The 57,671-nt window shown below is 54.2% G+C and carries 43 protein-coding genes and 1 tRNA gene (1 of these 44 running past the window's edge); 22 read left to right on the top strand and 22 right to left on the bottom strand.

What is annotated here, in order from left to right:
- On the bottom strand, window positions 1-192 hold the 5' end (the start) of the coding sequence (gene dnaE, locus ABDW36_RS24810) for a DNA polymerase III subunit alpha (RefSeq protein WP_343704638.1). Its footprint begins 3,450 nt before the window's first position; 192 of the gene's 3,642 nt are visible here — the first part of the coding sequence; the start codon lies at window positions 190-192; the stop codon falls past the left edge of the window.
- Between the two features lie 89 nt (window positions 193-281).
- On the opposite strand from dnaE, the gene ABDW36_RS24805 reads away from it, so the two are divergent.
- Entirely contained in the window at window positions 282-953 is a 672-nt protein-coding gene (locus ABDW36_RS24805; RefSeq protein ID WP_343704637.1) for a C40 family peptidase, read from the top strand.
- Here ABDW36_RS24805 and ABDW36_RS24800 read toward each other — a convergent pair.
- Window positions 946-1,764 (bottom strand): FkbM family methyltransferase, encoded by an 819-nt coding sequence (locus ABDW36_RS24800; protein WP_343704636.1) that lies wholly within the window; start codon window positions 1,762-1,764, stop codon window positions 946-948. The genes ABDW36_RS24805 and ABDW36_RS24800 overlap by 8 nt on opposite strands.
- 42 nt (window positions 1,765-1,806) lie before the next feature.
- Between ABDW36_RS24800 and ABDW36_RS24795 the strand changes: the two genes are divergently transcribed.
- A complete protein-coding gene (locus ABDW36_RS24795; protein ID WP_343704635.1) occupies window positions 1,807-2,748 on the top strand; it encodes a glycosyltransferase family 2 protein in 942 nt (313 codons plus the stop codon).
- Here the strand turns inward: ABDW36_RS24795 and ABDW36_RS24790 are convergent.
- Entirely contained in the window at window positions 2,734-4,263 is a 1,530-nt protein-coding gene (locus ABDW36_RS24790) for a polysaccharide biosynthesis C-terminal domain-containing protein (protein ID WP_343704634.1), read from the bottom strand. The two genes, ABDW36_RS24795 and ABDW36_RS24790, sit on opposite strands and share 15 nt — an antisense overlap.
- Before the next feature lie 91 nt (window positions 4,264-4,354).
- On the opposite strand from ABDW36_RS24790, the gene ABDW36_RS24785 reads away from it, so the two are divergent.
- From ABDW36_RS24785 to ABDW36_RS24770, 4 genes are read left to right on the top strand one after another with little or no spacing between them, the layout of a single operon-like run.
- Window positions 4,355-5,200 (top strand): alpha-1,2-fucosyltransferase, encoded by an 846-nt coding sequence (locus ABDW36_RS24785; RefSeq protein ID WP_343704633.1) that lies wholly within the window; start codon window positions 4,355-4,357, stop codon window positions 5,198-5,200.
- Window positions 5,201-5,202: 2 nt separating this feature from the next.
- Window positions 5,203-6,015, top strand: a complete 813-nt coding sequence (locus ABDW36_RS24780; protein ID WP_343704632.1) for a glycosyltransferase — start codon at window positions 5,203-5,205, stop codon at window positions 6,013-6,015.
- Window positions 6,016-7,251 (top strand): glycosyltransferase, encoded by a 1,236-nt coding sequence (locus tag ABDW36_RS24775; RefSeq protein WP_343704631.1) that lies wholly within the window; start codon window positions 6,016-6,018, stop codon window positions 7,249-7,251. It begins immediately after the preceding gene.
- The gene (locus ABDW36_RS24770) at window positions 7,248-8,165 is read left to right on the top strand and encodes a glycosyltransferase (protein WP_343704630.1); all 918 of its coding nucleotides are present in this window, start codon (window positions 7,248-7,250) and stop codon (window positions 8,163-8,165) included. The genes ABDW36_RS24775 and ABDW36_RS24770 overlap by 4 nt, the downstream gene beginning before the upstream one ends.
- A 111-nt stretch (window positions 8,166-8,276) precedes the next feature.
- Here ABDW36_RS24770 and ABDW36_RS24765 read toward each other — a convergent pair whose 3' ends face one another.
- Window positions 8,277-10,748 carry a YfhO family protein gene (locus tag ABDW36_RS24765; protein WP_343704655.1) on the bottom strand — a complete coding sequence of 824 codons (2,472 nt, stop codon included), beginning with the start codon at window positions 10,746-10,748 and terminating at the stop codon, window positions 8,277-8,279.
- 116 nt (window positions 10,749-10,864) lie between these two features.
- Between ABDW36_RS24765 and ABDW36_RS24760 the strand changes: the two genes are divergently transcribed.
- The 3 genes from ABDW36_RS24760 to ABDW36_RS24750 are packed head-to-tail and all read left to right on the top strand — an operon-like array spanning window position 10,865 to window position 12,368.
- Window positions 10,865-11,095 (top strand): hypothetical protein, encoded by a 231-nt coding sequence (locus ABDW36_RS24760; protein WP_343704629.1) that lies wholly within the window; start codon window positions 10,865-10,867, stop codon window positions 11,093-11,095.
- Window positions 11,092-11,889, top strand: a complete 798-nt coding sequence (locus ABDW36_RS24755) for a queuosine precursor transporter (RefSeq protein WP_343704628.1) — start codon at window positions 11,092-11,094, stop codon at window positions 11,887-11,889. The genes ABDW36_RS24760 and ABDW36_RS24755 overlap by 4 nt, the downstream gene beginning before the upstream one ends.
- A gap of 14 nt (window positions 11,890-11,903) precedes the next feature.
- On the top strand, window positions 11,904-12,368 hold the full coding sequence (locus ABDW36_RS24750; protein ID WP_343704627.1) for an NUDIX domain-containing protein: 465 nt from the start codon (window positions 11,904-11,906) through the stop codon (window positions 12,366-12,368).
- On the opposite strand, the gene ABDW36_RS24745 is transcribed toward ABDW36_RS24750, so the two are convergent.
- From ABDW36_RS24745 to ABDW36_RS24735, 3 genes are all read right to left on the bottom strand, one after another.
- Window positions 12,365-13,303 carry a magnesium transporter CorA family protein gene (locus tag ABDW36_RS24745; protein WP_119080411.1) on the bottom strand — a complete coding sequence of 313 codons (939 nt, stop codon included), beginning with the start codon at window positions 13,301-13,303 and terminating at the stop codon, window positions 12,365-12,367. The genes ABDW36_RS24750 and ABDW36_RS24745 overlap by 4 nt on opposite strands.
- A 44-nt stretch (window positions 13,304-13,347) precedes the next feature.
- A complete protein-coding gene (gene dapF, locus ABDW36_RS24740; protein WP_343704626.1) occupies window positions 13,348-14,127 on the bottom strand; it encodes a diaminopimelate epimerase in 780 nt (259 codons plus the stop codon).
- A gap of 94 nt (window positions 14,128-14,221) precedes the next feature.
- Complete coding sequence (locus ABDW36_RS24735) at window positions 14,222-15,094, bottom strand: nucleoside phosphorylase (RefSeq protein ID WP_343704625.1); 873 nt, start codon at window positions 15,092-15,094, stop codon at window positions 14,222-14,224.
- A 96-nt stretch (window positions 15,095-15,190) separates the two neighbouring features.
- On the opposite strand from ABDW36_RS24735, the gene ABDW36_RS24730 reads away from it, so the two are divergent.
- A tRNA-Cys gene (locus ABDW36_RS24730) sits at window positions 15,191-15,261 on the top strand.
- A gap of 278 nt (window positions 15,262-15,539) precedes the next feature.
- On the opposite strand, the gene ABDW36_RS24725 is transcribed toward ABDW36_RS24730, so the two are convergent.
- From ABDW36_RS24725 to ABDW36_RS24710, 4 genes are read right to left on the bottom strand one after another with little or no spacing between them, the layout of a single operon-like run.
- Window positions 15,540-16,286, bottom strand: coding sequence for a DUF1080 domain-containing protein (locus ABDW36_RS24725; RefSeq protein ID WP_343704624.1), 747 nt, complete (start codon window positions 16,284-16,286; stop codon window positions 15,540-15,542).
- Entirely contained in the window at window positions 16,286-17,572 is a 1,287-nt protein-coding gene (locus tag ABDW36_RS24720) for a Gfo/Idh/MocA family oxidoreductase (protein ID WP_343704623.1), read from the bottom strand. The genes ABDW36_RS24725 and ABDW36_RS24720 overlap by 1 nt, the downstream gene beginning before the upstream one ends.
- A gap of 55 nt (window positions 17,573-17,627) precedes the next feature.
- Window positions 17,628-19,127: a sigma 54-interacting transcriptional regulator gene (locus tag ABDW36_RS24715; RefSeq protein WP_343704622.1), complete on the bottom strand. Its 1,500-nt coding sequence runs from the start codon at window positions 19,125-19,127 to the stop codon at window positions 17,628-17,630.
- A gap of 16 nt (window positions 19,128-19,143) precedes the next feature.
- Complete coding sequence (locus ABDW36_RS24710; RefSeq protein ID WP_343704621.1) at window positions 19,144-20,238, bottom strand: VWA domain-containing protein; 1,095 nt, start codon at window positions 20,236-20,238, stop codon at window positions 19,144-19,146.
- Between the two features lie 182 nt (window positions 20,239-20,420).
- On the opposite strand from ABDW36_RS24710, the gene ABDW36_RS24705 reads away from it, so the two are divergent.
- On the top strand, window positions 20,421-21,260 hold the full coding sequence (locus ABDW36_RS24705; protein ID WP_343704620.1) for a sugar phosphate isomerase/epimerase: 840 nt from the start codon (window positions 20,421-20,423) through the stop codon (window positions 21,258-21,260).
- 165 nt (window positions 21,261-21,425) lie between these two features.
- Here the strand turns inward: ABDW36_RS24705 and ABDW36_RS24700 are convergent, their stop codons facing one another.
- The 9 genes from ABDW36_RS24700 to ABDW36_RS24660 all read right to left on the bottom strand — a co-directional run bounded on the left by ABDW36_RS24700 (window position 21,426) and on the right by ABDW36_RS24660 (window position 34,523).
- Window positions 21,426-24,659 (bottom strand): DUF2723 domain-containing protein, encoded by a 3,234-nt coding sequence (locus ABDW36_RS24700; protein WP_343704619.1) that lies wholly within the window; start codon window positions 24,657-24,659, stop codon window positions 21,426-21,428.
- A gap of 95 nt (window positions 24,660-24,754) precedes the next feature.
- Complete coding sequence (locus ABDW36_RS24695) at window positions 24,755-25,039, bottom strand: antibiotic biosynthesis monooxygenase family protein (RefSeq protein ID WP_343704618.1); 285 nt, start codon at window positions 25,037-25,039, stop codon at window positions 24,755-24,757.
- A complete protein-coding gene (locus ABDW36_RS24690; protein WP_343704617.1) occupies window positions 25,036-25,863 on the bottom strand; it encodes an SAM-dependent chlorinase/fluorinase in 828 nt (275 codons plus the stop codon). The genes ABDW36_RS24695 and ABDW36_RS24690 overlap by 4 nt, the downstream gene beginning before the upstream one ends.
- A gap of 129 nt (window positions 25,864-25,992) precedes the next feature.
- A complete protein-coding gene (locus ABDW36_RS24685; protein ID WP_343704616.1) occupies window positions 25,993-26,802 on the bottom strand; it encodes an SDR family oxidoreductase in 810 nt (269 codons plus the stop codon).
- A gap of 147 nt (window positions 26,803-26,949) precedes the next feature.
- On the bottom strand, window positions 26,950-28,110 hold the full coding sequence (locus tag ABDW36_RS24680) for an efflux RND transporter periplasmic adaptor subunit (protein WP_343704615.1): 1,161 nt from the start codon (window positions 28,108-28,110) through the stop codon (window positions 26,950-26,952).
- An 11-nt stretch (window positions 28,111-28,121) separates the two neighbouring features.
- Window positions 28,122-32,486 (bottom strand): CusA/CzcA family heavy metal efflux RND transporter, encoded by a 4,365-nt coding sequence (locus ABDW36_RS24675; protein WP_343704614.1) that lies wholly within the window; start codon window positions 32,484-32,486, stop codon window positions 28,122-28,124.
- A gap of 99 nt (window positions 32,487-32,585) precedes the next feature.
- Window positions 32,586-32,900, bottom strand: coding sequence for a DUF6660 family protein (locus ABDW36_RS24670; protein ID WP_343704613.1), 315 nt, complete (start codon window positions 32,898-32,900; stop codon window positions 32,586-32,588).
- A gap of 77 nt (window positions 32,901-32,977) precedes the next feature.
- Complete coding sequence (locus tag ABDW36_RS24665; RefSeq protein ID WP_343704612.1) at window positions 32,978-34,180, bottom strand: sigma-70 family RNA polymerase sigma factor; 1,203 nt, start codon at window positions 34,178-34,180, stop codon at window positions 32,978-32,980.
- Window position 34,181: 1 nt separating this feature from the next.
- Entirely contained in the window at window positions 34,182-34,523 is a 342-nt protein-coding gene (locus ABDW36_RS24660; protein ID WP_343704611.1) for a YciI family protein, read from the bottom strand.
- A gap of 973 nt (window positions 34,524-35,496) precedes the next feature.
- Between ABDW36_RS24660 and ABDW36_RS24655 the strand changes: the two genes are divergently transcribed.
- Genes ABDW36_RS24655 through ABDW36_RS24620 form a run of 8 tightly spaced genes read left to right on the top strand, consistent with a single transcriptional unit; the run spans window position 35,497 to window position 49,796 of the window.
- Window positions 35,497-38,481: a SusC/RagA family TonB-linked outer membrane protein gene (locus tag ABDW36_RS24655; protein ID WP_343704610.1), complete on the top strand. Its 2,985-nt coding sequence runs from the start codon at window positions 35,497-35,499 to the stop codon at window positions 38,479-38,481.
- Between the two features lie 14 nt (window positions 38,482-38,495).
- Window positions 38,496-39,995, top strand: coding sequence for a RagB/SusD family nutrient uptake outer membrane protein (locus tag ABDW36_RS24650; protein WP_343704609.1), 1,500 nt, complete (start codon window positions 38,496-38,498; stop codon window positions 39,993-39,995).
- A gap of 10 nt (window positions 39,996-40,005) precedes the next feature.
- On the top strand, window positions 40,006-41,631 hold the full coding sequence (locus ABDW36_RS24645; RefSeq protein ID WP_343704608.1) for a carbohydrate-binding protein: 1,626 nt from the start codon (window positions 40,006-40,008) through the stop codon (window positions 41,629-41,631).
- Between the two features lie 17 nt (window positions 41,632-41,648).
- The gene (locus tag ABDW36_RS24640) at window positions 41,649-42,686 is read left to right on the top strand and encodes a DUF5007 domain-containing protein (protein WP_343704607.1); all 1,038 of its coding nucleotides are present in this window, start codon (window positions 41,649-41,651) and stop codon (window positions 42,684-42,686) included.
- 25 nt (window positions 42,687-42,711) lie between these two features.
- A complete protein-coding gene (locus ABDW36_RS24635) occupies window positions 42,712-45,948 on the top strand; it encodes a SusC/RagA family TonB-linked outer membrane protein (protein ID WP_343704606.1) in 3,237 nt (1,078 codons plus the stop codon).
- A 21-nt stretch (window positions 45,949-45,969) separates the two neighbouring features.
- On the top strand, window positions 45,970-47,466 hold the full coding sequence (locus ABDW36_RS24630) for a RagB/SusD family nutrient uptake outer membrane protein (protein ID WP_343704605.1): 1,497 nt from the start codon (window positions 45,970-45,972) through the stop codon (window positions 47,464-47,466).
- An 18-nt stretch (window positions 47,467-47,484) separates the two neighbouring features.
- Window positions 47,485-48,186: a hypothetical protein gene (locus ABDW36_RS24625; protein WP_343704604.1), complete on the top strand. Its 702-nt coding sequence runs from the start codon at window positions 47,485-47,487 to the stop codon at window positions 48,184-48,186.
- A gap of 5 nt (window positions 48,187-48,191) precedes the next feature.
- Window positions 48,192-49,796: an IPT/TIG domain-containing protein gene (locus ABDW36_RS24620; protein WP_343704603.1), complete on the top strand. Its 1,605-nt coding sequence runs from the start codon at window positions 48,192-48,194 to the stop codon at window positions 49,794-49,796.
- A 29-nt stretch (window positions 49,797-49,825) separates the two neighbouring features.
- Here ABDW36_RS24620 and ABDW36_RS24615 read toward each other — a convergent pair whose 3' ends face one another.
- Together ABDW36_RS24615 and ABDW36_RS24610 are read right to left on the bottom strand one after the other, a co-directional pair.
- Complete coding sequence (locus tag ABDW36_RS24615) at window positions 49,826-51,109, bottom strand: DEAD/DEAH box helicase (protein WP_343704602.1); 1,284 nt, start codon at window positions 51,107-51,109, stop codon at window positions 49,826-49,828.
- Window positions 51,110-51,187: 78 nt separating this feature from the next.
- The gene (locus ABDW36_RS24610) at window positions 51,188-51,592 is read right to left on the bottom strand and encodes a response regulator (RefSeq protein ID WP_343704601.1); all 405 of its coding nucleotides are present in this window, start codon (window positions 51,590-51,592) and stop codon (window positions 51,188-51,190) included.
- A gap of 99 nt (window positions 51,593-51,691) precedes the next feature.
- Here ABDW36_RS24610 and ABDW36_RS24605 point away from each other — a divergent pair, with 99 nt between their 5' ends.
- The 3 genes from ABDW36_RS24605 to ABDW36_RS24595 all read left to right on the top strand — a co-directional run.
- Window positions 51,692-53,959 carry a WG repeat-containing protein gene (locus ABDW36_RS24605; RefSeq protein ID WP_343704600.1) on the top strand — a complete coding sequence of 756 codons (2,268 nt, stop codon included), beginning with the start codon at window positions 51,692-51,694 and terminating at the stop codon, window positions 53,957-53,959.
- The gene (locus ABDW36_RS24600) at window positions 53,956-56,232 is read left to right on the top strand and encodes a WG repeat-containing protein (RefSeq protein WP_343704599.1); all 2,277 of its coding nucleotides are present in this window, start codon (window positions 53,956-53,958) and stop codon (window positions 56,230-56,232) included. Before ABDW36_RS24605 ends, ABDW36_RS24600 begins: the two co-directional genes overlap by 4 nt.
- Before the next feature lie 97 nt (window positions 56,233-56,329).
- A partial coding sequence (locus ABDW36_RS24595) for a hypothetical protein (protein WP_343704598.1) occupies window positions 56,330-57,671 on the top strand: 1,342 nt, incomplete at its 3' end.

Here is a 57,671-nt window from a genome sequence, read left to right as displayed (position 1 = left end):
GTCTTCCGGGTTCAGCTTGTGGTTATAGGCCTCTGCAACAAACTGGAAGGCCCCGAACATGTTGCCATGGTCTGTAATGGCAAGGGCCGGCATATTGTCCGCCATGGCTTTCTTGTAGAGCTGCTTGATGTCTGCAGCCCCGTCCAGCAGCGAAAATTGCGTGTGTACGTGCAGGTGGGAGAATTTCATCATTCGCTTCTTAAAATCGGTTAATTACATCGTGTAGCAAGTAACAAAAATCGACTTTTTTTTTATATTGCAGGCATTTTAAAATTGTGCAAATGACCAGAAGACCCGGAAAAACATATCTTGCCTTACCACTGACGGCGCTGCTCTTCGGAAGCTGCGCCATGCTGAAGCCGAAACAGCAAACCGTAGCAAAGGAAGAAGCGAAACCGGCGGAGGATATTGAGTTTATTGACGGCATTGCCATTGCACGGGACGGTAAAACTTCGAAGCATGAGTACAAGGGCCGCAACACGCCGGTGAAAGACGTGCCTTTTTCGGTGAACGGAATTGAAAGCGCCCGGCCCTGGCAGTTCAAATATGCGCAGTTGCTTGACCTGCCGGTAGAAGATGTGGTGAACGAAAAGCTGTACGGCTTTATTGAAGAATGGTGGGGCACGCCCTACCGCCTGGGCGGCAGCACCAAGTCAGGCATTGATTGTTCCAATTTTGTTAATACGTTAATGGGCGCCGTGTTCCAGATATCCCTGGCCGGCAATTCCATACAGCTATATAACCAGGTGCAGCACCTGAAGAAAAGGAAAGACCTGCAGCTCGGAGACCTGGTGTTTTTTGCCATCAACCGCCGGAAACGCATCTCTCACGTGGGCATTTACCTTGAAAACGACCGTTTTGTACACGCTTCCTCCAGCGCGGGCGTGGTGATCAGCGATCTCCGGGAGCCTTACTGGGTGCGTTACTACGCAGGCGCGGGCCGTGCTAACTAGCCCGCACTGCAAAGATGTTCAACTGCTGTTCAAAGCCCACGGCCTCCCCGTTTTTCAGATAAGGGTAGGCCACATTGTCTGCCGCTTCCCGGATGTAATAATCAAAGCCTTTTTCGCGCAGCAGGTCAAGCATCTCCGTCAGCTCGCTGCTATGGTCCATTTGCCCGTGGTACTCCAGGAAGAGGTGCTTTACGTTCTGCAATAAGGGCGCGCAGTCTTTCAGCACGGCATATTCCGCTCCTTCAATATCTATTTTCAGGAAGTCTACCGGTTCCCGCAGCAGGTCTGCCAGCCGGGTGCAGCGCACGGCGGCGCCGGTACCGTTGTCTGACATCTTGCTGCCTTCCCCGCCGCGCGATTCAAAGGAGATGTGCCCGTTATGCACCCATACGGCTTTGGGGCGCAGGTCTACCGCGGAGGCCTGGCTGCCCAGGTTTTTCTGCAGCAGCCCGAAGTTGCGCTCGTCCGGCTCAAAGGCGGTGATGCGGCTCTGCGGGTACAGTTTCAGGAAGTACAATACGCTCAGGCCAATATTGGCCCCGCAGTCTATGATGCGGGGACTGGCATTGTCTGCCTCAAAGCGGTACAGCTCACGGCCCATGATCTCGTCCAGGGCGTGCATCAGCTCCCATGAGCGGAAGAACCATAATTTTCCATTGCCCCAGCGTATGCTGCGGAGCTTTTCCTGCGGTAAATGTTTCAGGTACTTGACGGTCCAGTAAGAGAGCGCACGGCCCTTTCCGGTTGAAGGTTGCAGGTTTTTCAATATTCCTCTCGTCAGGTTACCTATGAAGGAGGATGATAATGGCATATGAATTAAAGAATAATATCTTTGTCCGATCATAACGGCGCAATGACAATACCCGCAATATCTATCTGCATACCCGCGTACCGCCAGCCGGAGCTGTTGCAGCGGTGCCTGAACAGTATACACCTGCAGGCTTTGAGAGATTTTGAAGTGATTATCACCGACGATTCTCCGGATAACTCCGTGCAGCAAATTGTGGAGACGTATCGAAGCCTTTTCCCCCTTACTTATCAACACAACCCTGTTCCACTTGGCTCCCCTGAAAACTGGAACGCCGCGTTGCTGCTGGCATCCGGCCGTTATGTAAAAATGATGCACCAGGATGACTGGTTCGCATTCCCTGATTCTTTAAGCAAGTATTATGCCGCACTGGAGCAGCATCCCGAAGCCGGCTTTGCTTTTTCCGCCAGTACAGACGTGGGAGAGAGCGGGCCGGGCGCTCTGCACCAGCCGCAACAACAGCAGTTAAACACATTGGCGCATGAGCCGGAATGCCTGCTGCTGGGGAATTTCATAGGGGCGCCCAGCACCGGCATATTCAGGCGGCAGCCGCCGGTACCATACGATGGCCGCATGAAATGGCTGGTGGATATAGACCAATACATCCAATTAATTTATCATAACAATAAAGTGATCTGTATTCCGGAGCCGCTGGTGAACATTGGCGTGCACAGCGGGCAGGTCACCCAGGCCGTGCAGCACAATGCCGCGGTGGTGATAGGGGAGCATCTACTGCTGTTATCGAAACTGAAGCAACCGGTATTACGCCGCCTGCCTTATTTTGATTTTTGCTGGCGGCTGCTGCGCAACCATGGCGTGCGCTCCGTAGCTACGCTGGAACAGCTGGCGGGAGAATACGCTGTACCCCGCGCCCTGCGCATCATGGCAGGCATGCAGGCGGTTGTACCACAAGGGTTGCTGAAAAACGGGCTGGTATCAAAATGCTGGATGCTGCTGGCTTACGGCCGTTCTTTATTTTCTTCTTAAGCGTTTCATGACCATTTCCGCGGCCTCCGTTACATCTTGCGAGAGGTTGAAATATAATACTGCGCCAACAAACATGCCGCTGAACACCATGGTTTTGATGAGTATGCTGAGATAGTAGTTGGCAATGGGAAGATAATAGCATACCAGGAAGGCGGCCAGCGCCGTGAGCAGCACATGCAGCTGCTGTACGGAAAACGGGTTCAGCCCAAAGCGCCGGTACAAAAAGCCCATGCGGATGGAATTGAACACCAGCACGGAAAGTACGTTGGCAACAGCAGACCCTTCCAGCCCCCATAGCTTCAGGAACCAGATGTTCAGGGGGATGGTTACGCAGAACTGGGCCACGCTGGAGAAAAAGTCTACCCGCCAGTGATTGGACGTGCCCAGGATGGGCGAGTTGACCCCCGCGTACATTTCCACAATACGCATCACGCCCAGGATGCGGATCACCGGCAAACATTCATAATAGATCTGCGGCAGCTCCATAATGCGGAAGAGCGCTTCTGCATTAAGTATGATGAGCATGTAGATGAGCATGGCGTAGGTGAACATAGTGTTGGAAGAGCGTTTGTAAATGCTCTGGATAGACGCGATGTTGCGGTCTTTCCATGATTTGGCCAGCACCGGTATGGAAATGGCTATAATGCTGCGCTGGGGAATGAGGATGATGGTGCAGATGTAAGTGGCAAATTCAAAAACAAAGCCATAGTCCAGCCCCTTGATGCTGGAAATGGCCAGGTTATCTATATTGCCGGCAATCACTGCAAAAATGGCCCCTGCATACAGCATGCCGTTGAAGGTGACCATTTGCCGGGCCAGCCTTTTGGTCACCTTGCTGATGGAGAAAGAGAACACCAGGTCTTTTTGCCGGTACAGGTAAATGATCAGCGCCAGCAGCAACACGCCCCATATAAAGCTGTAGCTCCAGATGTAGGAGGGCAGGTTGAGCACGCCTACGATCAGCAGCACGGCCAGCACCAGGGTGAGTATGCGCATGGCCACTTCTTTCAGGAAAATGGGGAAGATGGACTTGTACTGGTTATACGAAAAGTTCTCGAAGGCGGTGAAGAAGAGGTAGAAGAAACTGAAGGGCAGCAGGAGGTAGTAGTAGTGCACTACGTAAATACTTTTGCCGCCGTACTTTCTCACCACCAGGTCATGCAGCAGGAAAGTGCCCAGCGTGGCCAGCAGGAAACCGATGCTGCAGAGTATGATCACCAGCCCGAAAATATCCCGCCGGGCCGGCGGCAGCATATCCCGGTAGTAGGGATAGAACCGGTTCATCATGGTAACAGAGCCCAGGTTGGACACCGCAAACACAATGGCGGCAATACTGGTGAAAAAACGCGTGAGGCCCAGGATGTTGGGGTCTACCAGCTTGGCTACCAGCAACGTGGTGAGCCCTCCGATACCAAAACCTATGTATGTAACGAATGTGGATTTAATGCTTTGATTGCGGATAATGCCCATAGATACGCGGTTAGCTGCAACGCTTTTGGAAATATTCAGGCACAAGTTTAATCATTTAAACGTTATCACCTGTTATTATTCCCGCAACAAATGGGCAGAAATTAAATATTTTTGCTGACTTAAAATCTGTTTGTCATTGATCATTGTTCAACTCAAAGGCGGGCTGGGTAACCAGATGTTCCAGTATGCCGCGGGCCGCGCGCTGGCCCTGCGCACGGGCGCCCCGCTGCTGCTTGATACGGGCAGCTACGAGCCCAAGCAGGCAGGTATGTACGCGCTCAACGGCTTGCAGGTGCAGGCCGGAATAGCCGCGCCCGCAGACCTCGGGGCATTTGAACAAGGTTTGGCGGGAAAGGCGCTGAACAGGCTGCTGCCACCCTCCATGCGCAGGGTATACCGGGAGCCGCACTTTCATTACGACACTGCTTTTACACAGTTACGGCCGCCTTTGTACCTGAAAGGCTATTGGCAGAGCTGGAAGTATTTCAGGGAGGCGGAAGCGCAGGTGCGGGAAGATTTCAGGTTTGCCGGCGCGTTTTCCCCGGCTATAACGGAAAAGGCAGCGCTCCTGGAAAGTACGGAGAGCGTGGCCATGCACTTCCGCCGTGGTGACTATACGCAGCAGGTAACGGTAGACTATCATGGCATTTGCGGGCCGGAGTATTATGCTAATGCCGTGCGGCAACTGCCGGCCGGCATACAATATTATATTTTCACCAATGACCCCGCCTGGGTGCGTGAAAACCTGCCTGCCGGTATTTCTGCCGAGATACTGAGCGGCACGTTAAGCCATACCCAGTATGAAGACCTTTACCTGATGAGCCGCTGCCGCCACCAGGTGATTGCCAACAGCAGCTATAGCTGGTGGGCCGCATGGCTGAACCCTTACGCCGGTAAAAAGGTGATTGCGCCCAAACAATGGTTCAACCAGGCGCGGCATAATACGCAAGACCTTTTCCCACCAAACTGGATAACCATCTGAACATGCCGGAAACGCCCGCCATATCTGTAATACTGCCGGTGTACAACAGCGCTGCTTACCTGGCCGCTACCATGGAAAGCATCCTGTCTCAAACCTTCGGCAATTTTGAGCTGATCGTGATCAATGATGGCTCTACGGACAATAGCGCCAGCATCATCCGGTCGTTCACAGACAGCCGCATCCGTTACCTGGAGCAGCCCAACAGCGGGCTGGTGGCCACGCTCAACCGCGGCATTGCGGAGGCGCGCGGGCAATACCTGGCGCGGATGGACGGAGACGATATTTGCCTGCCGCAGCGCTTCGCCAAACAGGCCGCCTGGCTGGATGCCCACCCGCAAACCGCGGTGGTAGGCTGTTTTGTGACCTTCATCAACGAAAAGGGAGAGGAAACGGGCGCCTGGCCGGAAGACCGCGCCAATTATACCGCCGCGCAAATACGGCAGGCGCTGCCATACCTCAACTGCATGGCCCACCCCGGCATTATGGCCCGCACCGCCGCAATGCGGCAATACGGCTACAACCCCGCCCAGCGGCATATAGAAGACTATGACCTCTGGCTGCGTATGCAGGCAAACGGGGAAGTGATGGAAAAGGTGCCCGAAGCGCTGCTGCTGTACCGCGTACACGGCACATCCATCACCAGCCATCACCTCAAAAAGAAAAATGTATTTTACAAACATTTCCGGTGCAAGTGGCGCTTCCTGAAAAAACGCCTCAGCAACGGGAAATTCAACAGTTTTGACAGGGCCGTGCTGGGCGGTATGTTGAAAGACCTCGCAACCGCCATGGCCAAATCCTTAAAACCGGCAAAATAGATGTACCAGTGGCTGATATTAAAAAGACGGCTGGAAGATGTGATCATCTTCCCTTTTGCCCTGCTGGGCAGATGGATAGCCCGTTTCAGGCCACTAAAGGAAGAGTATGACATCTTTTTCTTTTTTCCCTTTTACCATGTTGGCGGTGCGGAAAAAGTGCACAGCGAGATAGTGAAGCTGTTCCCTGAAAAGAAAATAGTGGTGTTCTTCACCAAAAAGTCAATGAACGAAGCCATGCTGCCGCAGTTCAGGGCGCCCAACATCACCATCCATAACATATCCGCCTATACGGACAACAAGTGGCTGTACTTCCTGAACCTCATCTGGCGTGGCATTGCCGCCGGTTATGTTCACCGCCAGCGCCATGCGCCGGTGGTGTTCAACGGTCAGTGCAATTTTGCATACAAACTGAGCCCGCATCTGCGGCCCGGTGTACGCCAGATAGAGCTGATCCACTCATTCTGCAGCTTTTCTTACATCCGCCTGCCTTTTCTGCCGTTTTTCACCGCTACGGTAATGATCAGCCGTGACAGCATAGCGCAGCACCTTGCTTTGTATAAGCGTTACAAAGTACCGGCACAGTTTGAGGAACGCATCCGGCTTATTATGAATGGTATTCAGCTGCCGGAACGCGGCGGCTCTGCAGGTGAAGGGTTTACTGCCGGCCCGGGAAGGGAAATACGCCACCGGCATGGGCAGGGGGCATATGCCCGTCCGCCGCTGTCGCTCCTGTACGTTGGCCGCGGCACGGAAGAAAAACGTCCATGGCTGGTAGCTGAAATAGCAAAAGCATCCAACCTGCCCGCCGGTTTCCTGGGGCCGGTAGAAGCTGCCGTACCGGCGGAGCTGCGGCCCTACGGGCATTTCTACGGGGAGCAGACGGATGCTGCGGCAATAGACGCCATTTACCGGCAGCATCGGGTCATCATGATCACTTCCACCCGTGAAGGTTTCCCCATGGTGATCATGGAAGCCATGGCGCGGGGACTGGCCGTACTGGCCACAGACGTGGGAGACATCCCTTATCATGTAAAGAACGGGGAAAACGGTTTCCTGCTTGATCATACACAGCAGGAGGCCGGCATAGTGCGGCAGGCGGTGCAATGCCTGGCGCGCTGGCAGCAGCAGCCGGAGCAGCTGCAGGCCATTGCGGAAGCCAATATCCGCTACGCACGTGAACATTTCGGGATGGAGGCATTTGCACAGGCCTACCGCTCGCTTTTGCTGGAATTATGAAACAACTGTCCGTCATCATCATCACTTACAACCGGCCGGATGACCTGCTGGCCCTGCTGCGCAACCTGGCCGGCCAGCAGCAGGCGGGCAGCCTGCTGCAAGAAGTGATTGTCATTAACAACGCATCTACCGCAGATTATGCGCCGGTACAGGCTTTTATGGAAGCCCATGCCCATATCCCTTTCCGTTACCACTACTCGCAGGAGAACCTGGGCGTGGCGCGCGGCCGTAACCTGGGCATTTCCATGGCCTCGGCGCCCATTCTGGTTACCATAGATGATGATGCGGCCTTCCAGGACCATACGGCCTTGCAACAGATAGCAGAAGCCTTTGCCAGTCCGCGGCTGGCAGATAACCACACCGGCATTCTTTGCTTCAAGGTATTGTATGCCAGCACCGGCCAGATGCAGGTGAACGCTTTTCCACACAAACAGTTTGAAAAATACCGTCGTAAAACCTTCTTCCTGGCCCCTTATTTTATTGGCTGCGGGCATGCCGTGCTGAAAGAGGTATATGAAAAAGCCGGCGTGTACCCGGTTGATTTTTTTTACGGCATGGAAGAATATGATCTTACCTACCGCGTCATAGAGCAGGGCTACAGCATTGCTTATGATGCTTCCATTGTGGTGCTCCACAACGAATCTCCCCTGGGCCGCACGCCGCAGATGATCAAGATGAAAATGCTCTGGGTGAATAAAAGCAAGGTAGCCTACCGTTATCTGCCGCGCCTGTACTTCTGCACCACAGCGGTCATGTGGTCTCTGGAGTTCCTCAAAAAAACATCGTGGAACTGGAAGGAATGGCTCAGCGGCTGGCGGGAAGTAGCGCGCATCCCCGGCCGGGAGCGCAGAACGCCGTTAGGAGAGGAGGCCAGGAGATACCTGCGGAGCGTGGGGGCCAGGTGGTGGTATTGATCCCGGCAGCAGGTGATCAGTGAAGCAGACGCTTTTTTCAAACAGCACGTGCCGTAAACGGAAACGGGCGCCCTTGAAGGAACGCCCGTTTTGACCGGAAATACAATATGCTTAAGCTGCCGGTGTACTCCTTCTTCTCCTGATCTCATACACCAGCGCACCGCCCAGCAGTACCAGCATCAGCGCGGAAGACCAGCGCGAAATGGCATTGCCCAGATAATAGGAGCGCGGCTCAAATTTCATTTCAATAGTATGTTGCCCTGCGGGTATTTTTACGCCCCGCAGCAGGTAGTTGACCCGTACTATCTCGTCCTTCTTCCCGTCTATATACACATTCCAGCCTGCGGGATAATATACGTCCGAGAATACGGCAAAACCGGGTTTGGCGTTGGAACTTTGGTAGTTGAGCTGGTTGAGGCCGTATTGCGTGAGTTTGATCTGGCTGGCTGAGTCCCTGCCGGGCACAAAGTTGTTCAGCACGGGCTTGAAGCGCTCGTCTACAACAGCAGCGCGGGCGGTGGGCAGATGGTCCAGCGTTTTCATTTCCTCATCAGCGTTCTTGGCCCATACCAGGCTGTCTACAAACCAGGCGTTGCCCAGGGCGGCAGGGTTCTGCTGGTAAGCCAGCTGCCCCAGGCTGTCTGCAAAAATGATGTATTTGGCGTTCAGCATGTTGAGCACTCCGGGCGTGCCTTTGCTGATCTGGTGAACGATCAGGTCTTGATAAAGCGCCAGCTTCACCGGGCTGTAGCCTCCCACGGCCTTGTGGTGGTAAGAGTTCAGCGCGTCCTGGAAATTAACGGCGTTGAATACACGGTAATATGGGTCTTTATCCTGTTTGATGGCCTGGTCTACAGGGCTGGGCTCAAATATCCTGCTGTAGTCTGTGGGTGTTACATAATTCTTTTTGTTGAGGTAACGGTATGCCACCGGTATCTGGTCAATGGCAACCAGGGCGGTCATGGCGGCAAAGAACACAGCCGGTTTTATTTTTTGCTGCAGCAGCGCCCACAGGAGGCCGAAGGCAACGGCCATGATGGCCAGGCTGCGGAGGGCGTCTATACGCAGCAGGGAAGCACGGTCTTCAATAATGGCCGTCATCATGGTATCTATGATCTGCTGGTTGCCCTGCGTGATCTGTGTATAGAAATTCCTGGCGTAGTCTGCAGAAGATGTAAAGTGAATAATGCCGAAAGAGCCCAGTATCAGCGCCAGGCATATGCCGCCGGTGATGTAAAACGCTTTTTTAAGCTGCTTGAGGAGCTGTGGTTTGTCTATGGTGCCGCTTACGGCATCGTTCAGTGCCCAGCAGGCCAGCAGCGGCACCAGTACCTGCGGTATGATCAGCGCCTGTGCGGGCGCCCTGAATTTGTTGTACAGCGGCAGGTAGTCAAACAGGAAGTAGTTGAAAACAGCGAAGTTGTCTCCCCAGGCCAGGAATACTCCCAGAATGGAGGCGGCCACTATCCACCATTTGTTAAAGTCTTTCACAATGAACAGCGCCAGTACGAACAGGAATATGATCACGGCGCCCCAATAGATAGACCCGTCTACCATACTTTGCGGCCCCCAGTAACGCGGAGAGTTCTCGGCATACTGCTCTGCCTGTGCGGCCGGCATGCCCAGGCTGGTATATGCCTTGTAGGTGGCGCTGGAAGTAGACAAAGGCCCCGTGCTTTGTCCGCCGTAAAGGTTGGGGGCAAATATGGTCAGCGGCTCGGTGAGGCCCTGGCTCCAGGCAAAGGCGTAGCTTTTGGTGAGGCCCCCGGCAGATTTATCTCCTTCTTCCCCTTCAGGGGCAGACAGTTCGGAGTGGCCGCCGCGCATGGTATATTTGGAATATTCAGAGGTGGTCCAGATATTGACGGTAGAAGGCAGTACAGACAAGGCCCCGGAAACGATCAGCACCAGTGAGGCCTTGATCACATGCGGCACCTGCTGCGTGCGGATGGCGTGCACCACGTACACTATGCCAATAATGAGGCACACCAGCAGCATGTAATACAATATCTGGTAGTGGCCGGAGGTGGTCATCAGCGCCAGGGTAATGCAGGTAATGACGCCGCCTATCCAGTACCTGCCACGGTAGGTCAGCAAAATGCCCGCCAGCATCGGCGCAATGTAGGCTATGGTGAACATCTTGGTATCATGCCCGGCAGAAATGATCATCGAAGTATAGGAAGTAAAACCGAAGGCAATAGCGCCAATAATGGTGATCCAATGCCGGAAGCCCATCACGTTCAGCAAGATGTAAAAACCGATCATGGCCAGGAAGTAGAAGTTCACCGGTTTGGGCAGCCCCAGGGTCAGTATCTGGTGCAGGAAATATGTATAATTGTCCTGCGCCATAAAGATCTGGTAAGTGGGCATGCCGCCAAACATGGCATTGGTCCACAAGGGATCTATGCCGGTGGCATTTTTGTATTCACGGGCTTCCTGTGACATGGCTTGCCATTGCACCGTATCATTCTGCCTGATTTCCATGCCCTCCAGCACCGGGCTGCAGAATAAAAATGCAAGCCCCAGGAAGAGGAGGATGGCATATACATGCGGGAGAACGGCTTTTTGCCAGTTTTGCTTCATCACGTAAAACAGATTTAGTTTTAAAGAATCCAAAATAACTGTATTTTATCCGAAATTTCAATATGAGCTGGCTGAGGTTCCTGATAAAGTTGAGCTTTATTTGCAATTGTTGTTATTTGATCGGCTTTGTGATCAGGATGATGGACTATGCAGACACCTGGGAACATGTGGTGAAACACATCATGGTACTGGGCGGACTGGTGGCGGCGCCGTTAAATATCATCACCTGCCTGCTGGGGGCCATCCTGCTGCTCACCCGCAAGGTGCAGTGGGCCAACATGCATCCCTATATTTTTGTACTGAATGTTATTATCTTGCTCGTTCAAACGGAATTGTTCATATCATGATCACCAATATCCTGAAAGATAAACCCACCCGGCTGTTCATCATCCTGAGCGGCTTTTTTGTGGCCAATGCGCTCATTGCCGAAATCATAGGAGTAAAGATATTTTCGCTGGAAGCTACGCTGGGCATGCAACCTGCCAGCCTGATGATACTGGGAGACCCCTACAGCTTCAACATGACGGCCGGCGTGCTGCTATGGCCGGTAGTGTTCATCATGACAGACATCATCAACGAATATTACGGCATGAAAGGCGTCCGTTTCCTGTCTTACATGACGGTGGGCCTGATCATCTTTGCTTTCCTCATATTTTTCTGCGCCATCCAGCTTTCACCCGCCGCCTTTTTTGTGACCATGAAGCAAAAGTCAGGCGTACCTGATATGGACGCCGCTTATGCGCAGATACTGGGGCAAAGTTCCTATATCATCATTGCCTCCGTGCTGGCCTTTCTCATTGGGCAGCTGGTAGACGTGTTCACCTTCCACAAGATCAAGAAAGTGACCGGCGAAAAGAAAATATGGCTGCGCGCCACCGGCTCCACGTTGATTTCCCAGCTGATAGACAGCTTTGTGGTGCTCTTCGTGGCGTTCCGCCTGGCGCCTTCTATCTATAACCCTGACGGGAACGAGGTATGGTCTATGGGCCTGGTGCTGAGCGTTTGTATTATCAATTACATCTATAAATTTACGGTGGCCATTGTGCTCACGCCCGTGATCTACTGGATACACGGTATCATTGAAAGGTACCTGGGCCACGAGAAGGCCACGGAAATGAGGCAGGCCGCCATGAACAGGTAAAAACAGCAGCAGTCATGTCAAAATTTACGATAAGGGTGTACGGCATCATGTTCAATGAAAAAAAGCAGGTGCTGGTGAGTGACGAATATATCCGCGGAGGGTATTACACCAAGTTTCCCGGCGGCGGACTGGAGTTTGGGGAAGGCACGCTGGAGTGCATGATCAGGGAATGGAAAGAGGAGCTGAACCAGGATATTGAGGTAGTGGAGCACATTTACACCACAGATTTTTTCCAGATATCCGCTTTCGACGATGTTAACCAGATCATCTCCATCTATTATCTCGTAAAACCGGTTTCTCCTTTCACCGCGCCTTTGCTGGAGAAACCTTTCGACTTTGACATACCGGCCGGCGCCACGCAGGTGGAAGGGGTACGCTGGGTAGACTGGAACGAGTTTTCAAGCGAAGCGGTGACGCTGCCTATTGACAAGGTGCTGGCAGACATTGTGAAAAAGAAGTACGAACAGCTACAGCCCTAGAACCATTTTTTCTTCATAAAATACCAGCTCATTACCACGGCGGTTACAATGGCAATGGTAACGGGTATGTAGAAGGCGTACCGGGAGTGGGCGTAGGGTATCTCCACGTTCATGCCGTAAATGCTGGCTACCAGTACGGGCAGGGTGAGCACAATGGTGATGGAGGTGAGGCGCTTCATCACAAAGTTCAGGTTATTGGAAATGATGCTGGCAAAAGCATCCATAGTGCTGCTGAGGATATTGGTGTAGATATTGGCCATTTCAAGGGCCTGTGAAGTGTCTACGATCAGGTCATGCAGGAACTCTTTCTCGTCGTCATTAAGGCCCATGAAATTGGTGCGCTCCAGCTTCATGAGCAGCAGCTCGTTGCTGCGCAGGGCCGTTACAAAGTACACCAGGCTTTTCTGGATACGCATCAGGTACAGCAGCTCCTCATTACGGTTGGAGTCATACAGCTTTTGCTCCAGCAGGTTACGGCGCTGGTTGATCTCCTTCAGGTAATCCAGGAAGTTCATGACCACTTTTTCAAACACCTTCAGCACCATCATGTTCCGTTTTTCGGGGTGGCGGTTGTGGAAGGTGTTGAGGAATTTTTTGATGGCGGCGTTGTCGAAAGAGTTAACGGTAACGATCTGGTTGTGGGTGAGGATGATAACGATGGGGATGGTGATGTAGTAGGCGTCGCTTTCGTTGATGGAATTGTTTTCAGTGGGTGTTTTGATAACGATGAGCTTCACATTGTCTTCCAGCTCGAAGCGGGCTTTTTCATCAATATCCAGGGAGTCCGTGAGGAAGTCCAGGGGAATATCCAGCTCTTCGGAGAGCTGTTCAAACTCTGCCTGTTTGAGGGGCGGGGTAATATTCACCCAGGCGCCGTTTTCCGGGCGTTCAATGGCTACCGTGCGGGCATCTATATTTTTGAAATACTGGATCATCCGGGCGCAAAGGTAGTGGAATTAATTTACCTATAGCAGGCGGGTCAAATATTAATATTTCCTTCAAATACAAGGGTGGCGGGGCCGCACAGCCATATATCCGAAAAGCTCCGTTCCCCGGTGCGGGTGAAGCTGATCTCCAGGTGGCCGCCAAGGGTTTCAACGGGTATGTTGTAGGTGCCTGCTTCTGCGGGGGCGGCGGTGAGCGCCGCCGCGGTAACGCCGGTGCCGCAGGAGTAGGTTTCATCTTCCACGCCCCGCTCGTAGGTGCGTACAAAAATGCCGTTGTCTACCTCCTGTACAAAGTTCACATTGGTACCTTCGGCAGCAAACCGTTCATTATAACGGATTTCCCGGCCTTGTTGGTATACATCTACCTCCTGCACGTCTGTTACAAACTTTACAAAGTGGGGAGAGCCTGTATTGAGATAAAAATACATATTTCCTACCTCCATCCAGTCTACGTTCTGCATTTTAAGGTTAACCCAGCCGTTTTCCCGGAAGCGGGCTTCATGGGGGCCGTCTACTGCAATGAACCGCACTTCTTTTTTATCAATACCCATCTGGCGGGCAAAAGCCGTGAGGCAGCGGCCGCCGTTGCCGCACATGCTGCCTTCGCGCCCGTCCGCATTGTAATACTTCATCTGGAAGTCGTATTCCGGGTGGGTTTCGAGCATCATCAGCCCGTCTGCGCCGATGCCGAAGCGGCGGTCGCACAGGTGAGCTATCTGCGCTGTGGTGAGGCCGCTGTAAGCGCCGTTCCGGTTGTCTACGATCACAAAGTCGTTGCCGGTTCCCTGGTATTTGTAGAAATGAATGTTCATGCTGGTGCAAAGGTAAAAATGTTTTTTCAGCGTGCAATGAGGCGTGGGCCGGTACTGTTGCAGAAAACGCCGGAACGTGGGCCGAACGGGGCTTTTACTGCGCAATGATACCCAGCGCTTTCTCTATCAGCGCGTTTACAGCGGCGTTGCCGTCTTTGCTGAACTCCTGCCTGATGCGGTTGGCCACAATGGCGCTGATGGACAGGCAGTGGTGCCCCAGCACACGGCCAAGGCCATAAATACCGGCGGTTTCCATTTCAAAATTGGTGATATGCCGGTTCTCGAAGCTGAAACCGCTGAGCTGCTCAATCAGGTCCGGGTGGGAGAGGCCGCCGCGCAGCGCTCTGCCCTGCGGGGCATAAAAGCCTGGACAGGTTACGGTAATGCCGGTGTGAAAACCGTCTGTAAACCGTTCCAGCAGTGTTGAGGCTGCTTCTATCAGGTAGGGCCGCGCAGCATTGGGCTGCAGGCGTATTTGCCCGCGAAAGGCCTCCAGCAGCAATAGTTCTTCCGGGGTATTCTGGTAAGTATAAAAAGGCAGCAGGTTATCCAGCCCCAGCCCGTGAGAAGACACCACGAAACTGTCTACCGGTACGGATTCCTGCAGGGAGCCGGCCGTACCCAGGCGGATGATCTGCAACGCTGCAGGTTCTTCCTTTACCAGGCGGGTGTTGAAATCAATATTGACCAGCGCGTCCAGCTCGTTGAGCACAATGTCTATATTATCTGTGCCAATACCGGTAGACACCACAGAGAGCCGTTTTTGCCCGATGTAGCCGGTATGCGTCACAAACTCGCGGTGGCGGTAGGTGCCTTCCATACGGTCAAAGTGCCGGCTCACAGCCTGCACCCTGTCAGGGTCACCTACGGTGATGACGGTCTCCGCCAGCTCTTCCGGACGTACGTCCAGGTGGTACACGGCGCCGCGGGCGTTGAGTATCAGTTCTGATTCGGCTATTCTGGTCATATATGGTGTATTTTTTTTAATTCATAAATGAATATCTTGTAATCAGATTTGGCAAATATCGAAAATTTACTACTTTTGCAGTCCAACAAAATTAATGGTTCCGTGGCCGAGTGGCTAGGCAGAGGTCTGCAAAACCTTATACAGCGGTTCGAATCCGCTCGGAACCTCAGAAACCTTCTCTTTTGGAGAAGGTTTTTTGTTTTCAGAACGGGCCTTTGCGGAAAACGAGACCTATATCCTACCTATATCACACCTATGTTAGACCTATATTAGACCTATATCACACCTATATCAGACCTATATTAGACCTATGTTGCACCTATATTAGACCTATATCACACCCGGTTTCGACCTGGTTCAATTGTGGTCTTCTCCTGCTCAGGATCTTCCAAAAAAAGGCCGGGAATCATTCCCCGGCCGTCTTCCAAAAGGTTGTTATGCGTACTTATAACTTCCGTATCCAGATATTCCTGTAGCTCACCAGGTCTCCATGGTCTTGCAGCATCAGCGGCATGGCGCCGTGCTTTTCGTAGTACGGCTTGCCGATGTACAGCGTTTTGCCAAGCAACTCCGTGTTATTCTGTACCAGTATGCCGTTGTGCAGCACGGTGATGCGGGCCGGAGATTTCAGGCTGCCGTCTGCATTGAAGCGTGGGGCGGTCCAGATCACATCGTAGGTTTGCCATTCACCGGGCTTTTTGCAGGCGTTCACCAGCGGAATGGCTTGTTTGTACAAACTGCCGGCCTGGCCGTTGGAGTAGGTTTTGTTATTGTAATTGTCCAGCACCTGCAGTTCGTAGTTGCTTTGCAGGAAGATGCCGCTGTTGCCGCGGCCCTGGCCTTCGCCTTTTACTACGGACGGCGTGCGCCATTCAATATGCAGCTGGAAGTCTTCGAAGGAGGCTTTGGTTTTGATACCGCCTTTTTTGGGCGCCACGGTCATGGCGCCGTTGCTCAGCGTCCAGGGGGCTGCGCCGCCTTTTTCGGATTCCCATTGGTCAAGGTTCTTTCCGTCAAACAGTACAATAGCGTCTGAGGGGGCGGCAGTGCCGCTGCCGGGTGTTACCACGGCGGGCACGGGTTCCCATACTTCAGTGTCTTCGGGTTTACCCTTCTGCTGTGCGTCTGCGCTGATAGCGGGCACCAGCAGGGCGGCTGATACCAGCAGGGAAGAAAAACGGTACATGTTCATTATTTAGGCAATTTATAACTGTTATGGTAAACGGGTGTGATGAGCTTGTTGGCAGCGGCGTCTGTAAACTGCTGCTTTTCTTTGTTCCAGTACACTTTCTGGCCTGTTTTAAAGGCGATATTGCCCATTTGCGCATTCACGGCTACGTTGGCGCCGGTCTGGATGTCGCAGTGCAGGTCTTTGAGGTTGCGTGACTTGATCACGTCCAGGAAGTTTTTGGTGTGTTTCACCAGCCCGTTGTCAGAGGCTTTTACGCGGGGTACGGCTTCCATTTTGTCTTTTTCGGGTATCACCTCCCAGCCGCCGCGGTCCAGCACCAGGGTGCCGTTATTGCCCAGGAAGGCAATGCCGTGGGTACGGCCGTAGGGGCCGCCATCTATACCGGTAGCGTGCTCCCACTGCATGTTGAAGCCGTCAAATTCGTAAATGGCGGTGAGCGTATCAGGCGTTTCCGCGGCATCGTCAGGGTAGGCGAACTTGCCGCCGGAAGCTACTACAGACTTGGGGTTGGAAGCTTTCATGCCATAGAGCGCATAGTCTATGAGGTGCACGCCCCAGTCTGTCATCAGGCCGCCGGCGTAATCCCAGTACCAGCGGAAGTTGAAGTGGAAACGGTTGGGATCGAAGGGCCGGGTTTGCGCCGGGCCCAGCCAGCTTTTATAGTCTACACCGGCGGGCGGGGCGGAGTTGGGCTGTTTGGGAATGGACTTCATCCAGCCCATGTACGCCCAGGCTTTTACCAGCCTTACATTGCCGAGCTTCCCGGAATGTACAAAGTCAATAGCGTCATTAAAATGCTGCATGCTGCGCTGCCACTGGCCCACCTGCACCACGCGGTTGTGGCGCTGCTGGGCGGCTACCATGGCGCGGCATTCGGCAATGGAGTTGCCGATGGGCTTTTCAACGTATACATCCTTGCCGGCAGCGCAGGCGTCTGTCATCTGCAGGCAATGCCAGTGGTCAGGCGTACCTATCACCACGGCGTCAATGTCTTTGTTCTCGAGCAGCTTGCGGTAGTCACTGTAGAGCTTTACATTGGTAATGTTCTTTTGGGCCAGCTCTGCGGCCCGTTTGTCCAGCACGTTCTTGTCTACGTCGCAAAGCGCTACGCATTGCGCTTCGGGGTGGTTCAGCAGGCCGTTGAGGTTGCTCCATCCCATGCCGTTCACGCCTATCACCGCAAAGTTAACACGGTCACTGGGGGCAAAAGCGCGCAGGGCAGAAGGGAAGAGGGCCGACCCGGCCAGGAAGGTGCCGGAGTTCAGGAGAAAGTTTCTTCTGTGCATAAGTTTTCATGTATTTAGACGTGGAGTAAATGAAAGCCAAGATATGAAAAGGAAACTATATTTCTTCCTCTTCAGGGTCCCCTGTTGCCCCAAAATTCATCATGGTGCCCAGGAGGTCAGAGAAACGGGTTTCGCTCTCAAAGGTTTTCTTGCTGAGCAGGGAATAGGCGGCCAGCCCGTGCAGCACCATTTCCATCATCAGCAATTGCTCCTGTTTGTTGGCCTGCGGGAAAAGGTGCTTCACCAGCTCCGGCAGCCCGCTTACCTGTGTGAGGGCGGCTTCGTACTGCTTGTCTGTAGTGTCCTGCATCAGTTGCAGGGCATTGCCCTGGTCAAACCACTGGATGATGGTGCGGTACGGATTTACGTCTGCCGCGCCGGCCTTGCGTTTCTTGAACGCGTCAGGGTTGGGGAAGTACTGGGCAAAGGTGGTGCGCACACTCTTTTCCAGCAGGTTTACGGCCACCTGCAGCGGCCCTTCCTGCTCGCCTTCGTACACCAGCTCTATTTTTCCCGTAATGGCGGGTATGATGCCCTGCAGGTCATTGATCCGTACCTGGGTGCTCTTTTCCTTGTTGATGATGGCCCTGCGTTCTGCCGCGCTTACCGCGTTCTCGAACGCGGCAATGGTGAGGCGGGCGGAAACGCCGCTTTTTTTATCTACCCACTCGCTGGTGCGGGCCTCAAACGCCACCTGCTCTATGAGCCGCTTGATGATGTCAGGCATGCGCACGGCGCCCTGTTGCTCTTCGTGTATGGCGGCTTCCTGTTCGGTAATGAGCAGCGAATTTTCAAGCGTTTTGGGATAGTGAGTGATGATCTGGCTTTCTATACGGTCTTTCAGCGGCGTTACAATGGCGCCGCGGTTCGTATAGTCTTCCGGGTTGGCGGTGAACACAAACAGGATGTCTAGCGGCATACGTACTTTGAAACCGCGTATCTGTATATCTCCTTCCTGCAGTATGTTGAAGAGGGCTACCTGTATGCGGGCCTGCAGGTCCGGCAGCTCGTTGATCACAAATATACCGCGGTTGGAGCGGGGAATGATGCCGAAATGGATCACCCTTTCATCCGCATAGCTGAGCTTTTCGTTGGCGGCTTTGATGGGGTCTACGTCGCCAATGAGGTCTGCTACAGATACATCCGGCGTAGCCAGCTTTTCCCCGTAGCGTGCTTCACGGGGCAGCCATTCTATGGGCGTTTTGTCTCCCAGGGTGGCTACCAGGTCACGCGCATGGCGGCTGAGCGGCGCAAAGGGATTGTCGTTCACCTCGGAGCCGGCCACAATGGGTATCCATTCGTCCAGCAGGTCTGTCATTTGCCGGGCCATCCTCGTTTTTGCCTGTCCGCGCAGGCCCAGGAACAGGATGTTGTGCCGGGAGAGCAGGGCTCTTTCGGTATCGGGTATCACGGTATCATCATACCCGATGATGCCGGGGAAAGTGCTTTCCTTTCTTTTCAGCTTCAGTATCAGGTTCTGCCTGATCTCCTCTTTCACGGTGCGGTAGGTATAACCACTTTTTTTAAGCTCGCCGAGCGTTTTGATCTTTTCCATTGCTTGTGTTGCTGTTTTATAGCCGTTTTCTTTTCCCGCTTTCGAAATCGTAGAAGAGGAACTGGCCCAGTTTGTCTGTGCCGGAGAAAAAAGCCTTGCCGTTATTGGTTTCCGTAAATTCTTTTACAAATTGCTGCAGCCAGGGATCTGTGGCTACCATAAAGGTGGTGATGGGTATTTTGAGTTTTTTGCACTGGGCGGCCAGGTTGAGGGTGCGGTTGAGTATCTTCCTGTCAAGCCCGAAGCTGTTCTTGTAATACTGTTTGCCCTGCTTGAGGCAGGTGGGTTTCCCGTCTGTGATCATAAAGATCTGTTTGTTGGGATTGCGCCGCCTGCGGAGAATGTCCATGGCCAGCTCCAGCCCCGCCACCGTGTTGGTGTGGTAGGGGCCTACCTGCAGGTAGGGCAGGTCTTTGATCTCTATCTGCCAGGCATCGTTGCCGAACACAATGATGTCCAGCGTGTCTTTCTGGTAGCGGGTGGTGATCAGCTCGCTGAGCGCCATGGCCACCTTTTTGGCGGGGGTGATCCGGTCTTCCCCGTAGAGTATCATGGAGTGGGAAATGTCAATCATGAGGGCGGTGGAGGTTTGGGTCTTGAAGTCCGTTTCGCGGATCTCCAGGTCGTCCTGCTGCATGGAAAACGCCTCTATGCCGTGGTTGATCTGGGCGTTGCGGATGGAGGCGGTCATGTCTATCTGCTCCAGGGCGTCCCCAAATGCATAGGGCCGGGTTTCCGCGTTCAATTCGTCCCCCATACCTGATTTACGGATATTGTGATCTCCGATGTTGGACTTTTTGAGTTTGCCGAAAATTTCTTCCAGCGCGCGTTTCCGGATGGTCTGCTCCGTTTTGCCGGTAATGTCCATCTGGCCGCTTTCCTCATTTTCCCGGATGTAACCTTTGTCTTTCAGGTCTTGAATAAAATCACCTATGCCATACTCGTTATTGGAAAGCTGGTATTCTTTGTCTAGCTCTGTGAGCCACTGCAGGGCCTCTGCCACATCCCCGCTGGTATAAGTGAGTAATTGCGTGAAAATGTCCAGCAATTTTTCGAACGGCGACTGTTGGTTCTCCGACGGGTCAAACCGGGAGAAAATGAATCCTTTCATCCCCTTGTTTTGTCTTGTTTATTAACCCGGTGGGAGCCATTGACGATGGCGGTCACCCGGGCTGCATATCAGGTCTAATTTACGCAAAAAAGCGCTGGGGCGAAAAAAGTTAAAAAAGCGGGCCGGAAAATTTAAAAAATGGCTGTTTATTCATTTATTTTACCTTTCTTAAAAACACGTCTATGAATTCATTACGAAAAGGGCTGCTGAGCCTGGGAATGGCTGCCATGCTGTTCACCACGGCCGTTGCACAAAAACAGGAAGCGAAGCTGGGCTGGAAACTGGGTGCCCAGGCTTATTCATTCAACAGGTTTACCCTCACCCAGGCGCTGGATAAACTGGACTCCTGCGGGCTGCAATACGTGGAATGTTACCCTGGCCAGACCATCGGGGGGAATATTGAAGGTAAAATGGACTTCAAGATGGATGCCGCCAAACGCCAGCAGGTGCTGGACCTGCTGAAAAGCAAAAAGAAAACGCTGGTGGCTTTCGGCGTAGTAAGCCCCAGGAGCGAAGAGGAATGGAAACAGCTGTTCGAGTTTGCCAAAGCCATGAACATCCAGATCATCACCTCCGAACCGCGTACGCAAGACCTGGACCTGGTGTCCAGGCTGTGTGACGAGTACAAGATCAAGGTGGCCATCCATGACCACCCGAAGCCCAGCCACTACTGGTCTCCAGACAGCGTGCTGGCCGCCATCAAAGGCCGCAGCCAGTATATGGGCGCCTGCGCGGACATTGGCCACTGGGTACGTTCCGGGCTTGATCCCATTGAGTGCCTGCAAAAACTGAATGGCCGCGTGTACAGCCTGCACCTGAAAGACCTGCACGAAAAATCCCGCCAGGGCCACGACGTGGTATGGGGTACCGGGGTTTGCAATATTGAAGGGGTGCTGAAAGAGCTGAAAAAGCAGAAATTCAAGGGGCTTTTCTCCGCGGAATACGAGTACAACTGGTTTAACAGTGTACCGGAGATCAGGGAAAGCGTGAAGAACGTGCGGGGCATGATATCGAAACTGTAATTGCGGGAGCGATAAAATGAAAGAAAGCGCCGGGGGAGTGTTTCCCACCGGCGCTTTCTTATTATCGCATGCTAAGATGATTGCCTGGAAGTATCACCTGCCAGACATCGCACTATAAAAAAACTCCCGGCGCTCATACCGGGAGTTTTTTTTATCTGGGAGAAGTTATTTACCACTATCCGTTTTCGGAACACTGTCAGGCACTGTACTGAACTGCCCGCCGGCTTCATTGCTCCTGGCGGAGTCTTTCCCGAAATCCAGCTTCCATTGCTTCAGCATCAGGATGAAGCGCTCTGCGCGCTGGGCGTCGTCCTGCAGGTCATTGGTGAACAGGCGGGGCGGCAGGCCGCGGTAGTAGCGCATTTGCTGTTCCAGGTCTTTGGTGATCTCGTCTGATATTTCGTTGGCGCGTTTGGTATTGCCGGCAATGTAGTAGGCATACACCACTTCCATGCTCCACAGGTTGTGCATGTTACCGGGGGAGGTGAGGGCGTAAGGCATGTTGCCGGGCAGGAACACGGAATCCTGGCGGTCCAGCACTTTCAGCGCGCTGTCTTTCTTGCCTTCTTTGGTGAGGGCCACGCTCAGCTTGGTGTAAGAATTGCGGATGCTCTGCAGCATGCGGCGGTTGGGCTCGTCAAAGTATACGCCTTCAATGTTCACGCTGCCGTATACAAACTTGTCCATCAGGTTTTCGTACATCTTGCGGGTATGCACCTGGTCGTTGAGGCCGGGCAGCATTTCGTCAGATGCGGGCCTGCGCGTGGGCACCAGCCGGTAGGTGAGGCCCTCCACCTGCAGGTACTCGTTAAAGCCGAGGTCTACGGGAGAGGTGAAGTATATCGGGCGTTTCCATGCGTTGGTGGCTATGATGTCATACACCGCCAGGTCGTTTTTGTACACTACCTGTTTCGGGATCACGAAGGGCACCTGCGGGGAGATGCGGCCGCTGTCCTGTATATCTACCGTGCCGTTTTTCACCACTTCCGCCACATCTACCGGTATGAACATTTTCTGCGTGGGCAGGTAGTTCACTTTTTCGCCGGTGTTCAGGGGCACTTTGGCCTGGTCACGGTCATCGCCAATGAAGTTGATCACTTCCTTCAGGTTGAAGTAGCGGTCTTGCGGCACCTGGCCGTTATCATACAGCATTACATAGTTGCGGTTCTCGCCGCGGTATTTGTCAGCGCCCAGCGTCATTTCAATGGCGGGGCTCTGGTTAACGGCCCTGGTTTGCTGGGCAATGTACCAGTCTACGCCCAGCAGGCTGAGGTTGATCACGCGGATGTCTGGCCTGATGCCTTCCACTTCCTGTGCGTACCAGAGGGGGTAGGTATCGTTATCCCCCACGGTGAACAGGATGGCGTTGGGAGCGCAGGATTCCAGGTAGTCACGGGCCACGTCGCGGGCCAGCACTTTCTTGGAACGGTCATGGTCATCCCAGCCCTGTTGCGCCATCAGCATGGGCACGGCCACAAAACAGAGTATGATGGCGAGCGGCGCGGCCATTTTGGCCACGGCGTTCTTTTTAATAAAGAAGTTATAAATACTGAGCACGCCCAAACCAATCCAGATGGCAAAGGCATAGAAAGAGCCCACGTAAGCATAGTCACGTTCACGCGGCTGGTTGCCGGCCTGGTTCAGGTACAGCACAATGGCAATACCGGTGAAGAAGAAGAGCAGCCCGACAATGAACGCGTCTCGCTTGTGGCGGTTGTAATGGAAGAAGAAACCGATCAGCCCCAGTATCAGCGGCAGGAAGTAGAAGGTATTCCGCGCCTTGTTGTTCTTCAGGCTGTCGGGCATCTCGCTTTGGTCTCCGTAAAGCGCATTGTCGAGCGGGGCAATGCCGGAGATCCAGTTGCCGTCACGCGGGTTGCCAAAGCCCTGCACATCGTTTTGCTTGCCGGCAAAGTTCCACATGAAGTAGCGGATGTACATGAAGTTGAGCTGGTAACCGATGAAGAACTTGATATTGTCCCCGAAGGTAGGCGCTTCGCCTTCCTTGAGGCCCAGGAAGGCCTTGTAATAATCTGCGTGGCCCTGGTCGTTGCTGGCGTCCCACACGCGGGGGAACAGCATCTTGTCTTTGCTGGCGTATACGGGCACCTGTTTTTTGCCAACGGGAATGTATTCTTTATTGCTGCGGGCGTACACCGTGCCTTTTTCTTCATAAGATTCCGGGCGGGCGGTAAACACCTGGCCGTACAGCAGCGGGAAATCCCCGTATTGTTCGCGGCCGAGGTAGCCTACCAGAGACACCGGGTTGTCTACATTATACATGTCTACAGACGGGTCTGCGGAGGAGCGCACCATGGTGGTCACGTACGTGGAGTAACCCATCAGCAGGAAGAATATGCAGGAATTGGTGAGCTGCACAAAGTGTTTCAGCTTTTGTGCGTTCAGCTCTACACCGAACAATTTAATGAAGTAGGGTACCAATAATACGGCTGCGGCCAGGATGAAGCGCAGAATACGGACGCCGGCGCCGTCCCCATCCGCAAAAGCCGGAATGGCAATAACGGATGCCACAATGATGAGGGGCACATAAAACCCGAATTTCGGCCTGAAATACCCGTATACCAGCATCACTATGATGGCTACGAAATAAAAGGTGAAGCCGGAGAAGAAGGGCATATGCAGGCTATTCACAAAGAACACGTCCATCATGCCGGAGGCCTTGATGGTATCTTGTATGATGAATTTCTGTACCAGGCCGGTAAGCACGCAGCCAAGTACAAAAGCCCAGAACGCGCCGGTGGTATTTACTTTTTTACTGCGTTTGAAGTAGTAGATCAGCACCATAGCGGGTATGGTGAGCAGGTTGAGCAGGTGTACGCCAATGGAGAGGCCCATCATGTAGGCTATCAGCACTATCCAGCGGTCTCCGTACTGGGTATCCGCTTCATGTTCCCATTTGAGCATGGCCCAGAACACGATGGCGGTGAACAGGGAGCTCATGGCGTATACTTCGCCTTCAACGGCGGAAAACCAGAAAGAGTCGGAGAAAGTGTAGGCCAGCGCACCAATGGCGCCGGCGCCCATTACGGCCAGCAGTTGCTGGTTGCTCAGGGGCTCGCCGTTCTTGGAGAGGATGCGGCGGGCAAAGTGGGTGATTGTCCAGAATAAGAACAGGATCGTAAAACCGCTGGCCAGGGCGCTCATGATGTTAACGCCCAGGGAAGCTTCGGAGGGAGAGAACGGAAGGGTGAACAGCCGGCCCAGCAGCACAAAGAGCGGAGCGCCGGGGGGGTGGGGCACCTGCACCTTGTAGGCAGCCGAAATGAACTCCCCGCAGTCCCACAGGCTGCCCGTGGCTTCCATCGTCATTAAATACACCGTGCAGGCAATTATGCACACTATCCAGCCCGCAATGTTATTAATCCGGTTAAAATTCATAAGGTTGTTTTAGATAATTCCGACAAAAATAGAAAAAGTAACCAATTAAGCTAATGTGAACAACAGTTTTAACTTTTTATAAATGTTTTAACAAATCAGGCCTTCCGGTCAAGGCTCCAGGCTTCAGGCTTGCCGGAAAACCAGCCTTTAATGGAGGCCCATACTTCGGTGAAAAGGGGAGAATGGCGGTAGGCGTCCAGCGCGGCGGTGTCATCCCAGGTGCTGTAGGTGAAATAGACGCCGGGGTGCATCTTGTCTTTCCACAGCTCCAGGTGGTGGCAGCCGGGAAAATGGCGGATGGCATGGCGGCGGGCTTCGAAGATGGCCTCGAAGTCCGCGGAACGGGCGGGGTCAAAGCTGAGTTTCACGATCCGGATCATTCTTCAAAGAGGATTCTGACGGTTTGATAAAAGGATAGCTGCTGGAAAGAGCCCTGCTGCAACTGGTCACGCCGGAAGCCCTGCAGGCCGAAGAGGCCGGCGGCATTGCCCTTGTTCACGGCAATTTCCAGGTAACCGGCGGCATTGAAGAGGGCCAGTTTCTGGCCTTCCGCCACGTCTGCATAGGTTTCGCTGATCTGGGTGATCATTTCATCGCGCCGGAAGAAGATGGCAAACCGGCGGTCCCGGCGGTGCTCGGTGAACTGCTCGCGGGTAATGTTCACCACCACGTTCTCAAAATTGTCTATATGGATGATCTGGCCTTCAATATAATCTTCCCCGGTGAGGGGCTGCAGGTTGTTTTTGACGACTATTTCAGGGGCCGGCGTGCCGATGGCATCCAGCGGGGCGCCGGCTATCAGCTGTGCCAGCGCCTGCGCCATGGCGCGTACAATGTTGAGGGTATTGCGTGTTTCCCCCGCGGGCAGCGGCAGGCGGTATACTTCGGCGGGTTTTTCCCCTGCTATCATGGTCAGCAGCCCGTTGTCCGCACAGCAGATGTACTGGCCGTTGTGGCGGCCTATCAGCACGTAATCCGCCTTGCGGTCAAACAGGTTGTTGAGCACCAGGTGGTACACGCCTTCGGGAAAATAATGGAAGGCGCTGCGGCAGATGTAGGTGGCCTGAGGAAGGTTGAAGGGTGAAATATGATGGGAAATGTCCACCACGTGGGCATCTGCACAGTGTTGCAGCAACAGGCCCTTGATGGCGCCTGCGAGGTAATCCTGCAAACCGATGTCTGATGTTAGTGTGATGATGGGCATGTTGTACATCCGGAACTATAAAGCACAGGGGAAATCTGTGCAAAGAAAGTCATTTTATCAAAGTAATGTTGAAAACAATTTGATTTCTTTTATACACATAGGGATATACACATACCGGGCCGGAAATGTTCAGAGAGGAGAGCCGGGCTCTTTCCGGAAGTGATTGAATACCAGTTTGTCTGCCCAGCGGGGTATCACATGGCTGAGCAGCACGGTCAGTTTTCCCTGTAAAGTGAGCACTACCGTACGTTTCCTTTTGGCAATGGCTTTGAGCGTATGCTGCGCCACTTCCTCCGCGCTCATCAGCCGTGACTCGTCCAGCGGTGTTTCCCTTTGGGAGTGGCCCGTCTGGTCAAGGGCGGTGTTGCGGATATTGGAAGAAGTGAAGCCGGGGCATACCCACATCACGTTCACGCCTGTATGCAAATTTTCTGTGCGTAATGTTTCCAGGAAACCCTGCATGGCAAACTTGGAGGCGGAATAGCCCGTTCTGCCCGGCAGGCCGCGGTAACCGGCAATAGAAGAAACGCCGGCAATGGTGCCTTTGTTGGCGGTTATAGACGGCAATGCAAACTTGGTGCAGTACACGGTGCCCCAGAAATTGATATCCATCAGGGTTTTCAGCACGTCTACCTCCACATCCCGGAAGAGGGCGCGCATGCTTACGCCGGCGTTGTTGATCAGGATGTCTATGCCGCCGTATTTTTCCAGCACGCTGTCTATAAATGCCTTGCAATCAGCTTCCCTGCCTACGTCCGCCACAAAGGTGTGCAGCAGCGGGTTGTTAACCTCCTGGCTGAGGGAGGCCAGTGCGGCTTCCCTGCGGCCGCAAACCGATACCCTGGCCCCCGCCTGCAAAAAAGCGACGGCCAGTGCTCTCCCTATCCCTGAAGTTCCCCCTGTGATCACAACGGATTTATACTGAAAGGTGCTTTGCATGGCGCAAAAATAACGGAGCGGCACACAATAAGAAAAATTATTTGGTGAAAGAGGGGAAATGGGAGGGGGAATATGTAAAAAAGGCCGGCCTGAAACAAATGCTTCAGCCGGCCTGCGGGGTATTGATGAAAATGTTTGGAACTTCCGTTAATGGGCGTGCCCGCCTTCTTCCCCGCTGTTCATCATTTTGGCCTGCAGGTCCTGGGCGCCCTGTGTTACGTATTGCGCATCGGCAGGCAGCTCTTCCGGCAATACCACTTCAGTATAACCGCCAGCGGTTACTCCGGCCCTGATCTCTACCCTGCGGTAGTGGCGCGGCTGAGCGGTGGCCACAAATACGTACTGCCGGCCGGCATCCATTACCACGGCGGCTGAAGGGAGAGCAGGCACCCTGGCGGCGCCGGTCTCCACCCAGGCTTTGAGGTAGGTGCCGGGCAGCATTTCCTTGTCTTCCCGGTCAAGATGGCAATGCACGCGGATGGTGCGGTCTTTGTCAATTTCCCGGCCTACAAGATGTATGGTGGCGGTTCTTTCCTTTGACTCGTTGGATAATATGAACCGTACCTTGTTGCCGATCTTGAGACGGGGAATGTCTTTCTCAAACACCGTCAGCTCCGCATGCAGATGCTCCGTGTCTACAATTTCGAACAAGGGCTCATTGGGGCTCACGTATTTGCCCACGTTGGCGTTTACCTTGGTAACATAACCGCTGATGGGCGCCAGCACGGGAATGGAACGGAGTATGGTACCGCTTTCCAGCCTGGCTACCTGTATGTTCATGAGCAGCAGCTTTTGCTTCAGGGCTTCCAGCCTCACCTTGAGGGTATTCCGCTCAGCGTCGGTTTTCTGGAAGGTCTTTTTGGCGCTCACGTTTTCTGCGCTCAGTTCCTTCTGCCGCTCATACTCAAGGTCCAGGAAGGCCAGCTGGGCTTTGGTTTCCAGGTAGTCTTGCTGCAGCTGGATGTAGTCGGGGTGCTCCATTTGAGCAATTACCTGCCCCTTTTTCACCCAGTACCCTTCCAGCAGGTCTGTATGCCGCAGTATGCCGCCAATGGGCATGGAGATGCTCAACATTTGCTGCGGCGGCACGTCCAGCAGGCCATTTACTTTAATGGTGCCGCTCAGTTCTTTTTGCTCAACGCTGCCGGTTTGCAGGCGGATGGTGTTGAACTGCGCTTCGGTGATCTCCACAACGTCTTCCGTGTGTGGCGGCTCTGCGGCCGTGCTGTCTGCCGCGGGGGCCTTGCCTTTGTTGCTGCAGGCGGAGAAGGCTATGGCGGCGGCTATGATGATGATGTTTCCTTTCATGTGGTGTCCGTTTATTCCGTTTTGTTGCCCAGCAGGTACTGAAGCTGTAAAACGCTCTGATTGTAATTATTAAGTGTTTGCAGATGGGTATTTTGTACGTCCATGGCGGTGCGCAGGCTTTGCAGGTATTCCACGTACCCTATTTCACCGCTGCGGTAGGCCTTGCCGGCATGTTCCGTCATGAGGGCGGTTTGCGGCAGCAGGGAGTTTTCATAATACTGGAGGGATTCCCTGTATTTGCGCACTTCTTCCATCTGCTCGTTAAACAGGCCTTTAAAGCGGTGTTGCTGTTGCTGGTACCGGAAGCCGGCCGCCTCCCTGTGCAAGGCCGCCGCCTTTATGCGCGAGGCTTGCGGCTTGAACCACAATGGCAACGCCAGCCCGGCCTGGAAGCCGTTAAAGCGGTCTCCGGATGTGGCCAGCGGCGTACCGGACGCGGTCTTCGGCGTGGCAATCAGCGTTTGCGTAAAAAAGCCCAGGGTAATGTCCGGCAGCATTTTCTGTTTTTCTACCTGCTGTTGCTGCCCGGCTACTACTGTTTGTTGCCGGAACCATTCCAGGCCGGGGTTGGCGGCAAGGGCCGCACTGTCTGCCGGAGGAAGGGCGAGCGGCTCCAGCGGCCCTGCGGCAATGCGTACCGGCTGGTCTGCATGCAGTAAGGTTTGCAGGCGCGCACTGTAAAAACGCATGTCTGCCTTTACCTGCTGCTGCTGTGTTTTGAGCTGCTGCAGCTGGTTTTCCGCGGCGGTTTTTTCCAGCAGGGTGCTTTCGCCGGTGCGCAGCTTCACGCCGGCGGCGCGGGCAAACTCCGTGTAAATGGAATCCTGTTCCTGCAGGCGCTGATCCCAGGTTTGCAGGTATTGCAGCTGGTACCAGGCGGCCTGTACCTGGTATACCAGGTCATTTTTGTCTGCGGCCAGCTTCAGTTCGTTGCTGCGGATGTTGGCGTCCGCCAGCCGGGTTTGTGCGCCAAACAGGGTGGGGAAGGGTATGTTCTGCGTGATGGAGATATTGTTATCGTTCTTCACGTAACTGTTATATTGGCCGTATTGCAGCATCACTTCCGTTTTGCCGATGTCTGCAGCGGCCCCGCGCAGTTGCCGGCTGCCTTTGAGATCTGCCTCTGCGGCGGCAATGGCGCCGTTTTGCCGCAGGGCGGTTTGCACGCATTCCTGCAGGGTGTACGTTTTTTCCTGCGCCCCCGCGGAAAGCCCTGCCAGCAGCAGCGGTAAAAGAAGCAGCTTGTTCATATGTTTGGGTTTTGTGCTGATCTTTTCAAAGTAGATGTAGAGAATGGGCAGTACAATGAGCGTGAGCAAGGTGGAGGTAACGAGCCCGCCTATCACCACCGTGGCCAGCGGCCTTTGCACTTCCGCGCCGGCGGAGCCGGAGAGCGCCATGGGCAGAAAACCCAGGGAGGCTACGGAAGCCGTCATCAGCACCGGCCGCAGGCGCAGGCGGGTACCTTCCAGCACAATCTCCTGCAGATCGGTGAGCCCGCTTTTTTTCAGCCGGTTAAACTCTGCTATCAATACAATACCGTTGAGCACCGCCACGCCAAAAAGGGCAATGAAACCCACACCGGCTGAAATGCTGAACGGCATGCCGCGCAGCACCAGGGCAAACACGCCGCCAATGGCCGCCATGGGAATAGCGGTGAATATCAGCAGGGATTGTCTGGCGGAGTGGAAGGTGAAGAACAGGAGCAGGAAGATGAGGCCCAGCGCAACGGGCACGGCTACGGATAAACGTTGCTGCGCTTCCTGCAGGTTTTCAAACTGCCCGCCGTAGGTAATGAAGTAGCCGGGCGGCAGTTTTACGCTGCTGTTTATTTTGCCGGATACTTCTTCCACAACGGAAGCAATGTCTCTCCCGCGCACGTTAAAGCCTACAATAATGCGCCGCTTGGCGGCTTCCCGCTGGATCTGGTTGGGCCCCAGCTTATAGGATATGTCTGCCAGCTGGTCCAGCGGCACCTGGTTGCCGTTGGGCGTGGTAATGAAAATGTTCTTCACATCTTCTATACTTTCCCGGTTTACCTGCTGGAAACGCACAACCAGGTCATACCGTCTTTCGCCCTCGTACACCAGCCCCGCGCTCTGGCCGGCAAAGGCAGTGTTCACGGCCTGGTTCACCGTGGCCACGTCAAGCCCGTAGCGTGCCAGCAGGTCGCGGTTGATGCTTACCATGATCTGCGGAAGGCCGGTGATCTTTTCTTCATACAGGTCTTTGGCCCCGTCTGTAGCGGCTACTATCTTTCCTACTTCCTTGCTCAGCCGCGTGAGGGTTTCCAGGTTTTCCCCGAATATTTTGATGCCCACATCCTGCCGTACGCCGGAGATCAGTTCATTAAAACGCAGCTGGATGGGCTGGGAGAAGCCGAACTGTACGCCGGGAATAGCGTCGAGCGTGGCCTGCATCTTGTTCACCAGCTCTTCCTGCGTTTCCGCGGATGTCCATTCAGACTTGTCCTTCAGCAGTATCATCACGTCTACAGCCTCCATGGGCATGGGGTCTGTAGGTATTTCGGCGGAACCTATCTTGCCCACTACTTCTTTTACTTCCGGGTATTCCTTCAGCAGCAGCTGTGAGGCCAGGTTGATCTTGTCTATAGATTCGGAGAGGGATTTGCCGGTGGCCAGCCGCATCTCGATGGCCAGGTCTCCTTCTTCCAGGGTGGGAATAAATTCGCCGCCCAGTTGCAGGAAGGTGATGAGGCTGATGATGAACAGCACCACAGCGGTAACGGTGACCATCAGCTTGTGCCGCAGGGCGCCGTTGATCACAGGCTGGTAGCAGCGCTGGAAGAAATCCATCATCCGGTCTGAAAAATTCCTTTTATGCACTACGTTCTTGCTGAGAAAGAGCGCGCTCATCATGGGCACGTACGTCAATGAAAGCAGGAAGGCGCCCAGTATGGCAAAGCTTACGGTTTGAGCCATGGGCTTGAACATACGGCCTTCGATGCCGGTGAGGGCAAGAATGGGAAGGTATACGATCAGGATGATGATTTCTCCGAAAGCCGCCGCGCTGCGTATTTTGCTGGCGGAGGTATACACTTCTTCGTCCATTTGCCGCTGGTTCAGCCGCGTGAGTTTGCTGAGGCCCAGGTGGTGCATGGTTGCTTCCACGATGATCACCGCGCCGTCTACTATCAGCCCGAAGTCAATGGCGCCCAGGCTCATGAGGTTGCCTGATACGTCAAATACCCGCATGAGGATGATGGCAAACAGCATGGCCAGCGGTATCACGGAGGCCACAATGAGCCCGGCGCGCAGGTTGCCGAGGAATATGACCAGCACAAAGATCACAATGAGCGCGCCTTCAATGAGGTTTTTGCTCACCGTGCCAATGGCGCGGTCTACCAGGTGGCTGCGGTTGAGGTATACTTCCAGCTCCACGCCTTCGGGCAGTGTTTGCCTGATCTGTGCAATGCGGTCTTCTACTGTTTTCACCACCTTGCTGGCATTCTCGCCTTTGAGCATCATCACAATTCCGCCCACGGCCTCACCGCTCTTTTTACCGTCTGCGTGGGTGAGCGCGCCGTACCGCACGGCAGCGCCGAAACGTACGACGGCCAGGTCCCGCACCAGCACGGGCAGGCCCTGCGTGGTGTGAGACACCACGATCCTCTCAATGTCTTCCAGGGAAGTTACCAGCCCTTCCGTGCGGATGAAGTAGGCATTGGGCTTTTTGTCTATGTACGCGCCGCCGGTGTTCTGGTTGTTCTTTTCAAGGGCGGTAAATACATCGTTGATGCCCAGGTTGAAGCTGCGGAGCTTGTCCGGGTCAAGGGCTATTTCATATTGTTTGAGAAACCCGCCGAAGCTGTTCACCTCCGCCACGCCGGGCGTGCCCAGCAGCTGCTGGCGGATGATCCAGTCTTGTATAGAGCGCAGCTCCGAAGGCGGGAATTTTTCTTCATAGCCGGCTTTGGGATGGATGACATATTGGTAAATTTCTCCAAGCCCGGTAGAGATGGGCGTCATTTCGGGCGTGCCGATGCCTTCGGGAATGCGGCTTTGCGCTTCTCCCAGTTTTTCGTTCACCTGCTGCCGCGCCCAGTAAATGTCTACATCGTCATCAAACACAATAGTCACCACGGAAAGGCCGAACCTTGATGCGGAGCGGATCTCCGACAGTTGCGGAATGGTGGCCATGGTCTGTTCCACGGGGAAGGTAATGAGCCGCTCCACCTCCTGCGGCGCCAGTGACGGGCTTTGTGTGATCACCTGCACCTGGTTATTGGTGATGTCCGGCACGGCATCTACCGGCAGGCGCGTAAGTGAATATACGCCCGCGGCGGCCAGTGCCAGGGTGAGCAGCCCGATGATCAATTTATTTTGAATCGAGAACCTGATTATCCTGTCTAGCATTATAAAAGCCTGTTTGTGCACGTGCGCGCGCCATGGATGGCATGCACCTGTTGGCCGTGCGCACGGCATGATAAAATGTTGTCAATAAAAACGGGAAGATCAGGCGGAGCGGGGCGGTTGCCAGAAGGGGTCGGGCACTTCCTGCACCGGTGGACAAATGTACCGGCTTACAGGGGCATTAAGCACAACCGGTTTGGTGAGGAAGGCCGCGTTTTTAGGCAGCACGGAAATAACCGCGCAGCAGGAACAGATGCAGAACGGGGAACAAAGGTCCCCGCTGTCACGCGTTTCCTTGAGGGGCACGTGCACTTCCTCCTGCGCCTCGCCGTGGCCGGCGTCCGTACACCGGTCCGCACAGGGCACGCCCGCGCAAACAAGTATCCAGATGCTGAGAAGGAAGCTCCATGCTTTCATGCCGTAAAATTATTAAAATAAGGGCATGATGCATAAAGAATTTTTACAAGATGGTTGCAAAAAGAAGGGTTCCATCCTCAAAAGCCGGATAGCAGCAACTTCCGTTTTTTCAGGATAAAACTTTCTTCCTGCGGCGTCAGCTTGCAGCGCAGGGCTTTTTCATAGTATTCCGCAGCACGGGAGGGTTGCTGCAGATCGGTGAGGATGCGGGCCATGCTGCAGTGGAAGAGGTGGTGCCGCTGCATGAAATCATGTTCTTCCAGCGGCGCCAGCAGGGCCAGCGCGCTGGCAGACCGGCCGGCAAAATGCAGGGCTATGCCGTGGTTCAGCTGTACAAACGGGGAGGGGCTGATGTGCTGCAACTGGCGGTAGAGTGCGGCTATCTGCTCCCAAGGCGTAGCGTCAAAAGATGGCGCGCCGGCGTGCAGCCAGGCAATGGTGGCTTCCAGCAGAAAAGGTTTGTGGCGGGCCTCGCGGCCTTCATGCAGGTAGCGGGCAGCAATGCGTATCATGTCTTTGTTCCAGCGGCTGCGGTCCTGGTGCTCCAGCTCCAGCAGCTCGCCGCTTTCACTGGTACGTGTATCCAGCCTTGACAGTTGAAAGAGCATCAGGGCAAAAAGGGCTTTGGCGTCAGGCACGCCCACCCGCGCTTCCTTGATCACGGTTTTGGTAAGGCTGAGCGCGTCTTCGCACAGCTGTTCGTCTGCATATTTCCACCCTTCGGTAAATACGAGGTACAGCACTTTGAGGGCCATCAGCACTTTCTGTTCGCTCCACCATACAAAGCCGCTGCTGAAGGCAATATCTCTTTCCTTGGGCAGTTGTTTCTGGCGGTAAAGCATTTTGGACACGGTGTCTGGAGAGGAGCCCAGCAAGGTGGCTATCTGCTGCACCTGCAGGCCGTGTACATAGCGCAGCGCCATTACCAGCTGCAGCCTGGGAGAAAACTCAGGCCGCATGCAGGCAAAAAGGAGGCGCAGCAATTGCTGGTCTCCGTCTTCCTGCAGCGCAGCCGGCGCCGGCAGGCCGCCTGCATTGTCTAGTGACAGCAGGGCTTGCTGCCGGCTGAGCTGTTTGTTGGCAATGTTGCGGATGGTGGCATACAGCCAGGCCTCCGGTTTCTCAGGCATTTGCTGCGGCCAGCTGGCGGCTGCTGCCGCAAACGCTTCCTGTACAATGTCTTCCGCATCGGCCATACGGCTAATGCCGCTGTAGTACAGCAGTGCGCTCACCATTTTACCGAACTGCGCACGGTAGATGTCTTGCAGCAGGTGCTCCATATCAATGCGCCATCAATGGTCTTACTTCCACGGCACCGTTGTAAACGGATACATGCGGGCATCCGGCGGCAATGGCGGTGGCATGGTCAAGGTCACGCGCGTTCACCAGTATGTAACCGCTGATGCTCTCACGCGCTTCTGCAAACGGGCCGTCTGTTCCAATATGGCCCGGTTTTACATAACGGGTGTCTACGTCCAGCGGCTCACCGGCAACAAATATGCCTTCAGCGGCCAGGTCTTCGCACCATTTCGTCATCACCGCGGTGCATTGCTGTATTTCTTCTTCAGACAGCTGTTGCATCTTTTCCAGGTCTTCCCGGAGCAGTAAAAGATACTTCTTCATGGTCATGTGTTTTTAGTATAGTACCCGGCCGGGCAGAAATCCGGACATGCGCACGCATAAATTTATAACTATATTCTATGGCTGCGTTAGTAACGTTTTTGTTTCATATGATTGTATTTGATAATAGCTGAGTGAAAATTGAGCTATAAAAACAACTTTGCTAAACGATTAGCAATGGTACTGAATCAGCTTCAAACTGGCCATGGTACAGCATTTAAGAAAGGTATTTTTTACGCCTGAAGGCTATGTGTTAACAAAAACTTAATTGTGAAAACATTAGGACTTGTAATCTTTTTAAATAATTTTAAACAATCAATAGGGTTGGTTTTGGTGTTTTATTAACGGTGGATTGTGATATTTTGCCCGTGGCTGGTATAATTTATACGAAATGCATACAGGCCTATTGACACAAAAGAATATGGTATGTATCTTTCACGCAAATATACCTCATCATCCAGGAGGGTATGTGAGCATTGGAAGAACATTTAAAGAGCCTAACTAGATACTTTTGTTCACCACGTTAAACATTGCACGTAGAAAACGATATGATCAAAATCAAAATTTGCAGAGCGTCATTTTGAATTAGTACCCCGCACAATTCATGCTGTCGGTACCCACAAAAGCGAAATTAACTTCCAGGTAAGATCCCTGTGCAGGTGAAAAGTTAACTTCTCAGTATCAGTTTTTTTTCCTGACGGCAACGCAGTATTGCGTGCTGCGGCTATCTGTGTCTCTTATAGCCCGCAACGCGGCCCTGTCATGCATTTCGCATGGCGGGCAGGGGAATCTTTTGTTTTTTAAAATGGCCCGGCTACGCCTTGCGTAGCACGGGAAGGGCGCCTCTTGTTTTTTAATCAACCGGCTATGCTTTGTTATAGCGCGGGCAGGAGATGCCATGTCTGGATGGAGCCCGGCTATGCCTTTACCATAGCGGCGGGTAGGGGAGTTCTTTGTTTTTAAATAAATCCGTCTTATGACATATTTCTACCCAAATTCAGGGAAGCGCACCACGCTATTGCTGGGGCTCTTCATGCTGGGAGCGGGCGCCATGGCGCAACAAAAGCTGTACAAAAAATCAGACTCTACCGGAACGGCGGGCAGCGCAGAAGCTGCAGAGCGCCTGAAGAACGTGGCTGTTCAGGCCAGGGACACGGTAGGGTATATTCCCAACAGCGAGCTCCTTTTACGTTCAGGCGGCGCCGTTAGCAGGCTGCCGCTTGATGAAGTAAGGAAACTTCCTTACACCAGTGTAAACCAGATGCTGCTGGGAAGGGTCAACGGCGTAGATGTACGCATCCCCTCCGCCGAACCGGGTAAACGCAGCAGCGCCTTTGTGCGCGGCGCTTCGGGCCTGTTGCTCAAAAACGGCGATCTCTTCGGCGCACAGCCCGTATACATTGTAGACGGCATGCCCCTCATCACCGAACATGCTTTTGCCTTTGACGTGCAGCGCTTCGATTTTAACCGCATGGGCACAGAAATCGATCCGCTGGCCTTTCTCAATGTTAACGACATTCAAAGCATCGAAGTGCTGAAAGATGCCGGCGCCGCTGCAAAATTCGGCCCCCTCGCGGCTAACGGCGTTATCAACATCACCACCTGGGGCCCGCGCAGCGGTGAGCTGAAAGTGGAAGTGAACGGTTTTGCGGGCATGTCTCTCAAACCTTCGGTAGACGTGATCAATGGCCGCTGGGAACGTGACTTCAGGCTGCAGTTCTATGACCGCTACGCCAGCAAGGAACAGTTCAGAAGTTTTCCCGCATACCTGGCAGATTCCACCAACTCCACCTACTACGGCAATGCAAACTGGGATGATGCCTACTACCGCAACGGATGGGTAACCGGCCTCCAGGCTGCTGTTAGCGGCGGCAACCGGCTGGCTAACTTCCGTTTCAGCGTGGGGCAGGCCTCCGAGCAGGGCGTGGCGGAAAAAACGGCCATGCGCCGCTATAACGTTAACTTCGGCATCAACGTGATGCCGGTGAAAAACCTGCTGTGGAGCACCTTCATCAGCGCAGCCGTGATCAACCGTGACAGGCCGCAGCTGCTGCGTGACAGGATGGGGGATGAAGACTACATCCTCAGCCTGGACAAACCACCGTCTTCCAGTAAAGAGCAGGTAGAGCAATATTTCGGCTACCTCGAAAAAGGCGTTGACAAAAACAGGAACGCCAATGTGCGTGTACTGAACACCTTGCAATACACTTTTGGCAGGTACGTAAAACTGAACTCGCGCTTCGGCATAGATCACGGCCAAAACTACCGGGACCTCTTCATCCCTTCCACCGTGAATGACGGCAACAACTTTGTGTCTAACTATGACGGCCTGCACCGCCGCCTTGTGTTCGACAACTCGCTGGAAATAACACCGCTGCAGAAAAAAGGCCAGCGGCTTTCCGTTACCCTCGGCCAGTACAACCAGTGGGACATGTGGAAGTACATACACGGCCGCGCGTTTAAAGGCAAGAGCGATTACATACAGATCTACCAGCCGGGCAATGACGATAACAAGACCGGGGCCTCCCATAACCTGCGCCTCACCGCCAATTACAAAGACAGGGTGAAGGCCAACCTCGCATCTTTCTACGCAGACATTGACTATGCCCTGCATGACAAATATTTCTTCAATCTCTACCTCCGGCAAGACGGCTCTTCCAATGTCAGCGAAGCAGAACGCTGGCAGCTGTTCCCCACCGCATCAGCCTCCTGGAAAATATCCGGTGAAAACTTCATGAAAGACAGCCGCCTGTTCAGCAACCTCCGCCTGAGAGCCAGCGCGGGCCGCATAGGCAAGTTGTTTCATGACGACTATTACAAAGGCGGCCCCGTGTACAACGTGGAAGCGGGCTGGGAAGGAACGCCCAACATGGCCACTTACAATGCCTTCCCGGTGTTGAACGCGGCCTACCAGCTGGGTTATATTTCTCCCGGCATTGCCTGGGCCTATACAGACCAGTTCAACGGCGGGCTTGATGTAGGCGTATTGAACGGCCGCCTGAACTTCTCCGTAGACGTATACACGCGGCAAGATAAAAACCTGCTGATCAAAGTACCGGCCATGACGGAAAGCGGTTATACCGGCGTATTGATGAACGGGATGGACATTGCCAACTACGGCGGGGAGCTGGGAATTGACGCCGTGGTGGTGAATGGCAAAACTTTTGGCTGGTCTACCGCGCTGAACGGTTCTGCCAACAAAACTAAGCTGCTGAAGCTGCCGGGCGGCAGAACGGACGTGCGGATGGGCAACCGGCGTTTCCTGGTGGGCAAGCCGGTAGACAAGTACTGGCTGCTTATCAATGACGGCATTTATGCCACCGATGCCGATGTGCCGCAAGGCATGGCTTACCAGGGCCTGCCCATGAAAGGCGGAGACCCCAAATGGCGTGATGTGAACGGAGACAACAACATCAATGATGATGACCGCGTGATCAGCGGCACTCATAACCCCGCGGTGCAAGGCGGCTGGGCCAACAACCTGCGCTACCGCAACTTTGAGCTGAACATGCTCTTCAGTTACGCCTTTGGCGGAAAGCTGCTGAACAAGGCGCTGGCAGACCGTTTTGACTTTGTGAACCACGAAGGGGTAGACGCTATTGAAGGCGTAAAGGAATTTGCGTACTGGACCAAACCTGAAGGAGATATAGACGGCATGTACCGTTATAACCCCTGGAGCCCGGTAAGGGCCTACCAGCCGGAGCAAACCCTTTTCCTCGAAAAAGCCTCCTATGTGAAACTGCGCTCCCTTTCCCTTACCTACAACTTTGCCGGTGCCTGGATGGCCAAGAAGGGTGTGCGGCAACTGCGTGTATTCGTAACCGGAAATAACCTTTTCACCATCACCAACTATTCCGGTGGAGACCCCGAGGCCTTTGACTACTTCGGGTACGACCAGGGCGTATACAACTGGCCCGCGCCCAAGAGCTATACCCTCGGTTTCAACTTACAGTTCAAATAATTAAAACGGACTTTATGCGATATATATGGATGGGCAGCCTGATGTGCCTGCTGGCAACCGGATGGCTTTCCTGTAAAAAGATGCTGGACGTGGAATCTACCCGCGCCGTTACGGAAGAGAACATGTGGAGGACCAAGAATGACGCCTGGGCCGGCAGCTTTGCAGCCTACGGCCTGTTGCGCGCCGCCCTGGCCAACGAGAACGCGCATTGGGCCTATGGCGAAATGCGCGGCGGGGATTTTACCGTTAGCAAGCGCGGAGACCTGCAGGCGCTCCGCTCCAGCCAGCTTACCTCCAACTACCCCGCTATGGATACCTGGCGTGACTGGCGCAGGTTCTATGCTGTAATTGCGCAATGCAACCTGGCCCTGGCCAAGCTGCCCGGCATTCCTGATCTGGACAACCGCTACGCCCGCTCCGAAATGAAGCTGGACGCAGCCCAGGTACGTTTTGTACGCGCCTTTACCTATTTCTACATCGTGCGTATCTGGGGAGATGTGCCCCTGATCACAGAGCCGTTTAAAGGAGACTTTGCGGCCAGCACGAGGGAGGACTGGAAAAAGGTGCTTGATTTTGCGCAGGAGGAAGCCATAGCCGCCGCCAAAGACCTGCCCTGGCAGTTTGACGGCACCAATCCCGAGCAGCAGGGCAACTACCGCGGGCAGGGCGTTTCCCACTGGCGCAGCATTCTGGCTACCCGCGGCGCCTGCTATAACCTCATAGCCCACATTGCCGCCTGGAAGAAAGACTATGCCACCGCGCTGGAATACATCAATGCCATTACAGACAACAAGGCCCGCACGGCTTACGAGTATGTTACCAACAACGACATGATAGTGGCGCCCAGCGGCACCTCCGGCTCTACTTTCCGCGGGCGTACCAACTGGAACATTTTCCAGTTGGACTTCAACATAGACCACGCGGAAATATCCACCACCGGCCAGCTGGAATACTGGACGCTCCGCTATCCGGACGTGCCCAAGGCAGAAGCGGAGATCTACGTCACTAAAGATAGTATTCTCAACATCTACAGCAACTCCTCAGACGTGCGCGCCTCCATCTTCTTTACAGACATGACCAGCGTGCAGCCCATGTTCTACAAGCTGCGCATGCTGGACGGCGCGGTGAAGAACCCCACGTTGCGCCTCTTCAACGCCGCCATTGTCATTTTCCGGTATGAAGAAATGACGCTGCTGCGCGCAGAATGCAATGCCCGTCTTAAAAACTACGAGGCCGCCCGCGCGGAGCTGAATACGCTGCGCAACAGGCGGTATATAGAGAGCGTTCCCGAAGATGCAACCGAAGAAGAGCTGCTTGACCTCATACTTGAAGAGCGCCGGCGCGAGCTGATCGGTGAAGGATGGCGCTGGTACGATCTGATCAGTTTCGGCAAGGTGCCGGCATACAGCCGCCTCACGGAAGCAGATGTGCAGAATGGCGCCGCGTACTGGCCGTTATCCAAGAACACGCTCAGCCTCAACCCCCAGCTCACACAATATTCATACTGGAAATAATCTGTATAACATGAAAAGACTATTCTCTTTCACGCATATACTGGCCGCGGCCGCCATACTGGCCCTGGCCGCCGGCTGCCGGAAAAATAACGAGTACCGTAACATGGAGCCCGTGCGGGACGTGAAAATGAGCAGTTACGAATTTCTCAAACAGGCCAACCAGAGCGGCCTGTATGACACGCTCCTCTACCTGCTTGAAAAAACAGGCATAGCCGAGAAACTGAAAACCGGTAACAACACCTTTTTTGCACCGCAGGATTTCAGCATTGCATCCGCCATGGACAACCTCAACTTTATCCGCAAAAAACGCGGAGATGAGCCCAACTGGACGGTAGACAGCGTGAGCACCGGCGTATGGGACACCCTGTTGAACCGCTACCTCGTAGAAGGCAAATACAACCTGGACTCCCTGCGTTATGGGGATGGTGTTACCCTTACAACGCCCTATGGTTATGAAATGAGCGCCAGGGCCATGAGCACCACCGCTTCCGGCATCAGCAACGGCGGCTCCATGGTGATCCAGTTCAGTGACAAGAACAACTCCCGCCTCATCAAGTTCTGGGTGTCTGCCGTTACGGAATCTGCCAATATCCAGACTACCAATGGCATTGTACACATGCTGGAGCCCAAGCACATTTTCGGGTTCTCATCTTTCCTGGGAATGGCTTACCCCGCGCAGCGCTCACCCTATTTCGGCATTCCTTTCCTCATACCCGGCCCCGGCAGTGTAGATATTGCCTACTACGACCGCGGCGGTGAGGGAGTGGCTTACCACGACTTTGAGCCCGCCAACAGGGGCAACGGCAAGTTCCGGTTTGAAGAAGGCGTAGATACGGATGTTTGCACCGAAGGGCCTTACAATATTGGCTACACCTACCCCGGAGAATGGCTGAAGTATACAGTGAAAGTAGAATACTCCGGCCTGTACAGCACCTACGCCCGCGTGGCCACTCCCAACTCAAACTGCATCACGCACCTGGAGGTGGATGACCAGAACGTGACCGGGCTCATCTACCTGAAAAAAGGCACCGGCTACCAGAACTGGGTAACCGTACAGGGAGAAGACACTTATCTCACGGAAGGAGAGCACGTGGTAACCTACTTTGTAGACGCCGCCGGTTTCAACATGGCCCGCTTCGGTTTTGTGCCCAAATTCAGGAAACCCTTTAACGGCACGCGCCTGCAGATACCAGGCACTATTCCCATTGCCGAGTTTGACTGGGGTGGCGAAGGCATCGGTTATAAAGATTCCGACGTGCAGAACAAAGGCAACGCCAAACAGATGATGCGCGCATTTGAAGGCCCTGATGTAGAACAGAACGCCGGCGAAGGCGGGTTTAACATCGGTTACACCGTAGCCGGTGAATGGACTTCATACTCCGTGAACATCCAGAAAACAGGCAAGTACGATATCATTTTCCGCGTGGCTTCCCCGAATACTACCGGCAAGGTGCATGCAGAAATAGACGGTACCAACGTGAGCACTGCGCTCACCGTGCCCAAAACCGGTAACTATACCACCTACACAGACCTGGTGAAGAAAGATGTAACGCTTACCGCAGGCGAGCGCCTGTTGAAAGTAGTGGTGGGTACGGCGGGTTTCAACATCTCCAAAGTGATTTTTGTAGCGAAATAATTTAAACAGCAAACGAAATGAACAGAATAACGATACAAGTCATGGCCTGGTGCTGTGTAGCCTTGCTGGCGGGCTGTTACAAAGACTCCCTGCCGGTAGAAAAGGATTACATGAGCAAAGACATGAACTTCAAGAAAGAGACCTTTGTGGCCAACCTCGGGCGCATGAACGTGTTTGCGGATATCTTCAATGCAGACTATTCCACGCAGCCGCTGCAGTTTGAGCTGCAGTCTCCCCGCATAGACAGCAAAACCCCGGCGCCCGTGCTGCTGGAAGAAGTAGATACCCGCCAGTGGAAACAATACTACAGCGGTACAGAAACCTCCATAGCGGAAATAGAGGCCAAGCGGGTTACCGTGCGCCGCCCCATTCTTGACCTGAACGCCCAGAACGGGCAGCTGGTAGTATGGTCAGCAGATTCTACCAAACTGCCGTATGGCAAATATTTCTTTGACGTAAAGGTGAAGAATGGGGCAGGGGAGCGCCTGTTTCCCGGCCTGATGCTGGACATGCGCCGCCCCCGGCCGTATGAGCCTTACGAGTATGACGATGTTACCGGCATCCGCAAGGCAGACAACGCCGGCGGCATCATCCGCCCCAGCACTCTCACCAATCACAGAGATGCCCAGGGCCGGGAGATCAAGGCGGAAAACGTGCAGGTGTACATCGTGAAAACAGGCAACGCCGCCAACAAGATCACGTTCAAATTCGTAGACAAAGACAGTGTGGGCATTCCCGTTTCCACCTTCAATATACAGCGCTGGGACAGCCTGTATTACAACAGTAAAATGGTTGGCCGCAACATCAAGTTCGGCTTCAACAGGAGCATACCCAAAGACAGCATGTCTGTTACCTATGACATCACCAATCCTTTTCCCGTACTGGCGGAAGCCTTTGCCGGAGACGAGCTGGCGGAGTACATCTTCTCTTACAGCCGTGTGTCTTACGGTTACCGGGTAATTGGCAGAATAGGCCTGAAGTTCAGCATCCATGAACCGGGTGAATGGACGGTGGTGTTCCGCTACATGATCAATCCCAAATTCAGTGATGATTAACGCTCAACTTTTAAATCAGCAAACTATGCATAAATTATACCCCGGAGCAATAAAGCTCTGTATAGCCCTGATGCTTTTTGCCTGCAGTACGGCCTATGCCCAGCAAAAGATCATGGTAAAGGGAAAGGTGACGGATGCCACCTCGCACACAGGCATCCCCGGCGTTAGTATTGTAGACCTGGCCGCCAAAAAAGGCATTGCCGTAACAGACGGCGCCGGTAATTTCTCCGTGGCTATTGAAGAAGGGAAGGTGCTGCTGTTCCGCTTTATCGGTTATGAAGATAAGACGGTAAAGGCCGGCAAACAGGACATCAACGTACAGATGGCCCCGTCTGAAAAAGGCCTGAAAGAAACGGTGATAGTAGGTTACCAGGCGCGTACCAAAGAAACGATGACGGGCGCCTCCAGCCATATCAGCGGCAAGGAGCTGCAAAACGTACCCGTAACCAGCCTGGAACAGCTGCTGCAAGGTAAAGTGGCGGGGATGAACATCCAAAACAATACCGGTGCGCCCGGCTTTGGGGGTACGGTTTCCATCCGCGGTATTTCCCAGCTGAACATATCCGGCAGCGGAGACCAGGCTTTCCTGGCCAGTTCCAACCCCTTGCTGGTGATAGACAATGTGCCGGTAGACTATGACGGCGGTATAGACCAGTCCATGCTGCAGCCCGGCGCCGCCACCGGCCCGCTGGCCCTGCTGCCGCCGGAAGACATTGAGTCCATTGAGGTATTCAAGGATGCGCAGGCCGCTTCCCTCTATGGCTCCCGCGGCGCCAACGGGGTAATTGTAATTACTACCCGCCGCGGCAATTCTCCTGTGCCCATCATCAGCACCAACAACAGCGTGTTCGTAAACGTACCGCCGCAGCTGCGCGCCGTGTGGGGCGGCAACAAGGAAAGGCAGTACCGTATAGACGCCATTTTGGGCTATAGCTATAGCGAACGGGAAGGCCGCCGGGTGCTGGATAATTCCCAGTTCATTTCAGACAGCCTCAATGGTTTTTACAATAACAGTACTGACTGGCAGGGCCTTTTTTATCAGACCACGCTTAATACCAATAACAACCTGCAGATCAGCGGCGGCAATGCCAAAATGAACTACAAGGCCAACCTGGCCTACCAGATGAACCAAGGCGTTATCAAAAACACCGGTTTCAACAAATACACCCTCAACATGCAGCTGAACATGCAGCCCAATACCCGGCTGCGTATGAGCGGCCAGTTGTTTGCGGCTTATGGCCAAAAGCAGCGGGGCAACGGCGGGGGCATCACCGGCAATGGCGCAGGTAATGCTCTTTCATCTTCCCTGCTGCCAGGGCCTTCCCACTTCCTGGAATTTCCGGAGCTGAGGGCGTACCTGGAAAATGTGGATGACAACAATACCGTTAACATCCGCAGTTACCTCAATGTAGACTATGAGCTGTTCCGCGGGCTGCGCCTCACCACCACCACCTCGTACGATTATTATACAGACACGCGTGACCGTTTCAACCGCGGTTTTTCCAACAACAACCAGACTTTGTTGTATGGCTTTGTAGGCCGCAGGGGGGAGCTGAACACCCGCAACGGCCTGGCCTATAATTTCAACAGCAACCGGGAGAACACGGAGAAAGGCCACAACGTGCTGGTCAGCTTCTTCACAGAAGCCAACATCATGGAAAACGAGCAGCACATCCGTGAAATGCGCAACGGGCCGAGTGACTACTATTGGGGGCCCCGCGGTTACTCACCCCGCTTTTACCCCGGTAACCCCTGGAACGATGCCGACCACAAGAACACCAACGGCACGCCGGTGAGCCGCATATATCACGCGCTGTCATACGCCGGTTTTGTGTCGTACAACTATAAAACGAAGTACGTGCTGGACCTGTCTTACCGTGCAGACGGCAACTCCAGCTCCGGGCTCTCCAGCCGCTATTCCATCAACCCCGCTATGGGCGTGCGCTGGAACTTCGGCAAGGAGCATTTCTTTCAAGACCTGAATTTCATAGACTATGGCTCGCTGCGCGGCAGCTACGGCATCAACAGCCGCCCTGTGTCCACCCAGGTGAACGCGCTGGGTATTTACCAGATACATGCGGATTATAACAACCAGACGGCCATCGGCCCTGAGTTCAAGCTGATGCCCAACCCTTACCTGGAATCTGAAAAATCACGCCAGTACGATGTAGGGCTGGATATGAGCTTCTTCAAAGGCCGCTTCACGTTTACGTACGACACCTACTACAAACGTACCTACAACATGGTGATGACCATGCCGCTGACGGATGTAACCGGCTACACCAAAATAGACAAGAACGGTGGGGCGGTTGTGAACTACGGCCACGAGCTGGCCATTACCGTGCGGCCAATTGCCTCTGCCAAGCCGGATGGTTTCCAGTGGACGGTTTCTGCTAACGGCGCCATTGCACGGAATACGCTGATAGCCCTGCCCGGCGGCCTCGAATCTTACCGGTATGACGATGGGGCGCCCTATTATCAGGACATTGCCCGCAAAGTAGGCCGTAACCCGATGGCCAACTACCTCTTTCAAACAAACGGCATTTACCAGTCAGATGACGAGGTGCCGGTAGACCCCGTGCGCGGCGTGCGTTACCGGAACGGCAAGGGCAACACGTCACAGTACTTTATGGCGGGAGACCCCATATGGGTAGATGTAAACGGAGATTACATGCTGTCTGACGACGAAGACAACGTGATTACCGGCAACCCTGAGCCGCGCGCTGTAGGGGGCGTTTCCAACACGTTCAGCTACAAGAATTTTTCCCTGAACATTTTCTGCTCTTTCACCCTCAAGCGTGACATTCTGAACAACGCCATGGCATCCCGCCTGCTGCGCCTCACTGAACCGTACAATATCAACTACGGCGGCGCCATTGGCGGTGCTGTGAATATTTACGACCTGGACCAGCTGAATTACTGGAAGCAGCAGGGTGACCTGGCCGCGCGGTACCCCAATGTATACTACGTATACCGCAACGGGCAGATCCAGCCGTTCCGGATGGACCAGACCATGTTCATGGAAGACGGCTCCTATTTCAAGATCAACCAGGTTACGCTGAACTACAACTTCCGCAACTTCGGTTTCATGAAGAGGGCGGGCATGCGTACGCTGCGCATGTACACCACTGTGTTCAATGTAGCGGTATTGTCCAAATACTCCGGCCCCAACCCTGAAACCGTCAGCCAGCTGGGGAGAGATGACATCACCGGGTACCCTGCATCAAGAAGCTTTACCGTGGGCCTTTCCGCAGAATTTTAAACTAAAAAGACAAACATCGACATGAAACAGTGGTTTAACATATTACTGGCAAGCATCATCCTGGCGGGCACGGCGCTGAGCGGCTGTAAAAAGTTCCTGGAAGTGGAGCCGAGTGACAGGTTTACGGGAGCCGACTTCTGGAAAGACGCCAAAGATGCGGAAATGAGCGTAACCGCCGCCTACAGCCTGCTGCGCGCGCGCATGGCCAGTACGGCCATTTATGCCGGGGGAGACTTCAGGCCCGGCAACTGGAATTTCTGGGCCAAAAGGAACTTCATCGCCCTTTCCACCAACCAGATGCAAAGTGCAGACCTGGGCGCGCAAGATAACCTGGCCGCCCTGCGCAGCAGCTGGAGCGAATTTTACCAGTCCATTGCCATGGCCAACCTTTGCATAGCTAAAATACCGGAGATCGCTGACCCCGCCATGAGCGCCGAGCAGAAAGCCCGGTACACCGGTGAGGCAAGGTTCATCCGCAGCTTCAACTATTATCTGCTGGTCACCTTTTACGGAGACGTACCCCTGCAGTTCGACCCTTATGATACGCGGCTGAAGGCTCGCTCCAACATGCTGAATGTGCTGGACACCTGCCTCATAGATCTGGAGCTGGCCGTGAAAGAGCTGCCCGAGGCCTACACTGACCCCACCAACCGCGCCGTGCGTGCCACAAAAGGGGCCGCGCTGGCACTGATGGCCCACATGTATGCCTGGAAGGCCGGCTTTGATAAGGCGCGCGCCAAAGAATGGTGGCAGAAATGCGCAGATGCCTGCCAGGCCGTTACAGATTTGCGGCAGTACCGCCTGATGCCATATGCACCGGAGATCTACAAAGATCTGTTCAAGGGCCGTTCCGAAGAAGGTATCTGGGAACTGAGCATGGATGCCAACTACGGCAACGCATGGGGCGGCTTCATGGCGCAATGGGTGCTTCATCAGCCTGTGCTCGCTACCAGCACCACGCTGTTCGGCGGCCTGGCCAGCGAGATCACCATTAAAAAAGATTTTATTGACCGCCTGTACCCGCCCGGTAAGTCAGATGCGCGTTTCTCCCTCTGGTTTGACGATCCGTATTCCCTGCTGAACCCGCAGTCTTCCATGTTCCTGAAGTATATTCCCTCGGATCCGGGGGTGCGCAGCTTTGACTTCAACATCATGTTCTTCCGCTATGGCGGCGTGCTGTTGCTGCAGGCGGAAGCGCTGGCGGAGCTGGGCGGCAAAGACGTGGAGGCCATTGGCCTGCTGAACGAGATCAGGCGCCGTGCATCCGCGGAAGAATATACCGGCAGCGGGGGAGACGAGCTGAAAGACGCCATCTTCATGGAAAGAACAAAAGAGCTGATGGGAGAAGGGCAGCGGTGGACAGACCTGGTCAGAACAGGCCGTGTGATGGACATGAACGAGTGCGAGAACTATCTCACGCAAGACCAGTTTGACCGCCGCGCATGGACGTGGCCCATTCCCGTGGGCGCCATCCGCACTAATCCTCTCCTTGTTCAAACCCCTTACTGGGTACAATAGAACTTAAAAATGCATTGTATGAAAAAGATATTTCAATGGCCGCTGGCGCTTGTTTGCCTGGTACTGCTCACGCAGGCCTGCAAGAAGGATTATTATGTAGACGGCGGTTTGGCCAACCCTTATTACAACGGCACCATATACGATTACCTGACGGAGAAAACGCTCTACTTCGATACTATTAAACAGATCATTGACCTGGCGGGGCTGAAAGACATGATGACCTCAGACACGGTTACGTTTTTTGCACCAACAGATGATGTGATCCGCGTGGCTATGAACGATCTGAACGGGCAGCGGTACGCTACCATGAAAGACTCGGTAGACATAGAAGACATCGGGGCGGAAGTATGGCGCAAGTTCCTGGGCATGTACATTATGCAGGGCAAGCGGGTGGCCGGCAGCTTTCCGCGGGTGAGCCTGGAAAACAACAACGCCTTTCCCGGCATCAACTACATTATGCTGGACGGGTACATCCTCAACATTGGCCTGGAGTATACCTCTTACAACGGGGTGGAAGCCGTGGGCCCGCGCATCCTGATGGTAACGGATATTACGTATGACCCCACCAATTTCAAGAACAACCCCAAGGTAAAAGTAGTGTCTTCAGACATACAGCCGAAGAACGGGGTGGTACATGCGTTGAGCATATCGCACAACTTCGGTTTCCGCCGGGGAGAATTTGTCCGCATAGCGGGAGATTACTTAAAATCTAAAGAATAATGCACATGAAAAGATCGATATATGCATGCCTGCTGCTGGGCGCTGTAATGGCGGCCTGCACCAAGGATACTGTAAATAGCGGCGGGAAAGGCCCCTATGGAGACCCTGTGCTGCCTGCTATCAATTTTGCGGAAGAGGGTGCCATTATGCCGGCCAAAGGGTATGTGAACGATGAAGTGACACTGAAAGGCAAAGGGTTCCTGGCCGTGAAAGACAAGCTGAACATCCTGTTCAATGGTACCTCCGCACCCATTGTGAAGGTAACAGACTCCACCATCATTGTAAAGGTGCCGGAGCTGGGCAGCAGCGGGGCCGTATCTGCGCAAATAGGGCAGGAGTTCTACTTCGGCCCGTATTTCCCGGTATTCGGCCCTTTCCAGATGGATACCCTGTTCCCCAGCGTACGGGGCGGCAATGATGCTATTTTGAACATTATTCCCGCACCGGGCAACAAATTCCTGATCGGCGGGGAGTTCACCAATTATGACAACTCCACCATTGCAGGCGGCGTAAACCGCTTGGCCCGCATCAACGCCAACGGTACGCTGGACAATACCTTCAAGTACGGTACCGGCAGCGGCCCCTCCGGCCCCATTTACCCGATGGTGTACCTGCCTGAAGAAAACCAGTACCTGGTGGGCGGCATATTTAACTCCTTTGACCAGGTAAGCCATGTGTACAGCATTGCCAGGGTGAATATAAACGGGGGAGTAGACGAGCGTTCCGTAAGCCGCCCCTCCGGCGCCGCCACGCCGGCTTCCGCGCTGGAAGGCGGTTTCCGCGGCAGTGTAGAGCAGCTTTTTGTACAAAAGGATAAAAAGATCATCGCTATCGGCAACTTCCGTTACTATGTAAGGCCCAACTACAACCTGTCTACCGTAGAGCTGGGCGTTGACTCGCTCCACCTGGATTCTACCATGGTGTATCACATTGCCCGCCTTCACCCTGATGGTACGCTGGACTCTTCTTATCACTATGACCTGGCCAATCACATGGGTAAAGTAACGGTGAACGGCACTGTTTATAAGGCCGCGCTGTTGCCGGATGACAAGCTGCTGATAGCCGGCAGCTTCACTACCTATGACGGCCAGAGCGCTTCCCGCATTGCACGGCTGAATACAGACGGCTCGCTTGACCAGAGCTTCAACCCGGGCAGCGGGCCGGACCAGGCCCTCACCGATTTTGTGATACAGCCAGACGGTAAAATTATCTGTTCCGGCAACTTCACAAAGTTCAACGGGGTGAATGCAGGCGGCATTGTGCGGCTCAATACAGATGGCTCGCTTGACCCTTCCTTTAATGTAGGGACCGGCGCGGAGGGTTATGTGAACAAGCTGGGCCTGATACCCGGCGGCAACATCATAGCGGCCGGCTCTTTCCGGAAGTTTGCCGGCGTTACGCGCAGCAACTTTGTAGTGCTCACACCGGAGGGGGCGGTACATAAAACCTATAATACCAATGGCGGCATCACTTTCAGCGGCAACGCCGATTTGGGGCGGGTATGGCAAATGCTGCCCATGCCGGGGCAGCAGGCTATGCTGATAGTGGGTTCTTTCTCGCAGTTTGATTACCGGCAGGCCAACAGGATAGTCAAGTTCGATTATAAATAACAGCTCATAAAAAAACCGTAAGCAATTGCTTACGGTTTTTTGTTATTTGCAGGGCGGTAGTTCCTTCTTTTCCCACCACCACCTCCTTTGTGATGTCTTTTTCCTCCGCCGTTGCCGCCGCCACGGTGGCCGCCACCGCCTCCGCCGCCTTTGCGGCCCTTGGGCTGGTATTCAGGCGCCGGGCCCAGCTCCTGCGGTACAGGCGCTTTGGTCACTTCATGGCCCAGCAGCTGCTCTATGCGGGCAAACCGTTGCTGCTCACGCGGGCTGATGAAGGTATAGGCCGTACCGTCAGACGCGGCACGGGCCGTACGGCCAATGCGGTGTACATAGTCTTCCCCGTCGTTAGGTACGTCAAAATTGATCACCAGGTCTATATCTTCAATGTCTATACCGCGGCTCAGGATGTCTGTAGCTACCAGTATGTTCAGCTTGTGATTGCGGAAGTCAAGCAGGGCCTGTTCCCTTTTGTCCTGCTCCAGGTCTGAATGTATTTCCTCCACGGAAAATTTGGCGCGTTTGAGCACGTGGGTGAGCTGCTTTACGCTTTGTTTGCGGGAGCAGAAAACGATCACGCTTTCCTTTTTCCGGCTGCCGAGAATATGTTTCACCAGCGGCACCTTTTGCTCTTCATGTACCACAAATGCCTCCTGTTTGATCTTTTCCGGCGGTTTGGAAATGGCAATGTTCACCTGCACAGGGTCTTTCAGTATTTTCAGCGCCAGTTTCCGCATCTTGTCAGGCATGGTGGCGGAAAAAAGCAGCGTTTGCCGCTCCTTGGGCAGGTAGGAGATGATCTTTTCGATATCATCGTGAAAGCCCATGTCCAGCATGCGGTCCGCCTCGTCCAGGATGAGATATTTCAGCCCCTGGAGCTTTACATAGCCCATGTTCAGGTGCGCTATCATACGGCCGGGGGTGCATATCACAATATCCGCCCCGGTAGAAAGGGCCTTTTTCTCCGTTGCAAAGGAAGCGCCGTCTCCGCCGCCGTAAACAGCAATAGAGCTGATGTTGGTGAAATAGCTCATCCCTTCCAGGGATTGGGCAATTTGCACCGCCAGCTCGCGGGTAGGCACTATTATCATGGAGTTGATCTGGTGGGCATCGTGCGTATGGGTCAGCAGGTTCTGTATGGTGGGCAGCAGAAAGGCGGCTGTTTTGCCGGTGCCCGTTTGTGCGGATGCTATCAAATCCCTGCCGGATAAAATAATGGGGATCACCTGTTCCTGTACCGGGGTAGCAGTTGTATACCCCATTGCGTCTATACCGTCCAGCAGATCGTCATCGAAATCAAATTCGTCAAAATACAAGGTAAATATATGTTTAAATAATATAGGTAATATGTAAAGATAAAGGATTTCCGCCAGAATGTCTGCCGGTGATCACAATTACCCGATTTTCTGCCAGTTATGCTCCAGGATGTCCCTGACAGAAGTTCGCAGTTCGGCCAGGCGGCTGGGTTTGGTCAGAAAATGCACGGTTCCGCCTTCGGGAGCTATGGCCGGGTCTGGCTGCAGGGAAGTGGTGTAGATGATCACCGGGGTGTCTGCCAGCCGCTCCATTTTCCGGATATGGCGCAGGCACTGCCGGCCGTTCATCAGCGGCATGTTCAGGTCAAGAAAAATGAAATCAGGAACTTCTTCCAGGGGGCTGTCATTCAGCAGGTCAACGGCTTCCACACCGTTCCTGCATTCCTGGAAAATAATGCTTCTGTCATACTCAGAGATGGCTTCTTTCAGAAAATCCCTGTCATCGTTATCATCATCGATAATGAGTACAACTCTAGGTTTCATAGCAGATATGATGGTTTATTAGTTTCAGGAAATCCGGGATGTCTAAAATAACGCTTTTCCCGGAACCGTCCAACAGCCACAGGCCGCTTTCGGCGATTTATGATTTTCTTAACATGGCAAGATCTGCAGATAGTGCTTATTTTTGCGCCCATGCAGCTTTTTCGTTTATGCCTGCCCGTGGCCGCATTGTTATGCCTGCCGCTACAGGACACCATTGCACAGCAAACCCGTATCACCCTGCAATCTGCCGCCCGCTTTGACGGAGATTTTGCGCCCGTGGTGCACCGGGGCCGCAAGGTATTGTTACACCGCTCAGGCCGTATAGTGGTAGACAAGCTGGAGGAAAGCACCCGCAACGGCCGCCATGTTGTGCGCAAAGGCGGTTACGCCGGCGTGATAGACTCTACCGGCAGGGTGATGGTCCCTTTTGAATACGATGAAATAGAGGAGGAATACGACCTGCATTTTTTCCGGCTGAAGAAGAACGGGAAATATGGCCTGGCAGACAGTGCCGGCCGCGTACTGGCCGCCCCGGCCTACAACAGGCTGCACGGCTTGTACACAGGCGCTGTGGCCTTTACACGCGGCTCGCAATACGGCTGGCTGAGCCTGAAAGACGGCAGCGTACACCCTTCGCCATATCCGCTGTCAAAAAGTTATATCCACCCGCAGCTTTTTGTGCAGGAAAGCGGCGAGCTGAGCGGCCTGCTGCACGAGAACGGCGCCCAGGTGGCCCCGGTAAAATATGCCGCGTTCCGCATCTGTTACCCAGGCACCCTCGTGTACATAGAAGGGAACAAGGCCGGTATGATGGGGTTAGATGGCACAACCATCACCCCGCCGCTGTATGACCAGCTGGACTGGTCTGCAGATGACAGCCTGGTGCGTGCCAAACAGGGTGGTAAAACAGGCCTTGTCAGCCCGCAGGGCGTGCTCACCATTCCCGTTCAGTACAATGAGCTGAAGATGTTCACCGCCGGCCAGGCCGTGGCCGTGCTCAATGGAAAATACGGCGTGGTCAGCGTGAACGGCAGGGAGATAGTGCCCCTGCAATACAGCAACGTCACCGCTTTGAACGCGGAGGGTAATGAAATACTCAACTACGCCGTGAAAGAAAAGCTGGCAGACACCTTCCGCGCTTACCGTATTGAAATGGAAGACAAATACGGCCTGCTGGCCTGGAACGGGAAGGAGTTGCTGGAGCCGGTGTATGAAGAAATAGCCATCTCTACCCTGAACGGCCGCGCATATGTATTTGCCCGAAAGGCAGGAAAAACCGGCCTGTACAGCCAGGAAGGGAAGGAGATCATTCCGCCCCGTTACGAGCAGCTGCTGCCGGCCGGCAAAAGCAACGCAGGCTTTACTTATTATGCCACAGACGCCGCCATGCCTTTTGCAGAGCAGATGGTACGTGCCGTGAACGGGAAATACAGCGGTTTTTTCAGTCTAGACGGCAGGGAACTGGTGCCGCCGCGTTATGAGGAAGTGCGCTGGGAAAACAATGGCCTGTTGTTGCTGAAGAACGGAGATACCACTACCATTGCAGATGCCACGGGCCGTATTATTCGCCCGCCGGCATACCGCAAGTATTACTACACCGTGGCTACAGACCGCCTGGTGGAAGCGGGAGACGGCGGTTACCGCCTCACTGACCTTGCAGGCCGGGAACTGTACCGGTGGGAAAGCTGGTCTTTGCGGGACGTGCAGAACAACGTGGGAGACAGCTCCTGCTTCTACGCCGGCCTCATGAAAACAGGCGGCTACGACAACCAGAACCTGTTCATTGACCGCAACGGCAAAGAAGTGCGCTTCTCCGCTTTTACACGGGTAGAGCCATTTTACAAGGGGCTGGCCGTAGCCTTTAAAGAGAACAAGGTAGGTTTCATAGACAGCCTGGGCCGTGAAGTGATACCGGTGAAATATGATGACATCCGCAACCTGGCAGACCACCATAACGAATACAAGAAAGTACGCCTCAATGACCGCTATGGTGTAATAAACCGCTCCGGCAAAACCTTGCTGCCGCCGGAGTATGACAATATTACCCCGGCGGGGGACGGATATTTTATCTTTTCCCTGGATAACAAAACGGGGCTGGCAGACAGCACCGGCAAAATATGCCTGCCCCCGGAATATGATGAACTGGACATGAACACCACCCTTAACTGCCTCACGCTTTGGAAAGGGAGAAAAAGAGGCCTGGCGCACCTTGACGGCAAGATCATCATACCCGCGGAATACGATGAGCTGAGCCCCAACTATGGATGGAACGCCGGTGGCTGGCCCGTAATGGCCAGGAAAGGCAATGCCGTGCTTTACTTTACACAGAACGGCGAAACCCTGCCGGTAACCGCTACTACAGAATGAAACGGATCATACTCCTGTTGCTGGCCCCCCTGGCTGCCGCCGCACAAGAGCCCTCCGGCTCTGTTTTCATGAACGGGTTTGCCCGCATCACACAAAACGGCAAAAGCTGGTATGCAGATACCGCCGGCCGCCATGCCTTTGATGCCGGCACCCCCCTCGGCGCCGCCAACGAAGGCAAAACATTGGTGCGGAAAGGCGCCCATAGCGGCATGCTGGGCCGCAACGGCGAGTGGCTGCTGCCGGCAGCGTTTGACGAGATAGATACGCAGTGGGGAGATCTCTGGAAAGTAAGAAAGCAAGGCAAACAAAGCTGGGCAGATTCCCTGGGCCGCCTGCTGCTGCCCCTGCAATTTGAAGAGGCGGGTTACCTGGACGGGCGCTATTTTGATGTAAAACAAAACGGCCGCTGGGGCATCTACGATGCGCAGGCCAAACAACTCGTTGTACCTGCTGTTTACGAAGGTTTTGATTATTGCGGAGGCTGCGGCCGCAAAGCGGATTACCTGCATGCCAAAAAGAACGGCAAATGGGGGATTATTGATTTTAAAGAGCGGCAGCTGGCGCCTTTTGTATATGACCATGAGCACCACGGCATGCGCAGCGATGCCTGGGTGGCCTCTTTCTCCCGCCAGAAGCAGCCGCTGGTACTGCACTTGCCAACGGGCAAGGAATACCCTGATGGGGAAGTGCTGAACAACGGCATGCTGGTATACCGCCGCAACGGGCTGTACGGCATGGTGAACAGGGCAGGCGTTGAGGTATTGCCGCCGGCCTATGAAACCATCAACGGTGTGGATGCTGATTTTGCGCCGGTTACCGGTTTTATTTCCATGCAGCAGAAAGGGCGCTGGGGCCTTGCAGACAGCAGCGGCCGGATACTGGTGCAGCCGGGGTACGATGAAGCGCTGATGGTGGTGTTTGACAGCCTGTTCATTACCCAAAAGGACGGGCTGCATGTATTGCTGAACGCCGCCGGCAAACACCTGCTGCCGGATGGCATTACAGACCTGGAGCCGCTGAAAGACGAATGTGCGCTGGCTTTCCGGAAAAACGGGAAGTACGGTATATACCATGTGGCCGCCGGCCGCATCACCCCGCCGGTGTATGATGAAGTGGGTGACCTGTATAGCGGCGGAGACTGGCTCAAGACCTGTATAAGGGTGGTGAAAGACGGATGGAGCGGCCTGCTGGGGCCGGATGGCCGGGAAATTGTGCCGCCGCAGTTTGAGGAAGGTTTTGAAGTGGTCAACATGGAAGGCCCGGTACTGGTAAGTGCCAGGAAAGGAAAACGCCGCGCGCTTTTCAACGCCGCCGGCCGTATGATTGCCCCCGCAAAATATTATTCCTTCAGCCAGAATGTAGATAATACCGCCTTCATACGGGTAGCCATGGAAGACGGCGATGGTTTTCGTATGGGCATTATAGATACTACCGGCGCCGTAGTGTGCCCGGTGGAGTATGATGAACTGACCACTCTGGCAGATTCGCTCGTGCTGCTCCGCAAAGGACCGCAGCTGTTCGTGATGAATACGCCCACCGGGGAACGCTACCTGCTGCCTTGCACGGAAGCTGTGCCCACCGGAAACCCTTTGGTATTGACGGTGAAAAACAATGGGTCTTACTACCTGTTTGACCTGCAAAAGCGCAGCGCCATCACACCTGCCTACACTCAGATAGACCGGTTCAACGGTGCGGTGGCCGTTGCCACCCGCGCAGGCAAGACCGGGCTACTGCAAGCCGATGGCCGGCTGGCGCTGCCGCTGGAGCATGATCTTGTTATCAACCTGAAAAACGGTGTGTCACTTGTTGTGAAGGGCAACAGGTACGGTTTTGCAGACAGCAGCGGCAAAATAATAGTGCCGGTTGAATACGATTACGATGCCGCTTCCTACAGCTTCGAATACCAGCGGGGCCCGTACCTGGTGCTCAGGCGCAGCCATGCCGGCGGGTACCTTACGGGCGTTGCCGGCCCCGGCGGCATGGTGCTGCTGCAACCGGAGTATAATGTGGTGTTTTTTGATACGGAATACAAGGGCTTTCTGATGGAGAAAGAAAGACGCTTTGGCCTGGCCGCCGCAGACGGGCGCGTGGTGGTGCCTGTGGAATATGACGACATAGTTCCCCAGGCCATCAACGGCTACAGCGGCAGCTTTACCTACACCTGGCCGCTGCTTTGCAAAAAGAACGGCGGGTGGGTGTATCTCAACAGGAACGGGCAGCCCCTGCCTCTGAAGATCAATGAAGTAGTGCCCTTTGCCACGGGGTTGTGGTAACCTGTATAAACGAGGTAAAATCCGCTTACAGAAAGCGAATTTGCTATGAACATATCAGGGAAATTCTGGCTTAATTAGGATAACTAAAATTCCACTTATGAAAGCCAGATTTACTCCCTGTCTTTTGGCGCTGCTGTGCCTTTTTCTTTCCCGTGCCCATGCCCAGCTGGTATCCCTGCAAAACGGGCAGCTCGTCTACACAAAATACGCTAACCAGGGCCAGGCCAATGCAGACAACCAGATACCTGATTTTTCGAACGCCGGTTACCGCGGCGGCGGCGTAAGACTGCCGGAATTGCCCGTGGCAGACAGCATTTCTCCCGTAGAAGGCAACAACCTGGCCCATATCCAGGCGGCCATAGACCGGGTAAGCGCCTTGCCGGCAGATGCCGACGGCCACCGCGGCGCGGTGTTGCTGAAAGCCGGCGTGTACGTGGTAGACGGTGTACTGCGCATCAGAACAGGCGGCGTGGTGCTGCGCGGAGAAGGCAACGGCCGCAACGGCACCGTGCTCATTGCCGCGCAGAAAACCAATCACAACTTCCTCAACATCCAGGGCAGCGGCAGCGGTTATGGAGAAGTGGCGGGCAGCAAGGTACGCATCACGTCTCCCTACGTAGGCACCGGCGCCAAAACCTTTGAGGTGGCCGCCGGCCACAGTTTTCAGCCGGGCCAGAAAATTGTGCTGCAGAAAACACCTAACGATGCCTGGATAGATACCCTCAACATGCGCCAGTACGGCTGGACGGCCAGCGGCTACAAAACCACCTACGAGCGGGAAGTAGTGGCCGTGAACGGCAACGCCATCACTATCAACATTCCCGTTGTAGACCCTGTTGAAACGGGTTTTGGAGGAGGGGAGGTGTTCCGGTCAAACATCACCGGCCGCATACAGGAGGCTGGCGTGGAAAACCTCCGCATAGAGTCTTATTTTTTGAATGATGAAGATGAAAGCCATGGCTGGATAGCCGTGTATTTCAGTCGCGCGGAGAACTGCTGGATGAAAGACGTGGTAGCCAAATATTTTGGCTACGGCGCCGTGAGCCTCTCCGGGCAAAGCCGCTTCGTTACCGTGCAGGACTGCTCCATGATAGACCCCAAGTCTGTTACCACCGGCGGCAGAAAGTATTCCTTCAACATAGAGGGCAACTCTACCTGCAACCTGGTACAGCGCTGCAATACTTACGGCGGCCGGCACGACCTGGTGAGCGGCTCCAAGGTACCCGGCCCCAACGTGTTTCTCGACTGCGCGTCGGAAAACACCAAAGCAGACATAGGCCCCCATCACCGCTGGTCTACCGGCCAGTTGTACGATAACGTGTACGGCGGACAGATACGCGTGCAGAACCGCGGCGCCTCCGGCACCGGCCACGGCTGGGCCGGGGTGCAAACCCTGTTCTGGAACGTGTATTCCTACCAGAGTGATATAAAGGTGGAAA

Origin of the sequence: Chitinophaga sp., assembly GCF_039596455.1 — a bacterium.
Lineage (GTDB): Bacteria > Bacteroidota > Bacteroidia > Chitinophagales > Chitinophagaceae > Chitinophaga.
The sequence above is the reverse complement of the archived record's forward strand: the minus strand, read 5'-3'. Positions and strand labels throughout refer to the sequence as shown.

Coding starts and splice junctions, on each gene's coding strand:
- ABDW36_RS24805 (WP_343704637.1), top strand. CDS start 282: ATGACCAGAAGACCCGGAAAAACATATCTTGCCTTACCACTGACGGCG.
- ABDW36_RS24800 (WP_343704636.1), bottom strand. CDS start 1,764: ATGCCATTATCATCCTCCTTCATAGGTAACCTGACGAGAGGAATATTG.
- ABDW36_RS24795 (WP_343704635.1), top strand. CDS start 1,807: ATGACAATACCCGCAATATCTATCTGCATACCCGCGTACCGCCAGCCG.
- ABDW36_RS24780 (WP_343704632.1), top strand. CDS start 5,203: ATGCCGGAAACGCCCGCCATATCTGTAATACTGCCGGTGTACAACAGC.
- ABDW36_RS24775 (WP_343704631.1), top strand. CDS start 6,016: ATGTACCAGTGGCTGATATTAAAAAGACGGCTGGAAGATGTGATCATC.
- ABDW36_RS24770 (WP_343704630.1), top strand. CDS start 7,248: ATGAAACAACTGTCCGTCATCATCATCACTTACAACCGGCCGGATGAC.
- ABDW36_RS24765 (WP_343704655.1), bottom strand. CDS start 10,748: ATGAAGCAAAACTGGCAAAAAGCCGTTCTCCCGCATGTATATGCCATC.
- ABDW36_RS24755 (WP_343704628.1), top strand. CDS start 11,092: ATGATCACCAATATCCTGAAAGATAAACCCACCCGGCTGTTCATCATC.
- ABDW36_RS24750 (WP_343704627.1), top strand. CDS start 11,904: ATGTCAAAATTTACGATAAGGGTGTACGGCATCATGTTCAATGAAAAA.
- ABDW36_RS24745 (WP_119080411.1), bottom strand. CDS start 13,303: ATGATCCAGTATTTCAAAAATATAGATGCCCGCACGGTAGCCATTGAA.
- dapF (WP_343704626.1), bottom strand. CDS start 14,127: ATGAACATTCATTTCTACAAATACCAGGGAACCGGCAACGACTTTGTG.
- ABDW36_RS24735 (WP_343704625.1), bottom strand. CDS start 15,094: ATGACCAGAATAGCCGAATCAGAACTGATACTCAACGCCCGCGGCGCC.
- ABDW36_RS24725 (WP_343704624.1), bottom strand. CDS start 16,286: ATGAACATGTACCGTTTTTCTTCCCTGCTGGTATCAGCCGCCCTGCTG.
- ABDW36_RS24720 (WP_343704623.1), bottom strand. CDS start 17,572: ATGCACAGAAGAAACTTTCTCCTGAACTCCGGCACCTTCCTGGCCGGG.
- ABDW36_RS24715 (WP_343704622.1), bottom strand. CDS start 19,127: ATGGAAAAGATCAAAACGCTCGGCGAGCTTAAAAAAAGTGGTTATACC.
- ABDW36_RS24710 (WP_343704621.1), bottom strand. CDS start 20,238: ATGAAAGGATTCATTTTCTCCCGGTTTGACCCGTCGGAGAACCAACAG.
- ABDW36_RS24705 (WP_343704620.1), top strand. CDS start 20,421: ATGAATTCATTACGAAAAGGGCTGCTGAGCCTGGGAATGGCTGCCATG.
- ABDW36_RS24700 (WP_343704619.1), bottom strand. CDS start 24,659: ATGAATTTTAACCGGATTAATAACATTGCGGGCTGGATAGTGTGCATA.
- ABDW36_RS24695 (WP_343704618.1), bottom strand. CDS start 25,039: ATGATCCGGATCGTGAAACTCAGCTTTGACCCCGCCCGTTCCGCGGAC.
- ABDW36_RS24690 (WP_343704617.1), bottom strand. CDS start 25,863: ATGCCCATCATCACACTAACATCAGACATCGGTTTGCAGGATTACCTC.
- ABDW36_RS24685 (WP_343704616.1), bottom strand. CDS start 26,802: ATGCAAAGCACCTTTCAGTATAAATCCGTTGTGATCACAGGGGGAACT.
- ABDW36_RS24680 (WP_343704615.1), bottom strand. CDS start 28,110: ATGAAAGGAAACATCATCATCATAGCCGCCGCCATAGCCTTCTCCGCC.
- ABDW36_RS24675 (WP_343704614.1), bottom strand. CDS start 32,486: ATGCTAGACAGGATAATCAGGTTCTCGATTCAAAATAAATTGATCATC.
- ABDW36_RS24670 (WP_343704613.1), bottom strand. CDS start 32,900: ATGAAAGCATGGAGCTTCCTTCTCAGCATCTGGATACTTGTTTGCGCG.
- ABDW36_RS24665 (WP_343704612.1), bottom strand. CDS start 34,180: ATGGAGCACCTGCTGCAAGACATCTACCGTGCGCAGTTCGGTAAAATG.
- ABDW36_RS24660 (WP_343704611.1), bottom strand. CDS start 34,523: ATGAAGAAGTATCTTTTACTGCTCCGGGAAGACCTGGAAAAGATGCAA.
- ABDW36_RS24655 (WP_343704610.1), top strand. CDS start 35,497: ATGACATATTTCTACCCAAATTCAGGGAAGCGCACCACGCTATTGCTG.
- ABDW36_RS24650 (WP_343704609.1), top strand. CDS start 38,496: ATGCGATATATATGGATGGGCAGCCTGATGTGCCTGCTGGCAACCGGA.
- ABDW36_RS24645 (WP_343704608.1), top strand. CDS start 40,006: ATGAAAAGACTATTCTCTTTCACGCATATACTGGCCGCGGCCGCCATA.
- ABDW36_RS24640 (WP_343704607.1), top strand. CDS start 41,649: ATGAACAGAATAACGATACAAGTCATGGCCTGGTGCTGTGTAGCCTTG.
- ABDW36_RS24635 (WP_343704606.1), top strand. CDS start 42,712: ATGCATAAATTATACCCCGGAGCAATAAAGCTCTGTATAGCCCTGATG.
- ABDW36_RS24630 (WP_343704605.1), top strand. CDS start 45,970: ATGAAACAGTGGTTTAACATATTACTGGCAAGCATCATCCTGGCGGGC.
- ABDW36_RS24625 (WP_343704604.1), top strand. CDS start 47,485: ATGAAAAAGATATTTCAATGGCCGCTGGCGCTTGTTTGCCTGGTACTG.
- ABDW36_RS24620 (WP_343704603.1), top strand. CDS start 48,192: ATGAAAAGATCGATATATGCATGCCTGCTGCTGGGCGCTGTAATGGCG.
- ABDW36_RS24610 (WP_343704601.1), bottom strand. CDS start 51,592: ATGAAACCTAGAGTTGTACTCATTATCGATGATGATAACGATGACAGG.
- ABDW36_RS24605 (WP_343704600.1), top strand. CDS start 51,692: ATGATTTTCTTAACATGGCAAGATCTGCAGATAGTGCTTATTTTTGCG.
- ABDW36_RS24600 (WP_343704599.1), top strand. CDS start 53,956: ATGAAACGGATCATACTCCTGTTGCTGGCCCCCCTGGCTGCCGCCGCA.